Source organism: Salinispora fenicalii, assembly GCF_000514815.1.
In the GTDB taxonomy this organism is placed as follows: Bacteria; Actinomycetota; Actinomycetes; order Mycobacteriales; family Micromonosporaceae; genus Micromonospora; species Micromonospora fenicalii.
On record NZ_KI911471.1, the window covers coordinates 1 to 57179 of the forward strand.

55 protein-coding genes, 1 rRNA gene and 1 riboswitch (1 of these 57 running past the window's edge) are annotated in these 57179 nt (G+C 70.6%); of the genes, 7 read left to right on the plus strand and 49 right to left on the minus strand.

Annotated elements, in window-relative coordinates; genetic code table 11:
• Together B116_RS0117790 and tyrS are read right to left on the minus strand one after the other, a co-directional pair.
• A 16S ribosomal RNA gene (locus tag B116_RS0117790) occupies nucleotides 1-104 on the minus strand; the annotation flags it as partial.
• A 626-nt stretch (nucleotides 105-730) separates the two neighbouring features.
• Nucleotides 731-2017 carry a tyrosine--tRNA ligase gene (gene tyrS, locus B116_RS0117795; RefSeq protein WP_018722852.1) on the minus strand — a complete coding sequence of 429 codons (1287 nt, stop codon included), beginning with the start codon at nucleotides 2015-2017 and terminating at the stop codon, nucleotides 731-733.
• Between the two features lie 74 nt (nucleotides 2018-2091).
• Here tyrS and B116_RS0117800 point away from each other — a divergent pair, with 74 nt between their 5' ends.
• Nucleotides 2092-2502, plus strand: coding sequence for a PaaI family thioesterase (locus tag B116_RS0117800; RefSeq protein ID WP_027660847.1), 411 nt, complete (start codon nucleotides 2092-2094; stop codon nucleotides 2500-2502).
• A gap of 40 nt (nucleotides 2503-2542) precedes the next feature.
• Here the strand turns inward: B116_RS0117800 and B116_RS0117805 are convergent, their stop codons facing one another.
• Entirely contained in the window at nucleotides 2543-3163 is a 621-nt protein-coding gene (locus B116_RS0117805; RefSeq protein ID WP_027660848.1) for a hypothetical protein, read from the minus strand.
• Nucleotides 3164-3181: 18 nt separating this feature from the next.
• Nucleotides 3182-3685 carry a GNAT family N-acetyltransferase gene (locus tag B116_RS0117810; RefSeq protein ID WP_027660849.1) on the minus strand — a complete coding sequence of 168 codons (504 nt, stop codon included), beginning with the start codon at nucleotides 3683-3685 and terminating at the stop codon, nucleotides 3182-3184.
• A gap of 132 nt (nucleotides 3686-3817) precedes the next feature.
• Between B116_RS0117810 and B116_RS0117815 the strand changes: the two genes are divergently transcribed.
• On the plus strand, nucleotides 3818-4702 hold the full coding sequence (locus B116_RS0117815) for a universal stress protein (protein ID WP_018722848.1): 885 nt from the start codon (nucleotides 3818-3820) through the stop codon (nucleotides 4700-4702).
• A gap of 142 nt (nucleotides 4703-4844) precedes the next feature.
• Entirely contained in the window at nucleotides 4845-5684 is an 840-nt protein-coding gene (locus B116_RS0117820) for a universal stress protein (protein WP_018722847.1), read from the plus strand.
• A 6-nt stretch (nucleotides 5685-5690) separates the two neighbouring features.
• Here the strand turns inward: B116_RS0117820 and B116_RS26885 are convergent, their stop codons facing one another.
• Both B116_RS26885 and B116_RS0117830 read right to left on the minus strand, forming a co-directional pair.
• Nucleotides 5691-5978, minus strand: coding sequence for a hypothetical protein (locus tag B116_RS26885; protein WP_027660850.1), 288 nt, complete (start codon nucleotides 5976-5978; stop codon nucleotides 5691-5693).
• On the minus strand, nucleotides 5975-6172 hold the full coding sequence (locus B116_RS0117830) for a hypothetical protein (RefSeq protein ID WP_018722845.1): 198 nt from the start codon (nucleotides 6170-6172) through the stop codon (nucleotides 5975-5977). The genes B116_RS26885 and B116_RS0117830 overlap by 4 nt, the downstream gene beginning before the upstream one ends.
• Nucleotides 6173-6624: 452 nt before the next feature.
• On the opposite strand from B116_RS0117830, the gene B116_RS0117835 reads away from it, so the two are divergent.
• Entirely contained in the window at nucleotides 6625-7434 is an 810-nt protein-coding gene (locus tag B116_RS0117835; protein ID WP_027660851.1) for a helix-turn-helix domain-containing protein, read from the plus strand.
• On the plus strand, nucleotides 7431-7616 hold the full coding sequence (locus tag B116_RS0117840) for a DUF397 domain-containing protein (RefSeq protein ID WP_025617771.1): 186 nt from the start codon (nucleotides 7431-7433) through the stop codon (nucleotides 7614-7616). Before B116_RS0117835 ends, B116_RS0117840 begins: the two co-directional genes overlap by 4 nt.
• Nucleotides 7617-7672: 56 nt before the next feature.
• On the opposite strand, the gene B116_RS0117845 is transcribed toward B116_RS0117840, so the two are convergent.
• A complete protein-coding gene (locus B116_RS0117845; RefSeq protein WP_027660852.1) occupies nucleotides 7673-8335 on the minus strand; it encodes a DNA-3-methyladenine glycosylase in 663 nt (220 codons plus the stop codon).
• A 71-nt stretch (nucleotides 8336-8406) separates the two neighbouring features.
• Between B116_RS0117845 and B116_RS0117850 the strand changes: the two genes are divergently transcribed.
• Nucleotides 8407-10941: an AMP-binding protein gene (locus B116_RS0117850; protein ID WP_027660853.1), complete on the plus strand. Its 2535-nt coding sequence runs from the start codon at nucleotides 8407-8409 to the stop codon at nucleotides 10939-10941.
• A 73-nt stretch (nucleotides 10942-11014) separates the two neighbouring features.
• On the opposite strand, the gene argH is transcribed toward B116_RS0117850, so the two are convergent.
• The 24 genes from argH to rpe form a co-directional block, all read right to left on the minus strand.
• Nucleotides 11015-12478: an argininosuccinate lyase gene (gene argH / locus B116_RS0117855; RefSeq protein WP_018722840.1), complete on the minus strand. Its 1464-nt coding sequence runs from the start codon at nucleotides 12476-12478 to the stop codon at nucleotides 11015-11017.
• A gap of 11 nt (nucleotides 12479-12489) precedes the next feature.
• Nucleotides 12490-13698 carry an argininosuccinate synthase gene (locus B116_RS0117860; protein ID WP_027660854.1) on the minus strand — a complete coding sequence of 403 codons (1209 nt, stop codon included), beginning with the start codon at nucleotides 13696-13698 and terminating at the stop codon, nucleotides 12490-12492.
• Nucleotides 13695-14210 (minus strand): arginine repressor, encoded by a 516-nt coding sequence (locus tag B116_RS0117865; RefSeq protein WP_018722838.1) that lies wholly within the window; start codon nucleotides 14208-14210, stop codon nucleotides 13695-13697. The genes B116_RS0117860 and B116_RS0117865 overlap by 4 nt, the downstream gene beginning before the upstream one ends.
• Nucleotides 14207-15172: an ornithine carbamoyltransferase gene (gene argF, locus B116_RS0117870; RefSeq protein WP_027660855.1), complete on the minus strand. Its 966-nt coding sequence runs from the start codon at nucleotides 15170-15172 to the stop codon at nucleotides 14207-14209. The genes B116_RS0117865 and argF overlap by 4 nt, the downstream gene beginning before the upstream one ends.
• Nucleotides 15169-16458 (minus strand): acetylornithine transaminase, encoded by a 1290-nt coding sequence (locus B116_RS0117875; protein ID WP_027660856.1) that lies wholly within the window; start codon nucleotides 16456-16458, stop codon nucleotides 15169-15171. The genes argF and B116_RS0117875 overlap by 4 nt, the downstream gene beginning before the upstream one ends.
• Entirely contained in the window at nucleotides 16455-17342 is an 888-nt protein-coding gene (gene argB / locus B116_RS0117880) for an acetylglutamate kinase (RefSeq protein ID WP_027660857.1), read from the minus strand. The genes B116_RS0117875 and argB overlap by 4 nt, the downstream gene beginning before the upstream one ends.
• Nucleotides 17343-17400: 58 nt before the next feature.
• Nucleotides 17401-18573, minus strand: coding sequence for a bifunctional glutamate N-acetyltransferase/amino-acid acetyltransferase ArgJ (gene argJ, locus B116_RS0117885; RefSeq protein WP_027660858.1), 1173 nt, complete (start codon nucleotides 18571-18573; stop codon nucleotides 17401-17403).
• Entirely contained in the window at nucleotides 18570-19571 is a 1002-nt protein-coding gene (argC, locus tag B116_RS0117890; RefSeq protein ID WP_018722833.1) for an N-acetyl-gamma-glutamyl-phosphate reductase, read from the minus strand. The genes argJ and argC overlap by 4 nt, the downstream gene beginning before the upstream one ends.
• Nucleotides 19572-19743: 172 nt before the next feature.
• Nucleotides 19744-22329 (minus strand): phenylalanine--tRNA ligase subunit beta, encoded by a 2586-nt coding sequence (gene pheT, locus B116_RS0117895; protein WP_027660859.1) that lies wholly within the window; start codon nucleotides 22327-22329, stop codon nucleotides 19744-19746.
• Nucleotides 22330-22365: 36 nt separating this feature from the next.
• Nucleotides 22366-23433: a phenylalanine--tRNA ligase subunit alpha gene (gene pheS / locus B116_RS0117900; protein ID WP_027660860.1), complete on the minus strand. Its 1068-nt coding sequence runs from the start codon at nucleotides 23431-23433 to the stop codon at nucleotides 22366-22368.
• A 166-nt stretch (nucleotides 23434-23599) separates the two neighbouring features.
• Nucleotides 23600-24511, minus strand: coding sequence for a TrmH family RNA methyltransferase (locus B116_RS0117905; RefSeq protein ID WP_018722830.1), 912 nt, complete (start codon nucleotides 24509-24511; stop codon nucleotides 23600-23602).
• Nucleotides 24512-24540: 29 nt separating this feature from the next.
• Nucleotides 24541-24933 (minus strand): 50S ribosomal protein L20, encoded by a 393-nt coding sequence (gene rplT, locus B116_RS0117910; protein ID WP_018215009.1) that lies wholly within the window; start codon nucleotides 24931-24933, stop codon nucleotides 24541-24543.
• A 33-nt stretch (nucleotides 24934-24966) separates the two neighbouring features.
• Nucleotides 24967-25161, minus strand: a complete 195-nt coding sequence (gene rpmI / locus B116_RS0117915; RefSeq protein WP_018722829.1) for a 50S ribosomal protein L35 — start codon at nucleotides 25159-25161, stop codon at nucleotides 24967-24969.
• A 20-nt stretch (nucleotides 25162-25181) separates the two neighbouring features.
• Entirely contained in the window at nucleotides 25182-25796 is a 615-nt protein-coding gene (gene infC / locus B116_RS0117920) for a translation initiation factor IF-3 (protein ID WP_018722828.1), read from the minus strand.
• Between the two features lie 337 nt (nucleotides 25797-26133).
• Nucleotides 26134-26598 carry a PH domain-containing protein gene (locus tag B116_RS0117925; RefSeq protein WP_018722827.1) on the minus strand — a complete coding sequence of 155 codons (465 nt, stop codon included), beginning with the start codon at nucleotides 26596-26598 and terminating at the stop codon, nucleotides 26134-26136.
• A 108-nt stretch (nucleotides 26599-26706) separates the two neighbouring features.
• Nucleotides 26707-27552, minus strand: coding sequence for an ATP phosphoribosyltransferase (gene hisG, locus B116_RS0117930; RefSeq protein ID WP_018722826.1), 846 nt, complete (start codon nucleotides 27550-27552; stop codon nucleotides 26707-26709).
• Nucleotides 27553-27599: 47 nt separating this feature from the next.
• A complete protein-coding gene (locus B116_RS0117935) occupies nucleotides 27600-27863 on the minus strand; it encodes a phosphoribosyl-ATP diphosphatase (protein ID WP_027660861.1) in 264 nt (87 codons plus the stop codon).
• Between the two features lie 73 nt (nucleotides 27864-27936).
• The gene (ribH, locus tag B116_RS0117940) at nucleotides 27937-28434 is read right to left on the minus strand and encodes a 6,7-dimethyl-8-ribityllumazine synthase (RefSeq protein WP_027660862.1); all 498 of its coding nucleotides are present in this window, start codon (nucleotides 28432-28434) and stop codon (nucleotides 27937-27939) included.
• 2 nt (nucleotides 28435-28436) lie between these two features.
• A complete protein-coding gene (locus B116_RS0117945) occupies nucleotides 28437-29699 on the minus strand; it encodes a bifunctional 3,4-dihydroxy-2-butanone-4-phosphate synthase/GTP cyclohydrolase II (RefSeq protein ID WP_027660863.1) in 1263 nt (420 codons plus the stop codon).
• Complete coding sequence (gene pnuC / locus B116_RS0117950; protein ID WP_033667721.1) at nucleotides 29696-30391, minus strand: nicotinamide riboside transporter PnuC; 696 nt, start codon at nucleotides 30389-30391, stop codon at nucleotides 29696-29698. The genes B116_RS0117945 and pnuC overlap by 4 nt, the downstream gene beginning before the upstream one ends.
• Nucleotides 30391-31056 carry a riboflavin synthase gene (locus B116_RS0117955; protein ID WP_027660865.1) on the minus strand — a complete coding sequence of 222 codons (666 nt, stop codon included), beginning with the start codon at nucleotides 31054-31056 and terminating at the stop codon, nucleotides 30391-30393. The genes pnuC and B116_RS0117955 overlap by 1 nt, the downstream gene beginning before the upstream one ends.
• Before the next feature lies 1 nt (nucleotide 31057).
• On the minus strand, nucleotides 31058-32119 hold the full coding sequence (gene ribD / locus B116_RS0117960) for a bifunctional diaminohydroxyphosphoribosylaminopyrimidine deaminase/5-amino-6-(5-phosphoribosylamino)uracil reductase RibD (RefSeq protein ID WP_027660866.1): 1062 nt from the start codon (nucleotides 32117-32119) through the stop codon (nucleotides 31058-31060).
• Between the two features lie 160 nt (nucleotides 32120-32279).
• Nucleotides 32280-32453: riboswitch (FMN riboswitch) on the minus strand.
• A 58-nt stretch (nucleotides 32454-32511) separates the two neighbouring features.
• Entirely contained in the window at nucleotides 32512-33492 is a 981-nt protein-coding gene (locus tag B116_RS0117965; protein ID WP_018722819.1) for a GGDEF domain-containing response regulator, read from the minus strand.
• A gap of 1 nt (nucleotide 33493) precedes the next feature.
• Complete coding sequence (gene rpe, locus B116_RS0117970) at nucleotides 33494-34174, minus strand: ribulose-phosphate 3-epimerase (RefSeq protein ID WP_018722818.1); 681 nt, start codon at nucleotides 34172-34174, stop codon at nucleotides 33494-33496.
• Between the two features lie 293 nt (nucleotides 34175-34467).
• On the opposite strand from rpe, the gene B116_RS0117980 reads away from it, so the two are divergent.
• Nucleotides 34468-35346, plus strand: a complete 879-nt coding sequence (locus tag B116_RS0117980) for a septum formation family protein (protein WP_027660867.1) — start codon at nucleotides 34468-34470, stop codon at nucleotides 35344-35346.
• Between the two features lie 185 nt (nucleotides 35347-35531).
• On the opposite strand, the gene B116_RS0117985 is transcribed toward B116_RS0117980, so the two are convergent.
• The 18 genes from B116_RS0117985 to B116_RS0118070 form a co-directional block, all read right to left on the minus strand.
• Complete coding sequence (locus tag B116_RS0117985; RefSeq protein WP_027660868.1) at nucleotides 35532-37061, minus strand: RsmB/NOP family class I SAM-dependent RNA methyltransferase; 1530 nt, start codon at nucleotides 37059-37061, stop codon at nucleotides 35532-35534.
• Nucleotides 37058-37984, minus strand: a complete 927-nt coding sequence (gene fmt / locus B116_RS0117990; RefSeq protein ID WP_027660869.1) for a methionyl-tRNA formyltransferase — start codon at nucleotides 37982-37984, stop codon at nucleotides 37058-37060. The genes B116_RS0117985 and fmt overlap by 4 nt, the downstream gene beginning before the upstream one ends.
• 7 nt (nucleotides 37985-37991) lie before the next feature.
• A complete protein-coding gene (def, locus tag B116_RS0117995; RefSeq protein ID WP_018722813.1) occupies nucleotides 37992-38552 on the minus strand; it encodes a peptide deformylase in 561 nt (186 codons plus the stop codon).
• A 47-nt stretch (nucleotides 38553-38599) separates the two neighbouring features.
• A complete protein-coding gene (locus B116_RS0118000; protein WP_027660870.1) occupies nucleotides 38600-39868 on the minus strand; it encodes a cytochrome P450 in 1269 nt (422 codons plus the stop codon).
• Nucleotides 39869-39968: 100 nt separating this feature from the next.
• Entirely contained in the window at nucleotides 39969-40949 is a 981-nt protein-coding gene (locus B116_RS0118005) for an AAA family ATPase (RefSeq protein ID WP_027660871.1), read from the minus strand.
• A 256-nt stretch (nucleotides 40950-41205) separates the two neighbouring features.
• Nucleotides 41206-43128 (minus strand): primosomal protein N', encoded by a 1923-nt coding sequence (locus tag B116_RS0118010; protein ID WP_050591886.1) that lies wholly within the window; start codon nucleotides 43126-43128, stop codon nucleotides 41206-41208.
• A gap of 59 nt (nucleotides 43129-43187) precedes the next feature.
• On the minus strand, nucleotides 43188-44387 hold the full coding sequence (gene metK, locus B116_RS0118015; RefSeq protein WP_018722809.1) for a methionine adenosyltransferase: 1200 nt from the start codon (nucleotides 44385-44387) through the stop codon (nucleotides 43188-43190).
• 86 nt (nucleotides 44388-44473) lie between these two features.
• Nucleotides 44474-45685: a bifunctional phosphopantothenoylcysteine decarboxylase/phosphopantothenate--cysteine ligase CoaBC gene (gene coaBC, locus B116_RS0118020; protein ID WP_018722808.1), complete on the minus strand. Its 1212-nt coding sequence runs from the start codon at nucleotides 45683-45685 to the stop codon at nucleotides 44474-44476.
• A gap of 13 nt (nucleotides 45686-45698) precedes the next feature.
• A complete protein-coding gene (gene rpoZ / locus B116_RS0118025) occupies nucleotides 45699-45965 on the minus strand; it encodes a DNA-directed RNA polymerase subunit omega (protein ID WP_013285517.1) in 267 nt (88 codons plus the stop codon).
• A gap of 43 nt (nucleotides 45966-46008) precedes the next feature.
• A complete protein-coding gene (locus B116_RS0118030; RefSeq protein ID WP_027660873.1) occupies nucleotides 46009-46542 on the minus strand; it encodes a nucleoside/nucleotide kinase family protein in 534 nt (177 codons plus the stop codon).
• Between the two features lie 26 nt (nucleotides 46543-46568).
• The gene (mihF, locus tag B116_RS0118035; RefSeq protein ID WP_018722806.1) at nucleotides 46569-46886 is read right to left on the minus strand and encodes an integration host factor, actinobacterial type; all 318 of its coding nucleotides are present in this window, start codon (nucleotides 46884-46886) and stop codon (nucleotides 46569-46571) included.
• 177 nt (nucleotides 46887-47063) lie between these two features.
• Nucleotides 47064-47900 carry an orotidine-5'-phosphate decarboxylase gene (gene pyrF / locus B116_RS0118040; RefSeq protein WP_027660874.1) on the minus strand — a complete coding sequence of 279 codons (837 nt, stop codon included), beginning with the start codon at nucleotides 47898-47900 and terminating at the stop codon, nucleotides 47064-47066.
• Nucleotides 47901-48018: 118 nt separating this feature from the next.
• Entirely contained in the window at nucleotides 48019-49293 is a 1275-nt protein-coding gene (locus tag B116_RS0118045; protein WP_027660875.1) for an adenosylmethionine--8-amino-7-oxononanoate transaminase, read from the minus strand.
• A 140-nt stretch (nucleotides 49294-49433) separates the two neighbouring features.
• Entirely contained in the window at nucleotides 49434-50450 is a 1017-nt protein-coding gene (locus B116_RS0118050; protein ID WP_018722803.1) for a quinone-dependent dihydroorotate dehydrogenase, read from the minus strand.
• 43 nt (nucleotides 50451-50493) lie between these two features.
• Nucleotides 50494-53841, minus strand: a complete 3348-nt coding sequence (gene carB, locus B116_RS0118055; protein WP_018722802.1) for a carbamoyl-phosphate synthase large subunit — start codon at nucleotides 53839-53841, stop codon at nucleotides 50494-50496.
• Nucleotides 53834-54994 carry a glutamine-hydrolyzing carbamoyl-phosphate synthase small subunit gene (gene carA / locus B116_RS0118060; RefSeq protein WP_027660876.1) on the minus strand — a complete coding sequence of 387 codons (1161 nt, stop codon included), beginning with the start codon at nucleotides 54992-54994 and terminating at the stop codon, nucleotides 53834-53836. The genes carB and carA overlap by 8 nt, the downstream gene beginning before the upstream one ends.
• Nucleotides 54995-55052: 58 nt before the next feature.
• On the minus strand, nucleotides 55053-56330 hold the full coding sequence (locus B116_RS0118065; protein WP_018722800.1) for a dihydroorotase: 1278 nt from the start codon (nucleotides 56328-56330) through the stop codon (nucleotides 55053-55055).
• Nucleotides 56327-57179 carry the 3' portion of an aspartate carbamoyltransferase catalytic subunit gene (locus B116_RS0118070; RefSeq protein ID WP_018722799.1) on the minus strand. The gene runs 74 nt beyond the window's last position, so the window shows 853 of its 927 coding nt (coding positions 75-927); its start codon lies beyond the right edge, outside the window; the stop codon is at nucleotides 56327-56329. The genes B116_RS0118065 and B116_RS0118070 overlap by 4 nt, the downstream gene beginning before the upstream one ends.

The following is a 57179-nucleotide window of genomic DNA, read 5'->3' on the forward strand; positions in this document are numbered from 1 at the left end:
ACCCGTTCGCCGCTCGAGTACCCCGAAGGGCCTTTCCGCTCGACTTGCATGTGTTAAGCACGCCGCCAGCGTTCGTCCTGAGCCAGGATCAAACTCTCCAACAAAAACTTGAAGAAACATCCCAGCAACAAAATATTTGCTGCCAAATCCAGCCCAAGCCAACCCACCAAACAGCAGGCCAACCCAGACCAAAACGGCACTGGCTTTCCAAACACCCTGTTGAGTTCTCAAAGAACAACCACACACCATCAGAACCCCAAACCAGGGCCCCTCCAGAGGCAACCGCTCCAGCCCGCCACTCTCGCGCCAGGCACTTTTACTACTTTACCCGGTGGTTTCCGCCGTGTCAAACCGCTTTGCTGCGATCTGTCGACTTCGTCCACTTTTGGGCACCACAACGTCACCGACTGGTCGTCGCCTTCGTCGTGGTTTCGGCAGACCGGCCGCTTGCGGTTTCCCGCTAGCGCGCCCGGCTCCTGCCGGCGGCTAACCTTACCCGGTCGGTTTCGCCTCGCCAAATCCGCCTAGCGGCGAACTTGGGGCACCGCCCAAGAGGACCACCCAAGCCGTGTGGCCGGGTCAGTCCGAGAGGTCACTTCCAGTGCTCCGGCCGCTCGGGGCATCCGCCCCGTTTTCGTCCGTTCCGCGCTGGCAGAGAGAAAGTTACGCGTCCGAGGGAGTTGCCGTCAAATCCGCCGGACGCGTCCCCGGTCACATCATCAGGATCTAGCTATTTTCGCAGCTCAACACCGGCGAAAGAACGCTTCCCCCGACGCAGGACCAGGTAGCGGCCGTGCAACAGGTCCGCCGGAGTGACGACCGCATCCGCCGAGGACACCCGGTTGTTGTTCAGGTAGGCGCCCCCCTCGGCGATCACTCGACGGGCCTCCTTGTTGCTCGGCACCAGACCAGACTCCTTGAGTAGCCCGACCACGTCGGGCAGCTCGTCGAGGTGGACCAGGCCCGCCTCGGTCAGGGCGGCGCGCAGGGTCGCGGGCGAGAGTTCCGCCAGCGACCCCCGCCCGAACAACGCCTGACTCGCGGCGACCACCTGGGCCATTTCCCGCTCGCCGTGCACCAGGGTGGTCAGCTCCTCAGCGAGCGCCCGCTGGGCGACGCGTGCGGCAGGCCGCTCCGCCGCCTCCTTCTCCAACGCCTCCAGCTCGGCCCGGGAACGGAAGCTGAAGTAGCGCAGGTAGTGGGCGACGTCGCGGTCGTCCGCGTTGAACCAGAACTGGTAGAACGCGTAGGGACTGGTCAGCTCCGAGTCGAGCCAGATCGCCCCACCCTCGGTCTTGCCGAACTTCGTACCGTCCGACTTGGTGGCCAACGGCGTGGTGAACGCCTCCACCGGCCCCGCGCCCCGGCGACGGACGAAGTCGACGCCGGCGGTGATGTTGCCCCACTGGTCGGAGCCGCCGAACTGAAGCTGACACCCGTAGCGTCGGTGCAGTTCGAAAAAGTCGTTGGCCTGGAGCAGCTGGTAGCTGAACTCGGTGAAGCTGACCCCGCTCTCCAATCGGGCCCGCACCACTTCACGCGCCAGCATCCGGTTGATCGGGAAGTGCTTGCCGACATCCCGCAGGAACTGCACCACCGACATCTCGCCGGTCCAGTCCAGGTTGTTGACCAGTTGTGCCGCGTTCGCACCCTGGTACGACACGAAGGGGGCCAGCTGCTCCCGAATCCGGGCCACCCATCCAGCCACCACCTCAGGTGGGTTGAGAACCCGCTCGCCGCTCTCCTTCGGGTCACCGATCTGCCCGGTCGCCCCACCTACCAGCAGCAGCGGCCGGTGGCCGGCGAGCTGGAGCCGCCGGGCGGTGACGACCTGCATGAGGTTGCCGATGTGCAGGCTCGGCGCGGTCGGGTCGAAGCCCACATAGAACGCCGCTCCCGGGCCGTCGAGCAGCGCGCGCAGCTCGTCGAGGCCGGTGGAGTCCTGGATCAGGCCACGCCACCGCAGATCGTCGAAGAGTGTTTCCCGCTCTGACGGCGGGGGGCTGGTGTCGGTCACAGTCCCCGATTCTCCCGCATGACCAGCCGGCACCACTACCGGGATTGCCAGCCCGCTATGCTGGCCGCCCTGCAATGACGAAGGGCTATGCCGTGGACGAGCCAGATCTGACCGGCGGCTTCGTGGCGCTGCTGGGACTGCGCTACGACGAGGTCAGCGCCGACCGGGTGGTCCTCCACTGGCAGGTCCGCCCCGAGCTTCACCAGCCGTACGGCATCCAGCACGGCGGTGTCTACTGCTCGGTGGTAGAGACGGCGGCGAGTATCGGCGCGGCCACCTGGCTGGGCGACCGGGGGCAGGTCGTCGGCGTGTCGAACCAGACCGACTTTCTACGGGCGGTCCGGTCGGGTGAACTGACCGCAGTGGGCACCCCGATCCACCGCGGCCGCAGTCAACAGCTGTGGCAGGTGGAGATCACCGACAACGCTGACCGGCTGGTGGCACGCGGCCAGGTCCGGCTGCAGAACCTGGCGACGACCGGATAGTCGCAGCCGGTGTCTCCCCGCTAGCAGCCGGTGGGCCCCGCTAGGTGGCGGGGAGGTCCAGCACGTACGCGTCGCCCTGCCGGCGGAAGCCGAGCCGGTGATAGTAGGGGGCGACCATTCCCGGCGGGCTGACGACCTGCCGGAACCCCTTGTCGGTGAAGAGCCGGCTACTCCGGTACACGAACTCGCCCGGGGTGAAGTCCCGAAACCGTTTGGTGACGTAGTCGAGGTCGACCTGGGCCACCCCGCCCGGCTCCGCGTGCGCCAGCACCACCCCGACCACCTCGTCGGCCTTGACGACCAGGAACGCGAACCGCTTCCCGCCGCGGTGCCAGGTGAAGCCGGGGTTGAACCGGGCAATGTCCGCCCCATGTACCCGCAGCATGTGTGCCAGGAACCTGTCGTCCATGCCCACCTCGACCACCCCGTAGGTCGCCGCGTCATGGCGGGTCGCCAGCATGCCGCGCAGGTACCACACATTGATGGCGGCCAGCACGACATTCAGACCGACCATCGGCCACACCGCGACCGCCGCGTTGTAGCCGATCAGCACGACACAGCCGACGAGGTTCAGGGCGCGCAGCCGGAGAATCGCGGTCTGCAGCAGCGACCAGACCAACACCGCGGAGCCGGTCCAGCCGATCAGTTCCAGCCAGTTCACCTCGGCGAGGGTAATACCTCAGCTCAGCGCGGGTGCTGGGGCCGGGCCGTCGAGCTCCAAGATCCATTCCTGGACCTCGACGCCGCGCCCGGGGGCGTACCCCTGGTCCTCGCCGGTGACGACGAAGCCGCACTTGCGTAGCACGGCGAGGGAGGCGCGGTTGTCCTTGGCCACCCGAGCGTGCACCGGCCGGCGGGTCAGCTCACCCAGCAAAACGGTGAGCGCACCGGTCGCGTATCCCCGGCCCCAGCGACCTGGATCGATCCAGTAGCTGACCTCGGTGCGTCCTTCGGCGGGGAAGGCGTTCACGTGGCCTACCACCTCAGCACCGACAACCACCGTCCGCGACACCACCGTCGGGTCGGCGCGGATCCGCTTCCAGTGCGCGTCGAACGCGGTGCGATCGGCGGGGTCGGCCGGGCCGAACGCCGCCATCCAGTTAGCCTCGACGTCCTGCTGGTGGCGGAAGAAGAACGGCAGATCACTATCGAGTACGGGGCGCAGGCGCAGATCGGTGGGCATCGCGCGATGGTAGCTCCGGCCGAGGCCGTCGAGCGAAGGACCATTGGCCCCGGGCTTGGGCCGACTGCCCCTGATTGGGTGGTCCCCGGCCCGGCAGGCTGAAGGTGAACGAGCCGAAGGAGGGCAGACATTATGACGAGCAACGCCGGAGCCCCGGTCGTGGTGGGTGTGGACGGTTCCGCCGCCGCGCTGGACGCGGTCCGGGTAGCGGTGCGCGAGGCGGAGTACCGGCAGCGCCCGCTCCGGGTCGTACACGCCTTCATCTGGCCGTTGACCGGCGCCCCGTTGACCCCGGTTCCCGGCGCCCCGGTCACCGCCGGGCTACGCAACCAGGCCGAAGAGTACGTGCGGGAAGCTGTCGAACAGGCCCGCAAGATCTCCCCCGACCTGCGGATCACTGGCGTCGTGGTGGACGGCGCGCCGACTCCGGTGTTGATCGAGGAGGCACAGGAGGCGGTGCTGACGGTGCTCGGCCACCGGGGTCTGGGCGGCTTCGCCGGGCTGCTACTCGGCTCGGTCACCGTGCAGGTCTCCGCCCGCGCGAAGAGCCCGGTGCTGGTCGTGCGAGGTGAACCGCGTGCGGACGGCCCGGTCGTGGTGGGTGTGGACGGTTCACAACTGTCCACCGAGGCAGTCGCCTTCGCATTCGAGGAAGCGGCTCGCCGGGACGCCCCGCTGGTAGCCCTGCACGCCTGGCTCTTCCCCACCCCCGTCGGCCCGGGGGACATCCTGCCCCTGGTCTACGACCTGGACGCCGTCGAGGGCGAGGAGGAGCGGACTCTCGCCGAGTCGCTCGCCGGCTTCGCCGAACGGTATCCGCAGGTGCAGGTACGGCACCGGGTCGTACGAGGCGCTCCGGCGCGGGTGCTGGTCGAGGCGTCGAAGAGCGCCCAGCTGGTGGTCGTCGGCGCACACGGGCGCGGCGCCCTCGGCGGGCTGCTGCTCGGCTCCGTCAGCCACGCCGTCCTGCATCACGGGCACAGCCCCCTGGCCATCGTCCGACACCCCGCTGGATAGCCGCGCCGGCACGGTGAGCAGCAGCGCACCGCTTTCGGCCGCGCCCTGGTAGCTGTGCCGGTTCCCGTTGCCGACGTTGTCCGTAACCCCCGGGTCAGCCACGCCGGCCCGGGGGACAATATGCCGACCGAGTCCGAAAGGGGTGCTGATGAACCGGCCCGTGGTGGTAGGGGTGGATGGCTCACCATCGAGCCTGGTGGCAGCGGAGCACGCCGCCCGCACCGCGGTGCAGCGGTCAACACCGCTGCACCTGGTGCACGGTTACCTGCACCCGTCGGGGTACGGGGTTCCGTTCAACCCGTACGAGTTGGGAATTCCGAAGCCGAACGACGAGGCGCAGTCGATGCTGGAGCGGGCCGCGGCCGACCTGGCCGACCGCTGGCCCGGGCTGACCGTCCAGGTGCGGCAGGTCGCCGGCGGGCCGGGCGCCACGCTCGTCGAGGAGTCCCGCCGGGCGGAGCTGGTCGTGGTGGGTAGCCGGGGTCACGGCGGCTTCGCCGGACTGCTGCTCGGCTCGGTCGGTTCGCAGGTCGCGGCGCACGCGCACTGCCCAGTGCTGGTGGTCCGACCCACCGAAGCACCGGTCGCGCCGGGCGGGCCGGCGCTGGTCGCGGTGGATGGGTCGGAGTCGGCGGAGGTGGCGGTCGGGCAGGCCGCCGACGAGGCCACCCGGCAGCAGACCGAGCTGGTGCTGGTGCACGTCCACACCCCCGGGGCGACCGACGCCGCGGAGGTGCTGGACACCGCGGTGGCGGCGGCCCGCGGCAGCCACCCGGGGTTGGCCGTGACCGCCCGACAGCTGCGGGCGGAGAAGCCGGACCAGGCATTGATCGAGGCAAGCCGAGACGCTGCCCTGATGGTTGTGGGGAGCCGAGGGCGAGGCGGATTCACCGGGATGCTGCTCGGCTCGGTCAGCCAGTCTCTGGTGCAGCACGCCCACTGCCCGGTGCTGGTAGCCCACCCGTACGGTCGAGCACGCTGACCCGTCTCACCGTTGGGCTGGCCCTCCGGCCCACGAGATGAAGCGGCGATAGAGGTCGGATGCTCTATTGACCTGCGAAAGATGGGCATCCGCCTCGGCCATCAGTGCGCTCAGATAGACGCGCAGCGCAACCAGGTTGTCGCGGTACTCGATCAGGAGGGCGCCCTGGGCCGACTGGCACGGCCACTCGGCCCGACAGGTGCCGCAACCCCACAGCGGGCGCATGGGTAGGTGCGGCCGGTCGGCGGCCGGGTCGCCCGGATTCGGGCGTGGGGGCCTTGGGCTGGTCGTCATCGCAGCACCCGGAGCACGACAGCGGCCACGACGATCACCAGGATGAGTGCCGCGATCACCCGGTGCCGGGTGGTGGCGGGCGGTGGAGGCGTGCTCGGCGTACGCGGCCGCACCCGGTCGCCGTCGGGCAACGGCGGCGTGCCGTACGGGTCGGGATGTGCGCGCCGGTCGACGGGCGGGTCGTCGTCGGCCATCACAGCCTCCTCAGTCCGCTGAGCACAGCCTCAAGCACATCGACGCCCGGGTACGAGGTGTGGTACACCCGCGCACGACCCACCACACGACCGCGATTTGCCGTACTCGACAGCTGCTCTGGATCCTTTTCCAGCGCAGCATTCATTGGCCCGTTGTGGACGATCGAATAGGTGTGCGCAGTCCCGGAATTCCAACTGGCACCTGTTCGGCTGTGGCTGGCAAAGCAGACTCCCGGACGTGAACGGATGTTGATAGGCCGCTCCCACACCCCTTGAATATGAGAGCGGCCTGGCAGTACCTCCGGCGGGCTCGGATACCTCCACCGGCTCGCGCCACCTGTTTCCACCATGGGCGTTGACCGCTTACTCTCGGAATACCTCACGCCCGATTGTGGAGAGCGGCAGTCGTTCGAAGCACGGCAGAGAATTGATCTTTCGGACTGTGGAAAGGCGTGGAATCCGTGGCTGTTTCACCCTCCGAGTACCTGTTGCGCGAGCTACGACGGCGGCGCACCGCAGCAGGGCTAACTCAGGCGCAGCTAGGTGAGAGGCTGTTTCTATCGGACTCTCAGGTGAGTGCGATAGAAACTGGCTCTAAAGCCCCAACGCGTGAATACCTAGCCGATATGGATAAAGCACTAGACTTGGGTGACCACTTTGTGACCATATGGGACGAGCTCGTGCGGGGTGACGCTACGCCTGTCTGGCTACGTGAGTGGCTGGTGGTTGAGCGCGAGGCGATATTGCTGCGGTGGTACGAGCCTGCCTACGTGCCGGGCATCTTCCAGACGGAGGCGTACGCGCGAGCAACGTTGAGTAGCGGCCTTCTGAAGCCGGACGAGGTTGAGGAGCGAGTCGCATCCCGACTAGAGCGACAATCGGCCTTGACCAGCAGTACGCCAACACACCTCGTGGCGGTCCTGGACGTGATGGTCTTACGCCGACAGATTGCCGGGCAGCCGGAGGTAATGAAAGATCAAATCGAACATATGATCAAACTAGCCACGCTACCGCACGTGCAGGTCCTCGTAGTTCCCGAGGAGGCCGGCATCTACCCTGGACTTCAGGGCGGATTCATCCTGGCGACAATTGAGGACGGCAGCGTCGCGGCACATCTAGACCACCAGGTTGAGGCGCGGGTGGTGAACCAGCCGGATCGACTTGCTACTCTCCACCGCGTCTGGGAGGTAGTTCGAAGTGAAAGCCTCTCACATAGACAGTCACTCGAAGTTATCAAGAAAGCGGCGCAGACATGGACATGACAGGTGCCAAGTGGCACAAGTCGACTTACTCGGGTGCTAACGGCGGATCTTGCGTGGAGGTGGCGAACAACCTTCCCGGCGTCGTGTTCGTACGCGACACCAAGGACCGAGATGGCGGTAGCCTCCGCTTCAACCCCCAGGCGTGGCAGGCATTCGTCGCGCAGCTCCCCGAACAGCACTGACCACCGTCAACGCCAAGGCCCGACTCGCGGGGAGTCGGGCCTTCGCGCTAGAAGCTTCAGCTATCGCGGGCGACCTCGGACGAGGGCCCAGTTCCAGCACCGGGGCGAGCGGAACGTCGCCGGGGTGTGTGGCGACGGTAGGTGCTGACGGTCGGGTCGCCGGCGATCCAGAACCGCCACGGCACGTCGTGCGCCCCGGTGACGCCGACCCGTGGCCCGGCCGATACGGCCGCTTCCGGCACTGGTTCGAGGGGTGGGCGCAGCCGGATCGGGCCGTCGCCGAGCAGGTACTGCCCGTACGCCGAGCGGTCAACGCCCAGTGCGGAGCAGAGCCGGGCCGGCCCTCGGGCGAGGTCGCGGTCGGATCGCGCCGTCTGACGGCGGGACCGGGCGTGAGCGTGGCCGGCGACCACTTCTCCCGCCCGCACCAGCACCGCTGCCGCCTCGCCGTCCGGCCCGGTCACCACGTTCAGCGCCCAGTGCATGCCGTACGTGAAGTAGACGTAGACGTGCCCGGCCGGGCCGAACATCGCCGCGTTGCGGGGAGTGCGCCCCCGGTGGGCGTGTGAGGCCGGGTCCTGGGCGGTGCCCGCGTACGCCTCGACCTCGGTGATGCGGAGGGTGACCTCGCCGGCGGAAAGACGGGCGCCGAGCAGGCCGCGCGCCGCCGGCACCACCGGCCCGCCGAGCAGGACGGCTAGTCGCGCGAGATCATCCACGGCTGCGACCCTATCCTGGGGTGATGCGGGTCGCCAGAGCTATGGATTAGGTCAGCCTTACCTTAGAGTCGATGCTCGTGACCTCCGCATCCGCCCTGTTCCCGGCCGTGCAGGTGCCGTTCGTCCGCGACCTGGCAACGCATGGCGAACGCACCGCGATCGTCACCCGGGACGGGGAGATCTCGTACACCGACCTCGCCGCCCGGGTCGCGCGAACCGCCGAGCAGCTCGGCGTGGGGCGACGGCTCGTGCTGGTCGTCGGCGCGAACACGGTCGACTCGCTGGTGGCGTACCTGGCCGCGATGCACGCGGGTCACCCGGTCCTGTTGGTGCCCGACGACCGGGCCTCGGCGCTCGCCGGCCTGATCGAGGCGTACGACCCGGACGTGCTGGTCAGCGGCGCCGACGAGGGCTGGCGGGTCGAGCACCGCCGCGCCACCTCCGCGCACGACCTGCACCCCGACCTGGCCCTGCTGCTCTCCACCTCCGGGTCGACCGGCTCCCCGAAGCTGGTCCGGCTCTCCCACACCAACCTGCAGGCCAATGCGGAGGCGATCGGCGAGTACCTGGGTATCCGCGACACCGACCGGGCGGCCACCAGCCTGCCACTGCACTACTGCTACGGCCTGTCAGTGGTCAACAGCCACCTGGCCCGAGGCGCCGCGCTGGTGTTGACCGACCTGTCGGTCGCCGACACCTGCTTCTGGGAGCTGTTCCGGGATGCCCGCGCCACCACCCTCGCCGGAGTGCCGTACACCTTCGACCTGTTGGACCGGGTCGGCTTCGCCGCCATGGACCTGCCGCACCTGCGTTACGTCACCCAGGCCGGTGGTCGACTCGCACCGGAGCGGGTACGTCAGTACGCCGAGCTGGGTCGGGGTGCGGGCTGGGACTTCTTCGTCATGTACGGGCAGACCGAGGCGACCGCGCGGATGGCGTACCTCCCGCCGGACCTCGCCTTGGACCACCCGTCGGCGATCGGGGTGCCGGTGCCCGGTGGCGACTTCCGGCTCGCCCCGGTCGCCGACCATCCGGACCCGGAGGTCGGCGAGCTGGTCTACGCCGGCCCGAACGTCATGCTCGGCTACGCCCACTCTCCCGCCGATCTGACACTGGGTCGCACCGTTGACGAGCTGCACACCGGCGACCTGGCTCGGCGTACCAGTGCCGGAGTGTGGGAGATCGTCGGCCGCCGGAGCCAATTCGCCAAGATCCTCGGGCTGCGGGTCGACCCGCAGCAGATCGAGGCGCTGCTGTCCGCGCACGATGTCACCGCCAGCTGCGTCGGCGGTGACGACGAACTGATCGTGGCGACCGTCGGCGCCGAAGACCCACGCCGGGTGCGCCTCCTGGTCGCTGGGGAGGTGGGGCTGCCACCTCGGGCCGTGCGGGTACTCCCCCTGGCCGAGTTGCCCCGGCTCGCCTCCGGCAAGCCCGACCTGGTGACGCTGCGTGGGCTCGCCGTCGAGAGCTCGCCACCGCCGGCGGCGCCGGCCGGCGACCTCTGCACGCTGTATGCGGAGGTGCTTGACCGCACCGACGTCACGCCGGATCGCAGCTTCGTCGACCTCGGCGGGGACTCCCTGTCGTACGTCGAGATGTCGGTGCGGTTGGAGCGGGAGCTGGGTGACCTGCCGGCGGACTGGCACACCCTGCCGATCGCAGACCTGCGCCGATCCACCGCAGCTCCCGGAAGCGCTCCCCGGCCACGCCGGCGGCGTTCGCTGGAGACCAGTGTGGCGCTGCGGGCGGCGGCGATCGTGTTGATCGTCGGCTCACACATCCCGCTGTTCACCATCACCGGTGGGGCGCACCTACTGCTCGCGGTGGCCGGGTTCAACTTCGCCCGGTTCCAGCTCACCACCGCCGGGCGGGGAGAGCGGCTGCGGCAGATCGGCATCAGCCTGCTGCGCATCGTGCTGCCCACGGTGGCGTGGATCGGTGCGGTGATGCTGGTCAACGACCAGTACCGACTGAGCACCCTACTGCTGGCCAACAGCATCCTGCGGCCCGACGACGCCCCACACGGCTGGCACTTCTGGTTTATCGAGACGGTGGTCTACCTCCTGGTGGCGCTGGCCGCGCTACTCGGCCTACGCCGGGCCGACCGCTGGGAGCGGCGGTACCCGTTCGCGTTTCCGCTGGGGCTGACCGCGGTCGCGCTGCTCGGCCGGTACGACGTCTTCGGCCTCGACGCGGGCCACGACCTGCCGGCGGCGCTCGTGGCCGGCTGGCTGTTCACACTCGGCTGGACGGCCGCCCGGGCCGACGGGGTATGGCAGCGGCTGTTGGTCACGCTCGCCGCGGTGGCCACCGTGCCGGGCTTCTTCGGGCAGCCGGCCCGCGAAGCCCTGATCGTGGCCGGCTTCGCGCTACTGACCTGGCTGCCGACCGTGCCCAGTCTGGGCGTGCTGAACAAGGTGGCCGGGGTGCTCGCCGGTAGCTCGCTCTACATCTACCTGACCCACTGGCAGGTCTACCCACACCTGCGGGAGCTGCCGCTGGTCGCCCTCGCCGCGTCGCTCGCGCTCGGCATCGCGTACGCCGCGCTGGTCAGCCGCGTCTGGCGGTGGGCCGCCACCCGCCGCCCGGCCCGGCTGCGCTGACCCTGCTGACGGGCGGGGGCGGTCCGCTGCGCGAACCGCCCCCGCCCGTCGATGAACTGGTCAGGTGAACTGGTCAGCGGGGAACGACCTGCTCGGCCGCCCACTCCCGCCAGCCGGTGAGCTGGTCGGCGGCGGCGGCGAGCTGCTCGGCGACCGGTCCCGGGCCGGTGGAGCCGGGAGTGGTGCGGGCGGCGAGTGCGCTCTGGACCGACAGCACGTCGCGCACCGACGGGTCGAGGTGCTCGCTGACCGCGGCGAGGTCGGCGTCGGAGACCTCGTCGAGCGCGCAGTCCCGGGCCACACAGAGCGCCACCAGCCGGCCGGTGATCTCGTGCGCCTCACGGAACGGTACCCCGCGGCGGACCAGCCAGTCGGCCACCTCGGTGGCGAGCGAGAAGCCCTCCGGTGCGGCGGCGACCAGCCGGTCGGCCCGTACCGTCATCGTGGAGATCATCCCCGCGAGGGCCGGCAGGAGCAGCTCCAGCGTGTCCACCGCGTCGAAGGCGGGCTCCTTGTCCTCCTGCATGTCCCGGTCGTAGGTCATCGGCAGACCCTTGAGCATGGTGAGTACGCCCACCAGCCCCCCGACGAGCCGGCCGGACTTGCCTCGGGCCAACTCGGCGATGTCCGCGTTCTTCTTCTGCGGCATGATCGACGAGCCGGTGGCGAAGGCGTCATCCAGCTCCACCCAACCGAACTCCGGCGACGTCCACAGCACCACTTCCTCGCCGAGGCGGGACAGGTGCACGCCGATCAACGCGGTGGTGAAGAGGAACTCGGCGACGAAGTCCCGGTCGGCGACGGCGTCCATCGAGTTGGCGAAGGACGTACGGAAGCCCAGTTCCCGGGCGACCGCCACCGGGTCCAGCGGCAGACCGGAGCCGGCGAGCGCACCGGCTCCGAGCGGGCTGATCGCGGTGCGGTGGTCCCAGTCGCGCAGCCGCTGTAGGTCGCGCAGCAGCGGCTGCACATGGGCGAGCAGCCAGTGCCCGAAGGTGACCGGCTGCGCGGGCTGCAGGTGGGTCATGCCCGGCGTCGCGGTGTCCACGTGCCGTCCGGCCTGCTCGACCAACGCCTCGGCCAGCTCGACCAGCGCAGCGGCCACGCCCCGGGCGTGGTCGCGCAGGTAGAGCCGCAGGTCCGTGGCGACCTGGTCGTTGCGGGAGCGGCCGGCGCGCAGCTTGCCGCCGAGCCGGCCGAGCCGTTCCAGCAGCCCCCGCTCCAGGGCGGTGTGCACGTCCTCGTCGTCAACGGTGGGCCGGAACGTGCCGGCGGCGCAGGCGGCCTCCAGGTCGTCCAGGGCCGCCAGGATCTGCCCCAGCTCCTCGGCGTCCAGCAGGCCGGCACCGGCCAGGACCCGGGCGTGCGCCCGGGACCCCGCGAGGTCGTAGGGGGCGAGCCGCCAGTCGAACTGCACGCTCACCGACAGCCGTGCGAGCGCCTCGGCCGGGCCGCCGGCGAAGCGGGCCCCCCACAGGCTGGTCCGGTTGGTGGCTGCGCTCTTCTCGGTCAGGCTCGTGTCGTCCACCCCGCCCATTGTGGCAGCGCTCACCGCGCCCCACCCAGCCGGGCGTCCCGCTCCGCCGACATCTTGCTGGGCAGGCCCCACAGCTGCACGAACCCCTTGGCCAGGGACTGGTCGAAGGTGTCACCGGTGTCGTAGGTGGCCATGCCGAAGTCGTACAGGCTGGCCTCGGACCGTCGACCGGTGGCGGTGACCCGGCCGCCGTGCAGGGTGAGCCGTACCTCGCCGGAGACGTGCTGCTGCGAGTCGTCGACGAAGGCGTCCAGCGCGTCCTTCAGCGGGGAGAACCACAGGCCGTCGTAGACCAGCTCGCCCCAGCGCTGGTCCACGCTCCGCTTGAACCGGGCGAGGTCGCGCTCGACGGTGACGGCCTCCAGCTCCTGGTGGGCGGTGATCAGCGCGATCGCGCCCGGCGCCTCGTACACCTCGCGGCTCTTGATCCCGACGAGCCGGTCCTCGACCATGTCCAGCCGGCCGATGCCCTGCGCGCCGGCACGCCGGTTCAGCTCCACGATCGCCTGGTACGGGGTGACCGTCTCCCCATCGATCGCGACCGGGTTACCGGCGTCGAAGGTGATGACGACCTCGTCCGCGTCCCGCGGCTGGGCCGGGTCGGCGGTGTACGAGTACAGGTCCTCGATCGGCGGGTTCCAGATGTCCTCCAGGAAGCCGGTCTCGACGGCCCGGCCCCACAGGTTCTGGTCGATCGAGTAGGGCGACTTCGCCGACACGTCGATCGGCAGCCCCTTCTCCTCGGCGAACGCGATCGCCTTGTCCCGGGTCCAGGCGTAGTCCCGGGCCGGCGCGACGATCCGCAGATCCGGGGCGAGCGCCCCCAGGCCGACCTCGAAGCGAACCTGGTCGTTGCCCTTGCCGGTGCACCCGTGCGACACGATGGTGCCGCCGTGCTTGCGGGCCGCGGCCACCAGATGCTTGACGATCAGCGGCCGGGAGAGGGCGGAGACCAGCGGGTACCGGTCCATGTAGAGGGAGTTGGCCCGGATCGCGGGCAGGCAGTACTCGGCGGCGAACTCGTCGCGCGCGTCAACCACCTCGGACTCCACGGCCCCGCAGTCGAGCGCCCGCTGCCGGATTACCTCCAGGTCCTCGCCGCCCTGCCCGACGTCGACCGCCACGGCGATCACTTCGGCGCCGGTCTGCTCGGCCAGGTACGGGATGGCGACGGAGGTGTCCAGTCCTCCGGAGTACGCCAGAACGACCCGCTCAGTCATGATGTGATGCTCCTTTCAACGTTGTCTTCGCGGCGGGCCCAGCCGGCGAGTTGGTCACCGAGCGCGGCTCCGCCGTCGGCCTCGCGGGCCACGACGAGGATGGTGTCGTCGCCGGCGATCGTGCCGACGACCTCGGGCAGGCCGGCGCGGTCCAACGCGCTGGCCAGGAACTGGGCCGCACCCGGTGGGGTACGGAGCACGGCGATGTTGCCGCTGGCGTCAACCCCGTTGAGCAGCTCGCGCAGCAGGCGCACGAGGCGCGCCGGCGCGGTCTCGGCCTCCCGCAACGGACGCTGGCCGTCCTCCGGGATCAGGTAGACCCCGCGTCCGTCGCCACCGCGCACGGTCACCGCGCCGAGTTCCTTGAGATCCCGGGAGAGGGTCGCCTGGGTGGTCTGGATGCCGTCCCCGGCCAGCAGGTCGCCCAGCTCGGTCTGCGAGTGGATCGCCTTGTCCCGGATCAGCTCGACGATCCGGGCGTGCCGGGCGGCGCGGGTCAGCGGGGCGCTCATGCGCTCTGCCCGGTGGTGCTGCCCGACGCCGGCGCGTCCGGGGAGGTTCCGAGGAGGAACGTCAGCAGCGCCTTCTGGGCGTGCAGCCGGTTCTCCGCCTGGTCGAAGACGGCGCTCTGCGCGCCGTCGAGCACCTCATCGGTGATCTCGTCGCCGCGGTGCGCGGGCAGGCAGTGCAGCACGATCGCGTGCGGCGCGGCGTGTGCGAGCAGCGCGGTGTTGACCTGGTACGGGCGGAAGGGGATGATCCGGTCCAGCCCGTCGGACTCCTGCCCCATCGAGGTCCAGGTGTCGGTGGCGACAACGTCGGCGTCGCGGACCGCCGCCACCGGGTCGGTGCCGGTCCGCACCGACCCGCCGGTGCCGGCGGCGATCTTCTCCGCCCGGGCCAGCACCGCCGGGTCCGGGCTGAACCCGGCGGGGCCGGCGATCCGGACGTGCATGCCGGCGGCGGCGCCGGACAGCAGGTACGAGTGGCACATGTTGTTCGCCGTGTCACCCAGGTACGCCAGCGTCCGTCCGGCGGTGCCGCCGAGGTGCTCGCGGATGGTGAGCAGGTCGGCCAGGAGCTGGCACGGGTGGTACATGTCGGTGAGCGCGTTGATCACGGGCACGGTCGCGTGCGCGGCGATCTCGGCGATCCGCTCGTCCCCGTGGGTGCGCAGCACGATCGCCGCCACGTAACGGGAGAGCACCCGCCCGACGTCGGCGAGGGTTTCGCCGCGGCCGAGGTGGGTCACCTGGCTGTCCACCACCAGCGGATGCCCGCCCAGCTCGGCGATGCCGACGTCGAAGGACATCCGGGTACGCAGGCTCGGCTTGTCGAAGAGCACCGCCACCGATCGCGGGCCGGCCAGGGGGCGGTATCCGAAGCGGTCCGCCTTCATGCCGGCGGCCAGGTCGAGCACGGTCGCCTGTTCGGCGGGGGTGAGGTCGTCGTCCCGCAGGAAGTGCCGGATCATGCCCTGGCCTCCGTCGTGGTTGGGGTGGTCGGGGTCGGAATTCTGGCCGGTTGGGCCGGCGGGCTGGGGTTGCCCGGACCCGTTGACCGGGGCCCGGCGGCCGGGGTCGAGTCGGCGGCGACACGGGTCGCGTCGAGGGCGGCCGGCAGGGCGGCCAGGAAGGCGTCGGCCTGGTCGGCGGTGAGAATCAGCGGTGGGGCGAGCCGGATGACGCCCGGCTGCACCGCGTTGGCCAGGAAGCCCGCCTCCCGCAGCGCCTCAACGGTGACCGCCGCCACCGGCGCGGTCAGCACGATCCCGAGCAGCAGGCCGGCGCCCCGTACCTCGGCGACCAGTGGATGTTTGAGCGCCTGGATACCCCGCCGTAGCCGGTCCCCGACCCGCGCGACGTGGTCGAGCAGCCCGGTGCCGGCGATCGTGGACAGCACCGCCAGCCCGGCGGCGCAGCTGATCGGGTTCCCCCCGAAGGTGGTGCCGTGTGAGCCGGGGCGCAGCAGGTCGGCGGCGGGGCCGAAGGCGATGCAGGCGCCGAGCGGCAGGCCACCGCCGAGGCCCTTGGCGAGCGTCACCACGTCCGGTTCGATGCCCTCGGCCTGGTGGGCGAACCAGTGCCCGGTGCGGCCGATACCGGTCTGCACCTCGTCGAGCACCAGCAGGGCGCCGTGCTCGGCGGTGATCCGGCGGGCCTCGGCGAGATAGCCGGCGGGCGGTACGACGATGCCGTTCTCCCCCTGGATCGGCTCCAGGATCACCATCGCGGTCGCGTCGGTGACGGCCGCGGCCAGCGCGGCGCTGTCGCCGTAGTCGACATGGGTGACGGTGGCGGGCAGCGGACGGAACGGGTCGGCCTTGGCCGGCTGGCCGGTGAGCGCCAGCGCCCCCATGGTGCGGCCGTGGAAGCCGCCCCGGGTCGCGACGACCTCGGTCCGTCCGGTGAGCCGGGAGACCTTGAACGCCGTCTCGTTCGCTTCGGCGCCCGAGTTGGCGAAGAAGACCCGTCCCGGGCGGCCGGCGAGGGCGAGCAGCAGCTCGGCCAGGGCCACCGGCGGCTCGGCGGCGTACAGGTTCGACACATGGCCCAGCGTGGCGACCTGCTTGGAAACCGCGGAGACCACCGCCGGGTGGGCGTGGCCCAGGGTGTTGACGGCGATGCCGCCGAGCAGGTCCACGTACTCCCGGCCGGCCTCGTCGACCACCACGGCGCCGGCCCCGCCGACCAGCGCGAGCGGCGGCGTGCCATAGCTGTCCATCATCGATTCTTGCCAGCGGTCACGGAGCGGGCTCATCCGGGAATCACCATGGTTCCGAAGCCTTCCGAGGTAAAAATCTCCAGCAGGGTCGAGTGCGCGACCCGCCCGTCCACGACGTGCGCGGCGGGCACGCCCCCGCGCACCGCCCGCAGGCACGCCTCCATCTTTGGGACCATCCCCGACTCCAGGGACGGCAGCAGCTTCGCCAGCTCGTTCGCGGTGACCTCACCGACGAGGCTGGACCGGTCCGGCCAGTTGGCGTACAGGCCCGGCACGTCGGTCAGGACAACCAGCTTGCGCGCCCCCAGCTCGATCGCCATCGCCGCCGCGGCGGTGTCCGCGTTGAGGTTGTGCGGCACGCCATCCGCATCCGGGGCCACGGTCGAGAGCACCGGGATCCGGCCGGCCTCGAGCAGATCGGTTACCACCGAGATGTCCGCCGACTCCACATCGCCGACCTGGCCGACGTCGACCGGCCGCCCATCGACGTACGCCGAGCGTCGGACCGCGGTGAACAGACCCGCGTCCTCGCCGGAGAGCCCCATCGCGAACGGACCGTGCGCGTTGATCAGCCCGACCAGTTCCCGGCCGACCTGACCCAGCAGCACCATCCGGACCACGTCCATCACCTCCGGCGTGGTGACCCGCAGCCCGCCCCGGAACTCGCTGTCGATGCCGAGCCGGTCCAGCATCACCGAGATCTGCGGGCCGCCGCCGTGCACCACGACCGGCTTCAGGCCGGCGTAGCGGAGAAAGACCATGTCCGCGGCGAACGCCCGCCGCAGCTCCGGGTCGGTCATGGCGTTGCCGCCGTACTTGACCACGACGGTCGAGCCCGCGAACCGGGCCAGCCACGGCAGCGCCTCGATCAGGGTGGCGGCCTTGGCCTGAGCGCCGGTGAGATCCGCGGTGGAGCTCATGCCTGAACCTGCCTTCCATGCCGGGTTGCGGTGCCGCGCCACGCGGCGATCCTCGTGTTCACGACGAGTACGCCGAGTTCTCGTGCACGTACCCGTGTGTCAGGTCGTTGGTCCAGATCGTTGCCGCGGCCGTGCCCGCCCGCAGGTCGATACGGACCGTCACGTCCACGCCCCCGAGGTCGACCTTGGACCGGTCCTCGGCGGCGGCGCCGCCCCGGCACACCCACACCCCGTTCACGGCCACGTCGATCCGCTCCGGCTCGAACGCCGCAGCGGTGGTGCCGACGGCGGCGAGGATGCGCCCCCAGTTCGGGTCGTTGCCGAACAGCGCGGCCTTGACCAGGTTGTTCCGGGCCACGCTCCGGCCCACCTCGACCGCGTCGTCCTCGCTCGCCGCGCCGACCACGTCGATCGTGATCTGCTTGGTGGCGCCCTCAGCGTCGGCGACGAGCTGCTGCGCGAGGTCGTGGGCGACGGCGGTGACCACGGCGGTCAACTCGGCCTCGGTGGGCTCGACGCCGCTCGCACCGCTGGCCAGCAGCAGCACCGTGTCGTTGGTGGACATGCACCCGTCCGAGTCAACCCGGTCGAAGGTGACCCGGCAGGCGGCCCGCAGCGCCGCGTCCAGGGTCTCCGGTGCGGCGACCGCGTCGGTGGTGAGCACGCTGAGCATCGTGGCCATCGCCGGCGCGAGCATGCCCGCGCCCTTGGCCATCCCACCCACGGTGAAACCGGCACCGTGCCCGACCGCGTTCTTCGGCCGGGAGTCGGTGGTCATGATGGCCTCGGCGGCGGCCGGTCCGCCGTCCTGGCGTAACGCCTCGACCGCCGTGCCCACGCCGGGCAGGAGCCGGTCCATGGGCAGCCGCTCGCCGATCAGACCGGTGGAGCAGACGGCCACCTCACCCGCGCCGAGGCTCAACCCGGGGGCGACGGCGGTCAGTACCGCCGCGGTGTGCTCCGCGGTGGCGTGGGTGTCCTGGAAGCCACCGGGGCCGGTACAGGCGTTGGCGCCGCCCGAGTTGAGGATCGCGGCGCGAACCAGACCGCCCCGAACGACCTGCTGGGTCCAGAGCACCGGCGCGGCCTTCACCCGGTTGGCGGTGAAGACACCGGCCGCCGTGGCGTGCGGGCCGTCGTTGACGACCAGGGCGACGTCGGCCGCCCCGCTCTCCTTGAGCCCGGCGGACACCCCGGCCGCCCGGAATCCACGGGGAGCCGTGACGCTCACGGGGCGACTCCCCAGATGGAGAGGCCGGTGGCCGCCGGCAGGCCGAACATGATGTTGGCGTTCTGCACCGCCTGGCCGGCCGCGCCCCGACCGAGGTTGTCCAGGCCGCTGACCACGATCAACCGCCCGGCGTCAACGTCAACGGTCGCCTGCAGCTGGCAAGAGTTGGAGCCGAGGGTCGCGGCGGTGTGTGGCCACCGCCCCTCGGGCAGCACATGCACGAAGGGCGCGTCCGCGTACGCCTCGGCGAGCACCGCCTGCGGGTCGACCTCGCGTACGGGCACGGCGGTGACGGTCGCGAGGATCCCCCGCGGCATCGGCGCCAGCACCGGGGTGAGCGACAGGCTGGTCGCCCCGGTCGCCTGCTTGATCTCCGGAACGTGCTGGTGCGCGCCGACCCGGTACGGCGACAGGTCACCCATGACCTCGCTGGCGAGCAGGTGTGCCTTGGCGCCGCGACCGGCGCCCGAGGTCCCGGAGGCGGCCACCACCACCACGTCGGCGGGCTGGGCCGCACCGGCGGCGATCAGCGGGGCGAGCGCCAGGATGATGGCGCTGGCGTAGCAGCCGGGGTTGGCCACCCGGGTCGCGGCGGCGATCCGCTCACGCTGACCCGGCAGCTCGGGCAGACCGTAGGTCCACTGCCCGGCGTGGGTGCCCCCGTAGTAGTTGGCCCAGGCGTACGGGTCGGCCAGCCGGTGATCGGCGCCGAGGTCAACCACGCGCACCTCTGGCGGCAACTGCGCGGCCAGCGCTGCCGACTCACCGTGCGGCAGCGCCAGGAAGACCAGGTCGGCATCGGCCAGGGCCGCCGGGTCGGTCTTGGCCAGCACCAGATCCAGCCCGGTCAGCTGCGGGTGCACGGTGTCCAGCCGGTGCCCGGCCTGGCTGTGCGCGGTGGCAGCGACCAGGTCAAACTCCGGGTGCCCGGTGATCAGGCGCAGCAGTTCACCCCCGGCGTATCCGCTCGCCCCAGCGACCGCAACTCGGATCCCCATACCTACCTCCGTATAACAATGCAGGAAGGCTAGCAGCGTCTGCATGATCATACAAAGCATTGCATGGCGATGAGGTCGTGTTCTGGGTCACCGGCCGCCACCCACGGAAAGGGCCCGTGTCGCGAATCGCGACACGGGCCCTACCACAAGGCGGAAACGGAGAGGTCTGCCCTCACACGCCGCGCAGAGTGGCGCCGAAGCGCTCCGCGACACAGGCAACCGCCGCGTCCCGCGCCGCGACCGCCTCCTCCACCGTCAACGTCCGGTCCGGCGCCCGGAAAGTCAGCTTGTACGCCAACGACCGACGACCCGCGCCAAGCTGCTCACCGGCGTACACGTCGAAGAGCCGAACCGACTCCAACAACGCACCGGCCCCCGCCACCAGCGCCCCCTGCACCTCGGCCACCGGCACGTCGACATCGACCACCAGCGCCACGTCGATCAGGGCGGGCGGGAAGGACGAGAGCACCGGAGCCTGCCGCACCGGGGCCGCCGGGACCGCGTCCAGATCCAGCTCCATCGCGGCGGTACGGCGGGGCAGTTCCAGCTCGGCGATCACCGCCGGATGCAGCTCCCCCGCGTACCCGACAGCCACGTCATCCACCACCACCTGCGCACAGCGCCCGGGGTGCCAGGGGGCGTGCTCCACGGCCCGTACAGCCACCCGGTCCGCGGGAATACCGGCGGCGGCGAGCACCGTCCGAGCCGCCTCGACCGCATCCGCCCAGCCAGCCGGACGCCCCTCACCCCACCAGCCACCCGGCTCGACCTCACCGGCGAGCACCACGGCGACGTGTCGCGGCTGCTCCGGCAACACCGCATCGGCGGCGGCGAACTCCGCGTCCGACGGCCGGTGCTCCACCCCCATCGCCGGCGGAGTGCCGACCTCCGCCCGCGGGTGGAAGACCGTACCGATCTCGTACAGCGCGAGGTCCCGCTGGCCTCGGCCCAGGTTCCGGCGGAGCACCCCGAGCAGCGGGCCGAGCAGCGTCGTCCGCAGCGCCGGCTCCTCCTCCGAGAGCGGGTTGGCCAGCCGCACCGCCCGCCGCCGAACATCATCGGCCGGCAGGCCCAGCTGGTCGGCCAACTCGACTGCCACAAACGGCGCGGAGAGCACCTCCACGTACCCCCGGTCGGCGAGCATCCTGGCCACCGCCCGCTGACGCCGCTGCTGCCAGGTCAGGCCGCGGCCGGCGGGAGCCACCGGCAGCACCGCCGGCACCCGGTCGTAGCCGTCGAGGCGGACCACCTCCTCGACCAGGTCGGCCGGGTCGGTCAGGTCAGGTCGCCAGGTCGGCGGGGTAACCAGGAACGACACCGCGCCACCAGCGGCGACACCCACCTCACCCGGATCCGCGGCGAGGCGATCCGGCCCGGTCACGACCGTGCAGCCGACCTCGGTGAGCAGGGCAGCCACCCGGTCCGGCGAATAGGCCACCCCGACCCGTCGAGCTGGCAGGTCCGCCGGCAGGACCACCGGAGTCGGCGACGACACATGATCGATATCAAGGATCTCCGCACCGGCCGCGCCGCCGCCATGCTCCACCAGCAGCCGAACCGCCCGGTCGATGGCGACCAACGGCAGGGCCGGGTCAACGCCCCGCTCCCACCGCTTGGCCGCCGCGCTGAACAGCCGGTGCCGGCGGGCCGTGCGCCCCACCATCACCGGATCCCAGTGGGCAGCCTCGAACAACACATCGCTGGTCTCCGCGACCACCTCGCTGCTCTCCCCACCCATCACAGCGGCGAGCGAGATCGGGACACCGGCGTCCGCGCCGGCAGCCGGGTTCGGATTCGGCAGCCCGGCATCACAGATCACCATGTCCTCGGCGACCAGCGTGCGCGCCACCCCGTCCAGGGTGGTCAACTGCTCCCCCGCCACCGCCCGGCGGACCACCAGCGAGCCGGTGATCCGGTCGGCGTCGAAGGCGTGCATCGGCTGACCCAGCTCGAGCATCACATAGTTGGTGATGTCGACCGGCAGCGAAAGGCTGCGGATACCGGCGGTGGTGAGCCGTTGGACCATCCAGGCCGGCGACGGCGCGGCCGGGTTAACACCGCGGACCATCCGCGCCGCGAACCGGTCACAGCCGACCGGATCCCGCACCTCCACCGGGTACGCCGGAGCCTCGGTGCCGGCCGGGGCGGACGCGAGGCCCGGGTCCCGAAACGGCACCCCGAACGCGTGCGACAGCTCCCGGGCGATCCCCCGCACCGACATCTGGTAACCCCGGTCCGGGGTCAGCTCCACCTCGACCACCACATCATCGAGGCCAACCACAGGGCGGGCGTCATCGCCCGGCTTGGCGGGGCTGGAACCGGGCAGCACAATGATGCCGGCGTGGTCCTCGCCCAGGCCCAACTCCTTCGCCGAACAGATCATGCCCTTGGAGTTACGCCCGTACGTCCGGCGTGCCCCGATAGCGAAGTCACCGGGCAACACCCCGCCGGGAAGGATCACCACCACCCGGTCGCCGACCGCGAAGTTACGCGCGCCGCAAACGATCTCCTGCAACTCACCGGTGCCGTTGGCGTCACCCACGTCCACTCGACAAAAGCGAATCGGCTTCTTGAAGCCGGTCAGCTCCTCAATCTCCCGCACCTCGCCAACGACCAGCGGCCCGGTGACCGTACCGGCCAGGTCCACGACGGACTCCACCTCAAGACCGAGGCCGACCAAGGACTGCTCAAGGTCGGCCGGGGTCAGGTGCGCCGGCAGGTCAACGTACTCACGCAGCCAACTGACAGAAACTCGCATGACTCAGATCACCGTCTCCGTAACTCGTGCCCGCGCCTACGCGCCGTACCCGAACGCCCGAGCGAACCGGACGTCCCCCTCCACCAGGTCCCGCATGTCGCCGACGCCGTGCCGGAACATGACCGTACGGTCGATGCCCATGCCGAAGGCGAATCCGGAGTAGACCTCCGGGTCGATGCCGCAGGCCCGCAGCACCCGCGGGTTCACCATGCCGCAGCCACCCCACTCGACCCACTGCGCACCCTTGCGGTGCTCCGGGAACCAGACGTCGAACTCCGCCGACGGCTCGGTGAACGGGAAGTAGTGCGGCCGGAAGCGGGTTCGCGCCTCGGGCCCGAACATCGCCCGAGCAAAGTGATCCAGCGTGCCGCGCAGGTGCGCCATCGTGATGCCACGGTCCACCACCAGGCCCTCGACCTGGTGGAAGACCGGCGCGTGAGTGGCGTCCAACTCGTCGGTCCGGTAGACCCGGCCCGGGCAGATCACGTAAATCGGCGGCGTGCGGGTCAGCATCGTCCGCGCCTGCACCGGCGAGGTGTGGGTCCGCAGCACCATGCCGGAGTGCTCCGGCGCGACGTGGAAGGTGTCCATCAACCCCCGCGCCGGGTGGTCCGGCAGGATGTTGAGCGCGTCGAAGTTGGTCCACTCCAACTCGACCTCGGGCCCCTCGGCCACCTCATAGCCCATTCCGACGAAGAAGTCGGTGATCTGCTCCATCAACGTGCTGACCGGATGGCGGGCCCCGGCCGGACGCCGGTCGGATGGCAGGGTGACATCCACCCGCTCCTCGACCAGCATCCGCTCGGCCTGCTCCCGCTCCAGTACCTGCGCGCGCGCGGCGTAGGCGCTCTCGATCGACCGGCGGGCCCCGTTGACCCGCTTGCCGGCGTCGGCCTTGGCGGCCGGCGGCAACGCGCCGATCTCACGTCGGGCCAGCGACGCCGGGGCCCGATCCCCGAGGTGGGCCGGGCGCAGCGCGGTCAGCTCATCCGGATTGGCGGCGGCGGCGAACGCCGCCTCGGCGGTGGCGACAGCCTCGGCCAGTGCGGCCGGGTCGAGCAGGGCGACCTGCTTCGGGTCGTACGGGTCGTTGCGATAGGACATGGCGTACAGGCACTCCCTCACGGCGGCGCCGGCCTTGTCAGGCGGCGAAGCGAGTCTACGGACGCGCGGCTGTGCCGCAGCCCGCCGGTGGGAGTCGTACGGAGAGCGGGTCAGGCCCGCCGCCCGCCGGCACCGGCGGGCTGGCTAAACGAACGCCGTTGCGCGTTCACGGGCGGCCGCTCTCCTTTGCTGCTGTCTTGATCGCGGTTGTGGCCTCGAGCGGGCGCGGGGACGACGGCCGGCGCTGCGCTCTCGCTGAAGCGTACAGGCAGACCGCCGCCGCGGCAGCCAGGTTAAGGCTCTCCGCCCGCCCATGCAGCGGTACCCGGACCCGGGCCGCGGCGGCCTCGGTCAGCTCGGCGGGCAAGCCGTGCGCCTCGGAGCCGAAGACCCAAGCGGTGGGGGCGGCCAACCGGCCGGCATCAATCAGGTCGTCCAGATCATCCGCGCCGTATCCGGTGGTGGCCAACACGGCGAGCCCGGCGGCCCGCAGGTCGGCGAGCACCTGCAGCGGATCTGGCGCCCGCACCACGTCCACGTGGAACAGACTGCCCGCCGACGCCCGCACCACTTTGCCGTTGTAGGGGTCGACGGCCGTACCGGCGAAGACCACCGTCTGGGCTCCCGCCGCGTCGGCGGTACGCAGGACCGTGCCGGCGTTGCCCGGATCACGGATGTCGGCGAGGACGGTGACCAGCCGCGGCGCGCGCGAGAGTGCGGTGGCCAGCGGCAGGTCGAGGTGTTGACAGACGGCGATCAGGCCCTGGGGAGCGACGGTCTCGGCGAGCCCGGCGAGTGCCGCGTCGGTTACCTCGGAGACGGGTAGGTCAGCGACGGCCGCCTGGGCGGCCAGATCCCGGTACCGGTCCAGAGCGGCCGACGTACCGAAGAGTTCCAGGACCGTGCCCGGGCGAGCCAGGGCCTCGCGGACCGCCTGCGGGCCCTCGGCCAGGAACCTACCGGTGGTCTCGCGGTCGCGACGGCGGTGCAGTCGACGGGCCGCCACGATCCGTGGGGTACGGGGGGTGAGTGGGCCGGAGACGGCGTCGAGGCGCCCCCCGTGCGGTCGTGACTGCATGGGAGACGCCTCGCGCTGCCGTGGGTGGATCAGGCGGCCTGGGCCCCGGCGCCGCCGGTGCCCTGCTCCGCGACGGCCGCACGGGCCTTCTCGACGATCGCCGCGAAGGCGGCGGCGTCGTTGACGGCCAGGTCGGCCAGGATCTTCCGGTCGACCTCGATGCCGGCCAACTTGAGGCCCTGGATCAGGCGGTTGTAGGTGAGCCCGTTGGCGCGGGCACCCGCGTTGATCCGCTGGATCCACAGCTGCCGGAAGTCGCCCTTGCGGTCGCGACGGTCCCGGTAGGAGTACTGCATCGAGTGCAGCACCTGCTCCTTGGCCTTGCGGTACAGCCGGGAGCGCTGACCGCGGTAGCCACTCGCGGTCGCCAGCAGGGTACGGCGCTTCTTCTGGGCGTTCACAGCCCGCTTGACGCGTGCCATCTCAGCTCCTTCGTTGGTTCAGGGTGGCGCGCGTCAGCGGCCGAGCAGCTTCTTGATGCGCTTGACATCCGACTTGGCCACCTCGACCCGCCCGGTCAGCCGGCGGGTACGGGTGGAGGACTTCCCCTCCAAGAGGTGGCGCAGGCCGGCCTGCTGCTTCACGATCTTGCCTTTGCCGGTCACCCGGACGCGCTTGCCCATCCCGGTGTGGCTCTTCATCTTCGGCATGTGGAACGTCTTCTCCCCTGCTACTCGCCGGCATTTCCGGCGGGTCCGGCCGCCTCGGCCGGCGGTGCTGCCGCGGCGGCACCGGCCTCCCGCTCGCCCCGCGGCAGCGCGCCGCCGCGGGCCGCTGTAGCGGCAGCCTTGGTGGCGCGGTGCGGTGCGAGCACCATGATCATGTTTCGACCGTCCTGCTTCGGCGCGGCCTCGACGTACCCCAGCTCCGAGATCTCGGACTCAAGCCGACGCAGGAGCCGGTAGCCCAGCTCCGGGCGGCTCTGCTCGCGACCCCGGAACATGATCGTCACCTTGACCTTGTCGCCGGCCTTGAGGAACCGCACCACGTGACCCTTTTTGGTCTCGTAGTCATGCGGATCAATCTTCGGCCGAAGCTTCATTTCCTTGATGACGGTCTGCTGCTGATTACGCCGCGCTTCGCGCGCCTTCAGTGCGCTCTCATACTTGAACTTGCCGAAGTCCATGAGCTTGCACACCGGCGGGCGCGCCATAGGCGCAACCTCGACCAGGTCCAGGTCGACGTCCGCGGCCAGCTGAAGGGCGCGCTCCAGCGGGACGATGCCCACCTGCTCACCCTCGGGACCGACCAGTCGGACCTCACGTGCCCGGATCTGCTCGTTCACGCGTGGTTCGACGCTGATGGGGCCTCCTCGAGTCGAGTCTTCTGCATTTGCCGACCCGGCGGCTCCCGGGTGGGAACCGATCCGGAAAGCAGAAGGCCCCGGCAACTGCCAGGGCCCGCTCGACCGGTCGGCACGACCATATAGTCGCGCATCCGAGACCGAGGCGTGCTCGGAATCGGGGACCGGACCTGGCCGCCCCGCGGCGACTCAGGTGGGAGCAGGCGCTCCGCTTTCATGGCCACCTGCAAAGCCGCAGCTGGCCTGGTCGTCACGGACACCCTACACCCCGCGCCGGTCCATCCCAAATCGGGCGTCCGGCCCGCCGTGGTCTGCCGGTTCAGTGGCCGGCGGCACCCTCAGCCAGCCGGGACTGATGCAGCTGGCGCAGCCTGCGGACCGCGTCCACGGCCAGCTCCTTGTCGGCAGCCTGGAGGGCAAGCATCGGCACCAGGTCGTCATCGTGCAGCTCGAGACTGGCCCAGGGCGCCCCGCGGTCGAACCGGACGCCACGGACGAGCTCCCAGGGCAGCTCGTACGAGCCGATCACATTCTGCACCCGGATCCGCTGCGCGTCGGCCTCCACTCGCGGTCGGGTGAAGAGCAGGAAGGCAAGTGCACCGAGCACGCCGAGGCCGACCATGCCGAGCTGGTCGCCTCGCTGAAACGAGCCATAGCCGCTGCCGGTCGCCCCGTGCAGCGACGTCGCCAGCACCGTGAACAGCAGCACCAGGGCAATCGCCGAGGCCCAGCAGACAAGCCGGATGCGCCGGGGCCGGATACGGAACGCTTCGGTTTCGCTCACCGCACCAGTCTGCCACCCACGCCCGGGCGACCCACGCCCGGCACACACAGCCGGGCGTGGCGACGGTCCGGCCGGGAAGGAAGTCCCGACTCCGCACCCCGGCCCGGATCAGAGGCGACAGGCCTGAATGCTGGTAACCAGGATCGCGCGGGCACCGACCTGGTACAACTCATCCATAATCCGGTGCACATCGTCGCGGAGCACCATCGCCTGCACCGCTACCCAGCCCTCCCGGTGCAGCCGGGAGACGGTTGGCGACTCAATGCCCGGAGTCAACGAACTCGCGCGAGCCAACAGGTCGGCCGGGACGTCGTACGTCAGCATCACGTAACGCCGGGCGACGAGCACGCTGTGCAGCCGACGAAGCAGCAGATCACACTGCGGGTGGGGCGGAGCGGCGGAGCGACAGACCAGGATGGCGGACGAGCGCAGCAACGGCTCACCGAAGACCACCAGGCCGGCCTGACGCAGCGTGGCACCGGTCTCCACCACATCGGCGACCACGTCAGCGAGGCCCAGCCGGATGGCATTCTCCACCGCGCCGTCCAGGCGAATGACGTCGGCCTTGACGCCCAGCTCGGCGAGGTGCCGATCCACCAGGCCGGGGTAGGCGGTAGCGACCCGACGCCCATCCAAGTCCTGCACCGAACCGATGTCTTCGGGTCGAGCGGCGAACCGGAAGGTGGCCTGACCGAAGGCCAGGTCGACCACCTCGGTGGCGGGCGCACCGGAGTCGACTAGGAGGTCCCGGCCGGTTATTCCGACGTCCAGGTCTCCGGAGCCGACGTAGGTAGCGATGTCCTTCGGGCGCAGATAGAAAAACTCAATATCGTTCGGATCGTCCCGGCAGACCAAGTCCTTCGGGTCGGTTCGCTGGCGGTAGCCCGCCTCGCGCAACATCTGAGCGGCCTTCTCGGCCAAGGTTCCCTTGTTGGGTACCGCGACTCGCAGCATGACGGACTGCTCCTTGTCGGAAGAACGGAAGGGTCGGCGCGGAAGACTCACAGATGTCGGTAGACGTCCTCAAGGTCGAGACCAGTGGCGAGCATCAGCACCTGCACCTGGTAAAGCAGCTGGGAGATCTCCTCGGCGGTCCGCTCGGGCCCCTCATGCTCGGCCGCCATCCAGGACTCGGCCGCCTCCTCGACGACCTTCTTGCCGACGAAGTGCACCCCCTTGTTCAGGGCCTCGACGGTGCCCGAGCCGGGGGTGCCGGCAGCGGCCTTGGCCTGCAGCTCGGCAAACAACTCCTCGAACGTCTTCACAGGTCGATTCTCGCAACCGGCCGGCCACCGCGGCTCCACCGGGTGCGGAGTGTCCCACAATGCTGGGAAAACCTCAGGCGCCGAAGCCCACCCGCGAGGTGGCCCGCGCCAGGTCCCGAAGCGCGAGCGCCGCGTCGAGGACCGCGACGGTCGCCGCCCATCCCTTGTCCTCCGCCGAGCCGGGCAGCCCCGCCCGGTCCCGGGCCTGCTCGATCGTCTCCACGGTCAGCACGCCGTGCCCGACCGGTTTCCCCTCGTCCAGGGCGATCCGGGTAAGCCCATCGGTGACCGACCGGCAGACGTAGTCGAAGTGAGCGGTGGCTCCGCGGACCACCACCCCGAGCGCCACCACCGTGTCGCAGCGCCGGGCGAGCGCCTGCGCCACCACGGGTAGCTCCACCGAGCCGGCCACCCGGGCCACCGTGGCGACGGCCCCGCACGCCTCAGCGGCGGCGACTGCCCGGTCGAGCATGTGGTCGGTGAGCTCGCCATGCCAGCGGGCAGCGACCACCCCGACGGTCAGACCCGCAGCCTCAACCATATCGATGCCCGGTTCCCCGAAACCCGCCATCCCTATGCTCCAATCCCATCACCGACGACGGTACGGCCCGTCGGCGTCTCGACAACCTCGTCAAACTCCAGCAGATGCCCCATCCGGTCCCGCTTGGTTCGCAGGTAGTCCATGTTCTCCGGATGCGGTCGAACCGGCAGGTCCAGGCGGCCGATGACGGTCAGGCCGTACCCCTCCAGCCCGGCCCGCTTAGCGGGATTGTTGGTCAATAGCCGCATCGACCGCACCCCCAGGTCGTAGAGGATCTGCGCGCCGGTGCCGTAGTCCCGCGCGTCCGCCGGCAGGCCAAGCTCCAGGTTCGCGTCGACGGTGTCCCGGCCCAGGTCCTGCAATTGGTACGCCTGGAGCTTGTGCAGCAGCCCGATGCCGCGCCCCTCATGGCCGCGGAGGTAGAGCACGACTCCGCGTCCTTCCTGAGCGACCCGCTCCAGGGCGGCGTCCAGTTGCGGGCCACAGTCGCAACGCAACGAGCCGAAGACGTCACCGGTGAGGCATTCGGAGTGCACCCGTACCAGCACATCCCGACCATCGCCAAGATCACCCATCACCAACGCGACGTGCTCGGCCGAGTCATAGTCGCCGCAGTACCCCAGTGCCCGGAAGACCCCATGCTGGGTGGGGAGCCGCGCCTCGGCGACCAGCTCGACCTGCTTCTCCGTCCGCCGTCGATACGCGATCAGGTCTGCGATGGTGACCAGGAGCAGCGAATGCTCGGCGCAGAACCGCTCCAGGTCCGGGCCCCGCATCATGGTGCCGTCGTCGTTGACCAGCTCGCAGAGGACACCCACGGGGCGCAGCCCGGCCAGCCGGGTGAGGTCGATGGTGGCCTCGGTGTGACCGGGCCGGCGCAGCACCCCTCCCTCGCGGGCCCGCAGCGGGACCACGTGACCGGGCCGGGCCAGATCCTCCGGCCGGGTACTGGGGTCGGCGAGCAGCCGGATCGTATGCGCCCGGTCGGCGGCGGAGATGCCGGTGCTCACGCCCTCCCGGGCGTCCACCGTCACCGCGTAGGCGGTACCGCGCCGGTCCTGGTTGGTGTGGTGCATCGGCGGCAGGTCCAGCCGGTCACACTCGCCCTCGGTCAACGCCGTACAGATGTAGCCGGAGGTGTAGCGGACCATGAAGGCGACCAGCTCGGGCGTGGCCAGCTCGGCAGCGAAGATCAGGTCGCCCTCGTTCTCCCGGTTGGCGTCGTCGACCACGACGACGGGCCGGCCGGCGTTGATCTCCGCAATCGCTCGTTCGATCCTGGCAAAGGTGGTCACGCCGCAACCTCCGCATAACTCGATGGGATCGGTGCGAGGTCGGTACGAGCCGCACGCGACGTCCGCCACCAGGCGGCCAGCCCCCAGACACAGAAGGCGCCGTAGACGAGGTACATAGCCGCAGAAGGGTAGAAGCCGCCGCGCAGCAACAGTGGCAACCCGACCACGTCAACGGCGATCCAGATCAGCCAGAAGTCCACATACCCACGGGCCATGCCGTATGTGGCGAGCAGGCTGCCGGTCAGGATCCAGGCATCCGGCAGCGGCCCCCACGAACCCAGGGCGGCGAGGATCGGGTAGCTGACCGCGGTCCCGGCGACGGCGGCCGCCAGCAGTCCGAGCCGCTCCCGCCCGGTAGCCCAGCGGGGCTCCACCGCGGCAGCGCCGTCGCCGCCCCGGCGACGGTTGCGCGACCAGCGCCACCAGCCGTAGAGCCCGAGCCCGAAGAAGAAGACCTGCCGACCGGCCTGGCCGTAGAGGTCATGTGCCTGTGGGGTGGCGAACGCTCCGCCGAGGAAGACGGTGAACAGCAGCACGTTGCCGATCATGCCGACCGGCCAGGCCCAGACCACCCGGCGGAGGCCGAACATCGCGGCGGCCAGGCCGAAGCCGTTGCCGACGATCTCGCGGACCAGCACCGGTGAACCGGCGAGGCTCACCTGCGCGTCGAGCAGCCAGCCGAGCGGCCCCATCACGCCGGCCCACCCACCGGCGCGGCACCGGGCAGGCCAACAGCAGCGGGCAGGTCATCCGGCCCGGCCGAGCTGCCCCCGCCGAGCAGCCGCTCGACATATTTGGCCAGGACGTCAACCTCGAAGTTGACCACGTCACCGACGCTCCGGGAGCCCAGCGTCGTCAGCCGCAGGGTGGTGGGGATCAGGCCCACCTCGAACCAGTCGGGCCCGATGTTGGCCACGGTCAGGGACACCCCGTCGACGGTGATGGACCCCTTCGTCACCACATACCGATTCAGGTCGGTGGGCAGGCGGAAACGGACCGTCTCCCACCGCGCGGCCGGTTCCCGGGCCAGCAACTCGCCGACACCGTCGACGTGCCCCTGAACCAGGTGGCCGCCGAGGCGGCTGCCGAGGGTGGCGGCCCGCTCCAGGTTCACCGGATCACCGGGGCGCAGCACGCCAAGCGCGGAGCGGCGCAGTGTCTCGCCCATCACGTCGGCGGTGAAGGCCCCACCGGCGAGTTCCACCACGGTCAGGCAGACTCCGTTGACCGCGATGGAGTCACCGGGCCGGGCGTCGGCGACAACCAGCGGGCCGTTGATGGTGACCATCGCGGAATCCTCCGCGGTCTCGGCGATGTGGATGACCTCACCGAGTTCCTCGACGATGCCGGTGAACATGTCAGCCCTCCCTCTTCCGGGGCAGTGCGGTGATCCGCAGGTCGGGACCGACCTGGGTAACGTCCACGACCTCGCAGTCGATGGCATCGGTGATCGTGGTCACCCCCGCGTCCGCCAACGCGGTGGGGCCGGCGCCGAGCAGCCGGGGCGCGACGTAGCCGATGATCTTGTCGACCAACCCGGCGGCGAGGAACGAGCCGGCCAGCCGCGGCCCCCCCTCCAGCAGGGCGGCGCGCACCCCGCGCTGGTGCAGCGCGGCGAGCAGCGCCGGCAGATCAACCCGGCCCGCCGAATCGGTACCTACCTCCTCGGCGGTGGCGATCCAGGTGGGCGCGGCGTCGTCGCGGACCTGCGCTCCGGCCGGGGTCTGGCCTGCCGAGTCCACCACCACCCGCAGCGGCTGCCGGATGGCGAGACTGCCGTCGCGCAGGTTCCGAACGGTCAGGCGCGGGTCGTCGGCGAGCACGGTACCCACCCCGGCGAGGACGGCGTCCACCGTGCCGCGCAGCGCGTGCACGTCCATCCGAGCCGCCTCGGAAGTGATCCACATGCTGGTGCCGTCGGCCGCGGCGGAGCGCCCGTCCAGCGTCGCCGCGTACTTCCAGACGAGGTATGGCCAGCCCCGACGCGTTGAGGTCAGCCACGCGATGTTGCCCGCCTCCGCCTCAACGGCGCGTACACCCAGGTCGACCCGGACCCCGGCGGCGCGCAGCGTGGCGGCGCCACCGGACGCGGCCTGGTTCGGGTCGGGTACGGCGATCACCACCCGGGCGACGCCGGCCTGCACCAGCGCGGTGCTGCACGGGCCCGTACGGCCGGTGTGATCGCAGGGTTCCAGCGTGACCACCGCGGTGCCACCCCGCGCCCGCTCCCCCGCGTGGGCGAGCGCGACGATCTCGGCGTGTGGGCCGCCGGCGTACGCGTGGAAACCCTCACCGACGACCTGGCCGTCCGGGTCGAGCAGCACGCAGCCGACGACCGGGTTGGGGCTGGTGGTACCGAGGCCGCGCGCGGCAAGCTCAACTGCGCGACGCATCGCCTCATCTACGGAGACGCCGGCCATGCCCTTGTCCTCCCGCCCGCCGATCGGTGCGCGGGCGGCGATAGGAGCAGCGGCATCGGGCCGCGGGCGTGCGGTGGCGGAGATCCGGGAACGGCACAGCCGCCCCGGGAGGACCGCACGGCACGCCGACACCGGCGGCCGGGCAGGGCCCGTCCGTCCCGCGCGCTGTCTCCCATCCGGACTGTCTGGACGCGGGCATGCCCGCGTCCAACCGTCGGCCCCGGATTTACACCAGGTCCACCGGGCGGACGAACCGCTCCCGGGTCGCGGGCTTACCACGGCTAGGCCGTGGATCACCGCCGGTTCGGAATTACACCGAGTCCCGCCAGCGCGTGGTGGGTACTACCCGAAGTCTTACACGCTCTAGGGGGTCAACGGCTACCCACAGCGTGCTACTTCACAGAACGATGACTTGAATCCGACACTCCGCGACGCCGGTCCACCGCCACGTACGACCCCGGCTGACTCTTGGCCACCGACTTCATCTCGGAGGCGATCGTCATCGCCGCCAGCGGATTCGTGAGCCGCTTGTCGGCATCCGAGACCGAGACGCCGATCGAGAGGGTGACCAGCGCGGCGCGGCGTAGGTTGCCACGCCGGTCCTTGAGCTCCACGTAGCCGCGGGCGGCGTCGGGCGGGTCGTACAGCGCGTCGGCCGCCTGCTCGAAGTCCGCCGAGACCTGCGAGGTCAGCTGTCGGACCTGTTCCGGCGTGCTGACGAAGATGAAGTCGTCGCCGCCGACATGACCCAGGAAGGCCGGTGGGAGCCCCACCGAGACGACCGCCTGGTGCAGGCTGCGGGCCAACGCGTAGATGAAATCGTCGCCACGAACGAACCCGTAAACATCATTGACGCTCTTGAAACGGTCAATGTCGATATAGCCGACCGCATAGTCGGATCCGACCCGAATCCGATCGGCGATCTCGCGGCGGATCCGGCTGTTTCCGGGTAGCCCGGTCAACGGCGAGACCTCACGGAACTCCTTGTTCCGGCGCAGCGTTGAGCTGACCCGGGCCACCAACTCGGCAGTGTCAAAGGGCTTGACCAGGTAGTCGTCGGCACCGGCGCTGAGACCGTGCACCTTGTCCACGGTCATCCCCTTGGCCGTCAGCATGATCACCGGCAGGGCGGCCGTCATGGGGTCGGCACGGAGCCGTCGGGTCAGCTCCAACCCGTCCATCCGAGGCATCATCAGATCGACCACGGCCAGGTCGGGGCGGTGCTGCGCAATCACCTCCAGCGCCTCCTGCCCATCCCCGGCGTGGATCACCTCATAACCGTGCAACCGCAGGTTGAACTCGACGAACCGGGCGATGTCCTCGTCGTCGTCAACGACAAGAATGACGTCCTGGCGATCCCCGTCGGGCTCCACGTCAGGCCCGGGGCGCCGCGCATTGGGCCAGGGACCGCAGCCGACGTACGGCCTCGGCCGGGTCGTCGGCGCCGAAGACCGCGGTGCCCGCGACGAAGGCGTCCGCGCCCGCCTCGGCGGCCTCGGCGATGGTATCCACGGCGATCCCACCGTCGACCTCAATGCGCAGCTCCAAGTGGCCAGCGTCCACGTGTCGACGGGCCGTACGCACCTTGTCCAACAGGTTCGGGATGAACCGCTGCCCACCGAACCCCGCCTTGATCGTCATGATCAACAAAGTGTCGAAGCTGGGCAGCAGGTCCAGGTACGGCTCGATCGGAGTGTCCCGGTCAATCGCCAAGCCCGCCTTCGCACCGGCCGAACGGAGGTCTTTCGCCAACGCGACCGGGTCGTCGCAGGCCTCGGCATGAAAGGTCACGTTGTATGCCCCGGCGTCGGCATAGCCGGGCGCCCACCGCCGCGGATCCTCGATCATGAGGTGCACGTCAAAGGGGAGCCGGGTGGCGGCCCGCAGGCTCTGCACGACCGGCAGCCCGATCGTCAGATTCGGCACGAAGTGGTTGTCCATGACATCTACATGCACCCAGTCAGCGGTGTCTTCAATGGCACGGACCTCGTCGGCGAGGCGGGCGAAATCGGCGGCCAGAATACTCGGCGCGACGATTGGCAGCGGTACGGTCACGTACGCCAGTGTACGAACGCAGCCGCCCGTCGCTACGGCACGGCACCACCCCGGCACCCAGGCGCACTCCACGGCTATCGGGAAAACGATGGGCATTACCGACGAGGGACGCCGGGCACGCCGTCGCTCCACAGAGGTATTCGCTCCACAGAGGTCGTGGACGAGCTGGCCGGCGGCCGAGCGACGGCCCCGACGTCGATGGCCCACCGGAACCGGCTTGCCACGTGCCGTAAGCTGCCGCACCGTGGCATGTTCGACGCCATACCTACCAACCGCACCCGGGGGGTCGCCGGATGAAACGAGTCACGCTAGGCGTCACGCTGGTGGCGCTGACGCTCGCCGGATGCGCAACTACACCGCCGGGGACCGACGGCGACCTGGTTGACGACTGGGCCCCCATCGCCGCCGCGACGAGTTTTACCCCCGAATCGGGCACCTGCCATCCCACCGAAACCGAGGTCGGCTACCGCAGCTCGTACACGCCGGTTCCCTGCGACGAGCTGCACGTTCTGGAGACCCTGCACGTCGGCACGGTGACGGGGGACGACGCGACGGGCTCCCAGCCACCGGAGGCCGGCTCGGCCGGAATGCAAACCGCCTACGCCACCTGTGAGCAGGAGGTGAACCAGGCACTGGGCGCCGACTGGCGCAGCGGACGGATTCTCCTCTCCATCATCTGGCCGTCGCCGGCCGGATGGGAAGGGGGCTCCCGCTGGTTCCGCTGCGACGTACGCGAGCACAGGAGCCTGGACAATCCGAGCGCGGTGTCCCGCACCGCCAGCCTGGTTGGAGCACTCAAGGGCGACTCCCCGCTTCGGCACGCCTGCTTCGAGCCGATCTTGAGCGACGACAAGATCGAGGAGATGACAGCGGTGGCGTGCACCGAGAAACACCACGCCGAGTTCGTCGGCCTGTTGACCGCGCCGGACACCGACTACGCCAAGTTCCAACGCAACGAGGACGAGATCAGCGAGGGCTGTTACAAGCTGATAGCCGAGTACGCCGGGGTGCCCCGCAGCGACGTGGAGTACCGCACCGGCTACATCTACTACACCCCGCTGGAGGAGGAGTGGCTCACCGGCAACCGCGGGATACAGTGCTATCTCTGGGTCGACGACCGGAACCTGACCCGGTCGATGAAGGACGCGGGCAAGGCCGGCCTGCCGCTGTAGTACGGGCCGCTGTTTGCGGGGCCGCTGTCGTGCGGACCGCGTCCGGGACAGTTGACGACCCGGGCTGGCCGAGCCGGGGTGGCCATTCCGCGCGATGCGCGGCGTGACCACCCCGGCGGCTCAACGGAACGCACCCGACCGAACGGCAGGGAACCTGCTCAGCCCCGGCGCAGGCACCGCCAGGGTCAACCGCGACGCAGCACCGCCAGGAACATGGCGTCGGTGCCGTGCCGGTGCGGCCACAGCTGCACCGTCGGCCCGTCGCCGAGCCCCGGCATTCCCGTCGGCAACAGCGGACGGGCGTCAACGAAGTCGACCGGCACCCCCGCACGGCGAGCCGCCTCGGTAACCGTCACATGCGTCTCGACGACGTGCGGCGAACACGTCACGTATGCCACCAGGCCACCCGGGCGGACCGCCCGCAGCCCCGCGCTGAGCAGTTCCCGCTGCAACCGGGTCAACGCCGGCAGATCCGACGGCTGCCGACGCCAGCGCGACTCGGGTCGCCGACGCAGCGAACCCAGACCGGTGCAGGGCGCATCAACCAGTGCCCGATCGAAGTGCCCCTCCGCGAGCTTCGGCGTCGCCCCGACAGTGCGACCATCCGTGTTGAGCACGGTCACCGGCAGGTCGTGCGTGGCCTGCCGAACAAGACGAGCACGGTGCTCGGACACCTCCACAGCGGTCAGGCGCGCGCCACGCTGGGCAGCGATAGCACCCAGCAGGCCAGACTTGCCGCCCGGCCCGGCGCACAGGTCGAGCCAGCGACCGTCCGGGCCGTCCAGCGGCGCCACCGTAAGAGCGTCGGCCACGAGCTGAGAGCCCTCATCCTGGACGTGGGCCCGCCCCTCGGTGAGCGCCGGCAGATCGCCGGGAGCGCCCCCACCCGAGTAGACCGCGTACGGGGAGAAGGCACCCGGGGCACCGCCGACCTCGTCGGCCAAGGCCACCGGATCGGCCAACCCCGGACGAGCGCAGAGGTGCACCGGCGGACGCTCGTTGTCCTCGATCAGCAACCGGGTGGTCTCACCGAGGTCGCCGCCGAGCGCCTCGGCGAACGCCCGCACAATCCACTGCGGATGGCTGTACGCGACGGCCAGGTGCCCGATCGGGTCGGTCTCCAGCGGTGGGGCGAGCCGGGCCACCCAGGCGTCGACATCCCGGCTGGCGACCTCACGGAGTACCGCGTTGGCGAAGCCGGTCGCCCCCGGCCCGACCGATCGGACCAGGTCAACCGTTGCCGAGACGGCAGCGTGGACCGGCACCCGGGTGTGGAGCAGTTGGTACGCGCCGAGCCGCAACGCGTCCCGAACCGGCGGGTCGATCCGGGCCACGTCCCGCCCAGCGGCCTCGGTGAGGATCGCGTCGAGGGTGCCGAGCCGACGCAGCGTCCCATACGTCAGCTCGGTGGCGAAGGCGGCGTCCCGGCCGACCAGACCCGCGTCGCGCAGGATCGCCGGGAGCACAAGATTGGCGTACGCGTCGTCCCGGTTGACCGCGGCGACCGCTTGATACGCGGCGTACCGGGGTAGGTCAACGGCGCTCCGGCCGGTGGGGCGACCGCGCCCGCCACCCGTCGGCCACTGGCCGCCACGGCCCCGCCGCTCCGGGCGGCGCTCGGTGCCGGCGCCGGAGCGACCGCGGCCGGCAGCGGAAGGACCGGCTCGAAAGCCACCGGACCGGTCGACGTCCCGGCCGTCTACTGGGCCCGTCATGCGAGAACCTCCCCAGCGGTCACCCGGACGCCGCGCGCCCAGTCACTCGCCGGCATGGCCTTCTTGCCCGCCGCCCGGATTTCACCGAGCGCAACGGGGGTGGTGGCGGTGCCGGCAAGCACCCGGGTCTTCTCCACCAACAGCTCGCCGGGCTTCAGCTCGGGGCCGTCCACGACGAGGGTGACCGGGCCGAGCTTGACCCGCTCACCGCGGAAGGTCGTCCACGGGCCGGGGGCCGGGGAGCAGGCACGGACGCGCCGGTCCACCGCGAAGGCGGGGTCCTCCCAGCGCACCCGGGCGTCGGCCACGGTGAGCTTCGGCGCCAGACTCACCCCGTCATTCGGTTGCGGCCGCGCCCGTGCGCTCCCCTCCTCGATCGCGTCCAGCACGGCGATCAGCAGCTCGGCGCCGGAGTGCGCCAGCCGCTCCAGCAAATCCCCCGAGGTGTCGATGGGCCGGACCTCGTCGGTGACGGTGCCGTACACCGGGCCTGTATCCAGACCTTCCTCGAGCTGGAAGACACTGGCACCGGTCAGCTCGTCGCCGTGCAGCAGAGCGTGCTGCACGGGAGCCGCACCGCGCCAGGCGGGCAGCAGAGAGAAGTGCAGGTTGACCCAGCCATGCCGCGGAATCTCCAGGGCAGCCGGCGGAACCAGCGCGCCGTAGGCGACGACCGGCACGCAGTCCGGCGCCAGGGTGCGCAGCCGGTCGAGAAACTCCGGCTCCCGCGGCCGGGCCGGGGTGAGGACTTCGACGCCGTGCTCGTCGGCCCAGGCGCCCACCGGGGAGCGGGACAGGCCACGGCCCCGGCCCGCCGGAGCATCCGGGCGGGTGAGAACCGCTACCAGTTCATGCCGGGAGGCGGCCACCGCGGCGAGGGTGGGGACGGCGACGGCCGGCGTACCGGCAAAGATCACGCGCATCGACCGGTCACCGCCCGAGACCGAATGGGTTGTCAGCGGCGTGCGGGCTGAGCTTCACCGTCGGCGGAGCCGCCGGGTCGTACCACTCAGCCCGGCGGATCTCCTTCATCGCCTCCTTACGGCCGGCTGGGTCGAGCCGGTCGATGAACAGCACTCCGTCCAGGTGGTCGGTCTCGTGCTGCACGCAGCGGGCCATCAACCCGGTCCCGACGATCTGCACCGGATCGCCGTACCCGTTGAAGCCCTTGGCGACCACGTTCTGCCGGCGCTTCGTGTCGAAGTAGAGACCCGGCAGGGACAGACAGCCTTCCGGGCCGTCCTGCTCCTCGGCGTCGGGGAACTCCAACACCGGGTTGACCAAGTGACCGACCACGTCGTCCACGTCGAAGGTGAACACCCGCAGGCCCACACCGAGCTGCGGCGCAGCCAGACCGGCGCCGCTCTGCTCACGCATCGTGTCGATCAGGTCAGCGACGAGCTTGCGCAGTTCGACATCGAAGTCGACCACCGGGTCGGCCGGCGTGCGCAGCACCGGGTCGCCGAAGAGGCGGATGGGCTGGACGGTCACGCGGATTGGCTCCTTCGTGGGCTTGGCGGCGGGCGTGCCGTACCAGTCTACGGAGTGCCCAGCGCGGCTCCGGCCGGCATACCGTGGTGCTTAGCGGCTACGGCACCGACGGTCACCGGAAGCGTCTCGTAGCCGCGTAGCGTCAGCCGATTCCGACGGGTGGGCTCGCCGGCCAGCGCGAGCTCGGGCAGCCGTCGCAGCAACAGCGGAAAGGCGACCTGGGCCTCCAGCCGGGCCAGCCCGGCGCCGAGGCAGTAGTGCGCGCCGGCACCGAAAGACAGCGGAGGCGACTGGGCGCGCCCCGGGTCGAATCGGGCCGGATCAGTAAAGCGCGCCGGGTCGCGGTTCGCCGCGCCGAGCAGAACCAGCAGCCAACTCCCCGCGGGCAGCTCAACCCCGGCGAGGGGCACCGACTCGCGGACCGTACGGGTGGTCAGCTGCACCGGCGAGTCATACCGCAGCAGCTCGTCCACGTAGCCGGGAGCGAGCTCGGGCTGATCCCGCAGGGTGGTCGCCGAATCAGGGTGCGTCAGAAGCACGGCCAGACCGTTGCCGAGCAGGTTCGTGGTGGTCTCGAAGCCCGCGACCAACAGCAACACGAGGTTGGCCAGCAGCTCCTCGCCGGAGAGCCGATCACCGTCGGTGTCGTGCGCCTGCACCAGGGCGGTGGTCAGGTCGTCGGCCGGGGCCCGGCGGCGCTGGGCGATCAACTCGGTGAAGTAGGCGCGCAGCTCGCTGGCGCCGGCGTCGGCGATGGCCAGCTCCTGCGGGGTGATCTCCGGCTCCAGGACACCGGTCAGATCACTGGCCCAGCGCCGGAACTGAGCCCAGTCGGCCGCCGGCACCCCTAGCAGGGCGCAGATCACCGTGACCGGCAGCGGGTAGGCGAAGCTGCTCATGAAGTCCACCGGAGCGCCGCCCCTACCGGCCCGGATCATCTCGTCGACCAGTTCGTCGGCCTGGGCGGCTACCACCTCGCGTAGGGCGGCGACGCGTCGCGGGGTGAACGCCCCTGCCGCCAGGCGGCGCATTCGGCTGTGGTCCGGCGGATTGGCGCGAATCATCGACTGGGCGATCGACATCATCGCCGGGCTGTCCTGCCAATGCGGGAAGACGCCGTCGCGCACTTCGCCGTCCATCACCCCAAACCGGGGATTTCGCAACACCGTGTCGACCTCGGCGTACCCAGTGATCACGAAGAAGCCGGCCGCCGTCGGAACCACCGGGCCGTGCGCACGCAGCTGCTCGTACGTGGGATAGGGGTCCAGCCGGCCCGGCGGTGACATCAGCAGTGCGGCTGCCTCGGATGCGTCCATTGGCCACCTCCAATATCAGGGTCAGGTGGCCCATCATGCACGCTCAGTCGGCGAGCCGTAACCCCCAGCGCTGGGGTTGCCGGGGACGGCGGCATAGCCGTCAGGCGCTGGCGCCTGCTTCCCCAGCCAACACTGCACCGCCATCCAACAGAACCGGCTTGGGCAACGGAAGATCGATCCCATGGGCGGCCGACCAGTCGTGGACCATGCTGGGCCGGACCTGCGCGACGAAGTAGTCGATCGCGCTCATCCCACCGACGACGGGCTCGTCAACCTCGGCGACGAGCCGGGCGGGCACCAGCCGGCACCCGTCCTGCAGCGCGGCGCTGAGTCGCCGATGTCCGTCCACCACAAAGAAGTGCTCACCCGTGTAGCCGATCCGCAGCGGCTCCAGCGCCTCGTCGCCCGCCGCGGCGACACCGCCGACGGATCCGTCCCACCGGTCGCGGAGGGCGGCGATGTCCTCGGTCGGGTACACCCGGGCCGGGTCGAGCAGCAACAGCGGCGGAGCTTCCCGCAGCACCTCGGGGCAGAGCCGCCCTTCGTACGCGGCGATGATCTGCTCAATCACCTCCGCGGCGCCAGCCCGGGTGGTATCGCAGATCAGGTCGTAGTTGCGCAGCTGGGCCTTGTCCACGCCATAGCGGATGATGAACCGGTTCCGCTCACTCTCGCTGCGCTCCATGAGTCGAGCCTTCGCCTCCTCCAGGGAGGTGTACTGCTCAGCCGGGCCGGACGGACGCAGCAGCACTCGCCGGGCAGCCTCCCCGGGTTCGGTGATCATGTGCACCTTGAGCGCATCGGTGAAGAAGTGCCAGGCGAGCCGCGAGTCCATCACCAGGCGCTCGCCGGAGGCCGCGATATCCCGTTGGAGTTGGTCAACATAGCCGTCAACAGCCTGGTCCAGCTCGGCGTGCAGGTTGAGCTGGAGGGCAGTCATCTGCCGCTCCTGGGCCATCTGCCGGTAGAGATCACCCACGCTGACCCGACGCATGCCGAGACGCTCGGCAATCTCCACGGAGACGGTGCTCTTGCCACTGCCGAGGTCGCCGTTGAAGACAATCGACTGAGGAACGGTCACGACTAGTCCACCTATGATTGCGGGCTGTTAACACTCGTCGGCACCGCGCCACCCGGCGCGCTCCGTCGCCATCGCCGTCGAACCGACACCGGCTCCAGCTGGGCGCATCGAACGACACGCCGTGACCTGAGCCTTTGTCCGCCCCGACATGAGGGGCGATGCTATCACCCGAATCCGCCCCCACCCCCACACAGCGTGTACGTCATGCCAACCTCGGTAACTCAGGGTAGTCATCAACCTCTGCTGAGTTGTCGGGTCAGAAGAGGGTCAGCGGATCGACCTGGAGTCGGAGTGGATCGGCAGCCTTACGGGCGGCGCGTACCCCCGCCGCCGCGTGCAGGGCCGCGGCCAGGGCGGCCGCTCGGGCACGGGGAACCCGGACCAGCATCCGCTCCCGGTCGCCGTCGGCGGGCACCGGCCCCAGCAGCTCGGCCTCCGCAGGTAGCCGGGACTCGGCGAGTAGCTCGGCGACGGCGGCCGGCGGCCCGGTGACGCTCGCCATCCGCACCGCCGGCGGAAAGCCGAGCTCCCGACGTTCGGCGAGTTCGCGGGCCGCAAACCAGCCAGCGTCCCAGCGCAGAAGCGCCTGCACCGGGACGAGCGCACCGTCGGCAACCACCACCACCCGGCCGCCCGCCGACCCGGGACGGGCCAGGGCGGCGGCAGCGAGCCAACGCCGCAGCGCCTCCTCCCCCGCCCGCAGATCGGCCCGGGTCAGCAGAGCCCACGAGTCCAGCAGCAGCACCGCCCCATAACCGCCATCGGCTACCGGCTCGGCACCCGGGGTGGTGATGACCAACCCGGCGCCACCAGGGACGGTCGCGAGGACCTCCTCCCGCCCGGAGGTGCGCACCGGCACGCCGGGGAAGGCCCGACCCAGCTCCTCCGCCGTCCGTCGGGCGCCGGTGACCGAGGCGCGTAGCCGCCGTCCCCGGCACTCCGGGCAGGCGTACGCGGCGGCGACGCGCGCACACCAGCGACAGACCGGCGCACCCCGCGCCGAGGGCAGCGCAAGTGGCCCGGCACAGTGCGGGCAGCGCGCCGGAGCCCGACAGGTGGCGCACGCCACCGCGGGTAGGTAGCCGCGCCGGGGCACCTGGACGAGGACCGGCGCACCGGCGGCGAGGGCATCCCGCGCCACGGTCCAGGCGAGGCTGGGCAGCCGGGCGGTAGCCGCACCTGGGTCCCGGGCCAGCTGAGGGTCGTCGCCGGTGGGGGCGATCGCCGGCATCCGTGCCCGGACGGTGGCGCGGGCGGCGGTGACCTCCCGGGCCCACCCGGTCTCCACCAACAGCTGCGCCTCGGCGGTACGGGCATAACCGCCGATCAGGGCAGCGGCGCCCGCCAGCTGGGCGCGGGTCAGCAACACCTCGCGGGCGTGCGGGTAGGGGGCGCGGGGCTCGGCGTGCAGGTCGTCACCGTCGTCCCAGATGGCGACGAGGCCGAGTCGAGGCACCGGCGCGAACATGGCGGCCCGGGTGCCGATCACCACCGGCACCTGGCCCCGCCGGGCGGCGAGGAACGCCCGGTAGCGGCGGGCCGGACCGAGCGCGGCGGTCAGCTGGACGTGCCGGCCGGGGCCGAGCACGGCGGTCAGCGCCGAGTCGAGCCGGTCGAGGTCCCGGGCGTCGGCGACGACCACGACCGCGCTCCGGCCACCGGCGACGGTCGCCGCGACCGCCTCGGCGTAGCGGGCGGGCCACTCCTCCCCCGGCAGGGCAGACCAGACCGCGCGGGGGGCACGACCATCGGCGAGGGCCCGCAGGAGGGCTGGGCCGGTCGGGTAGCCCGACCAACCAACCGGGTCGATCGGCCCGGTTCCCGCATCCGGCGCGGCCGGACCGGCCGCGGGGGGCGGTTGCGGCTCCTTCTCGACCCGGGCGTGCCGGGGCGGAACAGCGAGGCGAAGCACGTCGGCGAGGCTGCCGGCGTACCGGTCGGCGACGGCGCGGGCCAGGCGGGCGACCTCCGGCGCGAGGGCCGGCTCCGGGGAGACGACCTTCTCCAGGTACGCCAACCGGGGGTGGGCGGATTCGCTCACCCGCTCCAACAGCCAGCCATTGACAAGCTGACCGGCGAACCGGACCTTCACCCGAGTGCCGGGGATGGCATCGGCGTCCAGGGCCTCGGGCACCAGGTAGTCGAAGGGCCGATCGAGATGGGCCAGGGGAACATCCACGCAGACACGAGCGACCGGCGACCCGTTGGCAGGCCGCCGGTCGCTACGCGGGGTATTACTCAGGCGCCCGCTACCGACTTGAGGTCAGCGGCGCGGTCGGTGCTCTCCCAGGTGAAGTCGGGAAGCTCTCGACCGAAGTGTCCATACGCCGCGGTCTGCGAGTAGATCGGCCGCATCAACTTCAGGTCCCGGATGATCGCCGCCGGCCGAAGGTCGAACACCTCCGTCACCGCCTTCTCGATCCGCTCCACCGGCACCGTCTCCGTGCCGAACGTCTCCAGGAACAGGCTCACCGGCTGCGCCTTGCCGATGGCGTACGCCACCTGCGCCTCGCACCGCTCCGCCAGCCCGGCCGCCACCACGTTCTTGGCCACCCACCGCATCGCGTACGCCGCCGAGCGGTCCACCTTGGATGGGTCCTTGCCGGAGAACGCCCCGCCGCCGTGCCGCGCGTACCCGCCGTAGGTGTCCACGATGATCTTCCGGCCGGTCAGACCCGCGTCTCCCATCGGGCCACCCACCTCGAACCGGCCCGTCGGATTCACCAGCAGCCGGTAGCCCTCGGTGTCCAGCCCCAGCCCGAGACTTTCCACCTCCGGTGCGATCACGTGCTCCCGGATGTCCGGCGTCAGCAGCGACTCCAGGGACACGTCGGCCGCGTGCTGCGACGACACCAGCACGGTGTTCAGCCGCACCGGCCGCAATCCCTCGTACTCCACCGTCACCTGCGTCTTACCATCCGGACGCAGGTACGGCACCACGCCTTCCCGCCGCACCTGTGCCAGGCGGCGCGACAGCCGATGCGCCAACGCGATCGGCATTGGCATCAACTCCGGGGTCTCCGAGCAGGCGAACCCGAACATCATCCCCTGGTCGCCAGCGCCCTGCGCATCCAGCACGTGCTCGGATGCGCCGGTGCGCAGTTCAAATGCGTTGTCGACCCCCTGGGCGATATCTGCCGACTGCGACCCAATCGACACACTTACCCCACAGGACGCCCCGTCGAAGCCCTTTCGCGACGAGTCGTAACCAATGTCCAAAATAGTCTTACGCACGATCGACGGGATGTCGGCGTAGGCCTGGGTGGTTACCTCGCCCGCAACATGTACCTGACCGGTTGTGATCAGCGTCTCCACTGCAACCCGGCTACGCGGGTCCTCTGCCAGCAACGCATCGAGGATCCCATCACTGATCTGGTCAGCAATCTTGTCAGGATGGCCTTCGGTGACTGATTCGGAAGTGAAGAGGCGGCGTGTCACGGCACTCCTAAGTCAGGGAAACTCGTTCGGCGGAAGTTTAGTCACTCGCGTCCGGTACCGGATCCCCCTATCGCGCACTGATCCAGCTATCCGGGACGGCTGGCCAGCCGAGAGACGATGAGGTCCCAGACACCGTCGGCGAGGTCCTCCTTGGACTGCTCGGGCATCCGGCTGGCCGACCCGTCCGCACCGATGACGGTCGCCGCGTTGGTGTCGGCGCCAAAAACCCGGTTCGAGCCGACCTCGTTGATGACAATGAGGTCCGCCCGCTTACGGCTGAGCTTGGCTCGGCCGTTGGCCTCGGCGTCACTGGTCTCCGCGGCGAACACCACCAGCACCTGCTCCGGGCGACGACGCTTCCCGAGCTCAGCGGCGATGTCCGGGTTCGCGACAAGCTCGATGGTGGGCGCGCTACCGTCGTCCGACTTCTTGATTTTGCCAGTCGCGTACGTCGCGGGGCGGAAATCGGCAGGAGCCGCCGCCATCACCACCACCTCCGCGCTCTCGGCAGCCGTCAGCGTCGCTTCGCGAAGCTCGGCCGTGGTGCTGACCCGTACCAGGTCCACGCCGGCCGGATCGGGGAGCGCGACGTTGGCGGAGACCACGGTGACCCGGGCTCCCCGCGCCACGGCGGCGCGGGCGAACGCGTATCCCTGCTTGCCGGAGGAGCGATTACCGAGGAACCGGACCGGGTCGAGCGGCTCCCGGGTGCCCCCGGCGGTGACCAGCACGTGCTTCCCGGTGAGGTCCGCCGGGGCGGCGGCGCCGCGAGTGAGAAGGCGCCGGGCCACGGCGAAGAGCTCCGCCGGCTCCGGTAGCCGCCCCTTGCCGGTGTCCGTCCCGGTGAGCCGGCCAACCGCCGGCTCCACGACCCGCACCCCACGGGAGCGCAGCGTCGCCACGTTGGCCACCGTCGCCGGATGTTCCCACATCTCGGTATGCATCGCCGGCGCCAGGAGAACCGGGCAACGGGCCGTCAGCAGAGTGTTGGTGAGCAGGTCGTCAGCGAGCCCATGCGCGGCCCGCGCGAGCAGGTCGGTGGTGGCCGGCGCCACCACCACCAGGTCCGCCTGCTGTCCCAGCCGCACGTGCGGCACCTCGTGCACGTCGGACCATACGTCGTCGGCGACCGGTTGACCGGAGAGCGCCGACCAGGTTGCGGCCCCGACGAAGTGGAGCGCCGATGCGGTCGGCACCACCCGGACCTGGTGGCCGGACTCGGTGAACAGCCGCAACAGCTCGCAGGCCTTGTAGGCGGCGATCCCGCCACCGACCCCGAGGATTATCCGGGGGGACATCGTTGGGTACGCGCTACGGCTGGTCAGTGGGCTCAGCGGTGAGCAGGCCCGCGTTGATCTCCCGCATGGCGATCGAGAGCGGCTTCTCCTGCGGGGTCGTTTCGACCAGCGGGCCGACGTACTCCAGCAGGCCCTCGCCGAGCTGGCTGTAGTAGGCGTTCACCTGGCGGGCCCGCTTGGCGGCGAAGATGACCAGCGCGTACTTCGAGGTGGTCTTCTCGAGGAGCTCGTCGATCGGCGGGTTGGTGATGCCTTCGGGGTTGGTGGCGATGGATCCCACGTGTTGACCTCTGCGTCTGTGACACCGCTCGCGGTGCTGGCGGTCAACCGCGCACGCGCGGTCGCGCCGGAGCTTTGAATGACGAACCGAACAATCCTACCAGCTCGTCCACGACCTGCATGGCCCGGCTATGCACGATGGTGTGTGCAAAAAGTGACTCGGTGACCGGATCGGCCACGTAGCCGGGTGGGTGCAGCAGAACCAGCCGGGCCATCGGCAACACGGCCCGCAGCCGCAGCGCCCCGGCCAGGTCCATGGACAGCAGAGCCGGCGCCCCGGCGGCCAGTCGGGACCGCAGCGGCTGTCCCGGCGTGCCGCGCCGGTAGCGGCCGATCTGGCTCCATTCCAGCAAACCACCGGCGGCCAGCAGCCGGTCGAACTCGACCGAATCGAGGAAGACCCGGTCGACCCCGGCCACCTCGCCATCCCGCCGAGGCCGGGTGGTCACCGGCACCGGCGTCCACACGGTAGGCAAGCGCGCCCGGACCAACCCGACGACACCATCCCGACCGGAACCCGAAGGTCCGGTCAGGATGACGAGCCGGGTCACCGGGCGCGCCTCACCATCCGTGCTCACTGCTCGTTTCTACACGGCTGCCAACCTCAGCTGGCGGCGAACTCCCCAAGCAGGGCCTTGCGCTGCTGCTCGCCGAGGCCACGCAGGCGCCGGCTATCGGCGATCTTGAGCTTCTCCATGATCTGAGTCGCCCGGATCTTGCCGATTCCCGGCATCGCCTGCAGGACAGCGGATACCTTCAGCTTGCCGACGACATCGTCGGACTCGGCCCGCTCGAGAACGGCTCCGAGCGTTGTCTTGCCCTGCTTGAGCTGCTCCTTCAGCTCAGCACGGGCCTTGCGGATCTCCGCGGCCTTCTCCAGCGCTGCTGCGCGCTGCTCAGGGGTCAGTGACGGGAGCGGCACCAGTTCTCCTCAGGTCCCTATCGCGACGGGCGAATGCACCGCCGCACTGTGAAACGTGGTGTCGCTGCGAACCAGGGAGTCCCATGGTTCCCAGCGCCGGGAAAACTAGCGGTCAACGGCGCATTCGGCAACGTGGGCACGCGAAGATCGGCGGAAAGTGACCGAGCCGTCAGTCAGTCACGAACCGGTCAAAGCCGCCTGGCAGTCAGCCAACACCCGGTCCGCAGCGCCCCGCAAGGCAGTCAGATCGGGCCCCGCAGCCAGCACCTCACGGGAGTACGTGGGGAGCACGGCGGGCAGGCTGGAACCGAAGACCACCCGTAGATCAGCGGCGCTGGCCCCCTGCGCCCCCAGGCCCGGAGCGAGCAGCGGACCGTTGACCGCGGCAAGATCGTGACCCGTCTCACCGATGGTCGCCCCCACCACCAACCCCATGCTGCCCAGTGGTTGCGCACCGGTGTTGAGCTGGGAAATCTCGTCGATCACCTGCTGCGCGACGGTCCGCCCGTCGGCGGTGCGAGCCCGCTGCACCGCAGCGCCCTCGGGATTGGAAGTGAGCGCCAGCACGAAGACTCCGCCACCCTCCGCGGCCGCCAGCTCGAACATCGGGGCGAGCGCGCCAACCCCGAGATAGGGGCTCACTGTCACCGCGTCGACATGCAGTGGACTCGATGGGTCAAGGTACGCGGAAGCGTACGCGGCGACCGTCGAGCCAATGTCGCCACGCTTGGCGTCAAGGAGGACGAGCGAGCCAGCCGCCCGCAACTGTCGGATAGTTGACTCTAGGACCGCCACGCCCCGAGACCCGAACCGCTCGAAGAAGGCCGACTGTGGTTTGACCACCGCGACCCGGTCACCCAGCGCCTCCACGACCGTGCCCGCGAACCGCTCCACACCGCGAACATCGTCATCGAGACCCCACCGCGCGAGCAGACCCGGGTGCGGGTCAATGCCCACGCAGAGCGGACCCCGCTCGCCAACCGCCCGGTGCAACCGGACACCGAAGCTCTCCATCGCAGACCTCCCTCTTGCGCGCCACGCACGCATCGTCTCGGCGGGCGGCTGATGCCGCCCGCACCCGGCGGGCTCCACACCGCCACTGCCCCACCGACTCCGCCCTCCAGCGGGCGAATCAGCCCGCCTGAGCCGCGGCGGCGACCCCGGCGACGATCCGGGCCAGATCGGCGTCGCCGGTGACGTACGGAGGCATGGTGTACACCAGGTCCCGGAACGGTCGCAGCCAGACGCCGGCGGCGACCGCGGCGGCGGTCGCCGCCGGCAGGTCCACCTCATGGTCGAGCTGCACCACGCCGATCGCACCGAGCACCCGGACGTCCGCGACGCCCGGCACCGCCCGTAGCGGCTCCAGACCGGCCCGCAATCCACTCTCGATCCGCGCCACCTGCGCCGGCCAGTCTCCGGCCCGCAGCAGGCCGAGAGAGGCATTCGCCACCGCACAGGCGAGCGGATTGCCCATGAAGGTCGGGCCATGCGCGAGCACACCGGCTGCGGAGATCCCACGGGCAATCTCCGCGGTGCAGAGCGCGGCAGCCAGGGTGAGGTACCCCCCGGTGAGTGCCTTGCCCACACAGAGCACATCCGGCGTCACGTCGGCGTGCTCGGCGGCGAACATCGTCCCGGTACGACCGAAACCGGTCGCGATCTCGTCGAAGATCAGCAAAACCCCATGGGCCCGGGTGACCTCCCGCAGCACCTGTAGGTAGCGCGGGTGGTGAAACCGCATCCCGCCGGCCCCCTGGACCACCGGCTCGACGATGACCGCGGCCAGTTCGTGGGCGTGCCGGGCGACCGCGTCCGCCAGGGCCGCCTCGTACGCCGGATCCGGCGGTGCGGTGAATCCCGCCGGCGGCACCGGCGCGAAAATTTGCCGGGGCAGCAGATCCCCCCAGAGGTGGTGCATGCCCCCCTCCGGGTCACAGACACTCATCGGGTGAAACGTGTCGCCGTGGTAGCCGCCCCGCCAGGTACCCAGCCGACGGCGTTCCGGTCGACCGCTGGCCCGCTGGAACTGCAGGCACATCTTGACGGCCACCTCGACACTCACCGAGCCGGAGTCGGCCAGGAAGACATGCTCCAGCCCCTCCGGTGCCAGCTCGACGAGGGTACGCGCCAGGGTGACAGCCGGCTCGTGGGTGAGCCCACCGAACATCACATGGCTCATCCGGCCGAGCTGATCGGTCACCGCCGCGTCCAGCACCGGGTGCCGGTAGCCATGGATCGCCGCCCACCACGACGACATGCCGTCAACCAGCTCCCGCCCATCGGCAAGGTGCAGCCGCACCCCGGCCGCGCTCCGCACGACGTACGGCGGGTTCACCGGGGGCAGCGCCGCGTACGGATGCCACACGTGGGCCGCGTCTGCGGCGCTGATCTCCTCCGGGGTCAACGACGTCGCCTCCTCACTAGCCGGTCACCGCGTGAACCGGTCACCGCGTCAACCGGCCCTCGGGTCCCGGTGACCCGGCCGAAACACGGCGAGCGGGTCCGCAGCCACCGGACGGGTACCACCCGCCCGGTGGCACGGTGTCACGACGTCCGGGCCGCCACCGCGGCAGCCCGGACCAAGGCCGGCCCCCGGTAGATGAAGCCGGTGTAGAGCTGCACCAACGACGCGCCCGCATCGAACATGCGCTCGGCGTCGTCCGGGGTGAGAATGCCGCCGACGCCGATGATCGGCAGCCGGCCGCCGGTCTCGGAGTGCACGAAGGAGACCACCTCCCGGGCCCGGTGCGCCAACGGACGGCCGGAGAGCCCACCCGTCTCGGCGCCACCGGCCTGATCGGCCGGGGCGAGGCCGGCTCGGGAGAGCGTGGTGTTCGTGGCGATCACCCCCGCCGCGCCCCGCGCCAGGCAGACCTCCAGCAGCTCCGCGATGGCCGAATCCGGAAGGTCTGGGGCGATCTTCACCAGTACCGGCTTCTCGCCCACCAGAGCGGCCAACAGCGCGTCCAGGTGCGCCCGGTCCTGCAACGCACGTAGCCCCGGCGTGTTCGGCGAGGAGACGTTGACCGCGAAGTAGTCGCCGTACTCGCGCAGGGCCTGGTACGACGCCTGGTAGTCCTCGACCGCCTCCTCGAGCGGAGTGACCTTGGACTTGCCGAGGGAGATGCCCAGCGGCACCCCGAGTGGGCGGGGCAGCGCCGCCAACCGCGCCGCGAGCGCGTCGGCACCGGCGTTGTTGAAGCCCATCCGGTTCACCACCGCGCGGCTGTCCGGCAGCCGAAACAGCCGCGGCCGTGGGTTACCCGGCTGCGGGTACGCGGTGACCGTACCCACCTCGACGAAGCCGAAGCCCAACGCCGGCCAGGCCGGCAACGCCACCCCGTTCTTGTCCATCCCGGCGGCCAGTCCGACCGGGTTCGGGAACCGGAGGCCGAACACCGTTCGGGGAGCCGAAACGCCGTACCGGGCCCGGAGCACGGCCAGCGCCGCGGGCACCCGAGCCAGGCCGGCCAGCCGCCGCACCGTGAACTCGTGCGCCGTCTCCGCGTCCCCGCCCCCGAGCCGGAACAGCCGCGGCCGTACCACCCGTTCGAAGATCACCCCATCCTCCCCGGCCGGGTGAGCGACATCGGCCCGGTCAAGCTCACCGGGCGCTCCGCAGCGAGGCGTGTAGCGCCTGCAGCGGACGGACCCGCATGTCGCCACGGATCCGGGCCTCGACCGCCATCACCACGGCGGCGGCGCCGGGAACAGTCGTGATGCAGGGGATGTCCGCCGTCACTGCGGCGCTGCGGATCTCGTAGCCATCCGAGCGGGCGCTCGCCCCGGAGCCCTGCGGGGTGTTCACCACGAGCGCTACCTCGCCAGAACGAATCAGCGAGACCGCGTCCTCGCTCTCCCCCGACTCGTAGTGCTTGCGAATCTGCGTGCAGGCGACGCCGTGCCGGCGCAGCACCTCAGCGGTGCCCGTGGTGGCGATCAGCTCGAAGCCCAGGTCGGCCAGGCGCTTGATCGGGAAGATCATGCCACGCTTGTCCCGATTGGCGACCGACACGAAGATCTTCCCGCCGGTCGGCAACGAGCCATACGTGGCCGACTGCGACTTGGCGAAGGCGTACCCGAAGGACGTGTCGATGCCCATCACCTCGCCGGTGGACTTCATCTCCGGTCCGAGCAGCGAATCAATACCCTTCCCCGTCGGGGTACGGAACCGCTTGAACGGGAGCACCGCCTCCTTGACCGCGATCGGCGCATCCGCGGGGAGGGTGCCGCCGTCGCCGTCTGCGGGGAGCAGGCCCTCGACGCGCAGCTCGGCGATGGTGGCACCGAGCGCGATCCGAGCCGCCGCCTTGGCCAACGGCACCGCGGTGGCCTTGGAGACGAACGGCACGGTCCGGGACGCACGCGGGTTGGCCTCGAGCACCCAGAGCTGATCGTCCTTGAGGGCGTACTGCACGTTGAGCAGGCCCTGCACGCCGACGCCCCGGGCGATCTCCTCGGTGTACCGGCGGACCTCGGCGATGTGGGAACTGGCCAGGGTGATCGGCGGCAACGCGCAGGAGGAGTCACCGGAGTGGATACCGGCCTCCTCGATGTGCTCCATCACGCCCCCGAGGTAGACCTCACCGGCGGCGTCGCAGAGCGCGTCCACGTCGATCTCGATGGCGTCATCGAGGAACCGGTCCACCAGCACCGGATGATCCGGGGAGATGTCGGTGGCCCGCCCGATGTAGTCACGCAGCGTGGCGTCGTCGTAGACGATCTCCATACCCCGACCACCGAGCACGTACGAGGGCCGGACCAGCACCGGGTAGCCGATCTCGGCGGCGATCGTCTTCGCCTCGTCGTACGAGATGGCGGTGCCGTGTGCCGGCGCCCGCAACCCGGCGCGGGCCAGCAGCGCGCCGAACGCGCCCCGCTCCTCGGCGAGGTGGATCGACTCCGGTGAGGTCCCGACGACCGGCACCCCGGCGTCCTTGAGCCGCTGCGCCAGCCCCAACGGTGTCTGGCCACCAAGCTGTACGACCACCCCGACCACGCCGGGGCCACCGGCTGCCCGACCGGAGGAGTCCTCGGCGTGCCACACCTCGAGGACGTCCTCGAAGGTCAACGGCTCGAAGTAGAGCCGGTTCGCGGTGTCGTAGTCGGTGGAGACGGTCTCCGGGTTGCAGTTGACCATGACCGTCTCGTATCCGACGTCCCGCAGCGCCATGACGGCGTGCACGCAGGAGTAGTCGAACTCGATTCCCTGCCCGATCCGGTTCGGCCCCGAGCCGAGGATCAGCACCTTCGGCCGGTCCGACCCGACCACCTCGGTCTCCGCGTCGTAGGTGGAGTAGTGGTAGGGCGTTGTCGCCTCGAACTCCGCCGCGCAGGTGTCCACGGTCTTGTAGACCGGCCGGACGCCCAACCGGTGCCGCAGCGTCCGAACACCATCCTCGGCGGCCAGCTCCGGACGCAACGAGGCGAGCTGCCGGTCGGAGAGTCCCGCCCGCTTGGCGCGGCGCAGCAGGTCGCCATCGAGCACCGGGGCGTCAACGATCTCGGCCCGCAGTTCAACGAGACCGGCGATCTGGTCGAGGAACCACGGGTCCATCCCGCCGGAGGCCGCCGCCACCTCGGCGATCGAGGCGCCGAGCCGCAGCGCCCGTTCCACCGTGTAGAGCCGCCCGTCGTGCGGCACCCGCAGCGCCGCGAGGGTGTCCTCCCGGGTGCAACCGGCCGGGTCGGGCGCGGTCCAGAAGCCGGCCGCCTTCGTCTCCATCGAGCGCATCGCCTTGTTCAGCGCCTCGGTGAAGTTGCGGCCCAGGCTCATCGCCTCACCGACCGACTTCATGGTGGTGGTCAGCTCCGGGTCGGCGCCGGGAAACTTCTCGAACGCGAAGCGCGGAATCTTGACCACCACGTAGTCCAACGTCGGCTCGAACGCGGCCGGCGTCTTCAGAGTGATGTCGTTGGGGATCTCGTCTAGGGTGTAGCCGATGGCCAGCCTCGCGGCGATCTTCGCGATCGGGAAGCCGGTCGCCTTGGAGGCGAGCGCCGACGAGCGGGAGACCCGGGGGTTCATCTCGATCACCACGATCCGGCCGTCGACCGGATTCACCGCGAACTGGATGTTGCAGCCCCCGGTATCCACCCCCACCTCGCGCAGCACCGCGATGCCGAGGTCCCGCAGGCGCTGATACTCCCGGTCGGTGAGGGTCATCGCCGGGGCCACGGTGACGCTGTCGCCGGTGTGCACGCCCATCGGGTCGACGTTCTCAATCGAGCAGACCACCACGACGTTGTCGTGCCGGTCGCGCATCAGCTCGAGCTCGTACTCCTTCCAGCCGAGCACGCTCTCCTCGATGAGTACCTCGTGCACCGGGCTGGCGGCCAGGCCGGCACCGGCGATACGTTCCAGATCCTCATCGGTGTGAGCCATGCCGGAGCCGAGGCCACCCATCGTGAACGACGGCCGGATCACCGCCGGCAGGCCCAGCTCGGCGACGGTCTCGCGAACCTCGTCCATCGAGTGGCAGACCCGGGAACGCGGCACCAGCGTCGCGGGGTCCTCGATCCCGATCCGGACACCCGCCTTGGCGACGACGTCCTTGAACAGCTGCCGGTCCTCGCCGCGACGAATCGCGTCGATGTTCGCACCGATCAACTCGACGCCGTACTTCTCCAGTACCCCGGTCTGGTGCAGCGCGACCGCCGTGTTCAGCGCAGTCTGGCCACCCAGGGTGGGCAGGACCGCGTCCGGCCGCTCCTTGGCGATGACCAGCTCGACGAACTCCGGGGTAATCGGCTCGACGTACGTGGCGTCGGCGAACTCCGGATCCGTCATGATCGTCGCTGGGTTCGAGTTGACCAGGCTGACCCGGATCCCCTCGCTGCGTAGTACCCGACAGGCCTGGGTGCCGGAGTAGTCGAACTCGCAGGCCTGCCCGATTACGATCGGCCCGGAGCCGATCACCAGGACGTGTTTGAGGTCGGTCCGCTTAGGCATTCGTTCGCCCCCCGCTGTGGTTGCGCCCCTCGATGAGCTCGGCGAAGCGGTCGAACAGGTAGTCCGCGTCGTGCGGACCGGCCGCCGCCTCCGGGTGGTACTGCACGGTGAAGGCGGGCACGTCACGCGCCCGCAGCCCCTCGACCACGTTGTCGTTGAGGCACACGTGCGAGACCTCGATCCCACCGAACTCGGTCTCGATGACCCGGTCCGGCACGACGGCCCCCGGCTCGGCGCCGGGGAACGCGACGGCGAAGCCGTGGTTGTGGCTGGTCACCTCGACCTTGCCGGTGGCCCGGTCGAGCACCGGCTGGTTGATCCCGCGGTGGCCGTAACCGAGCTTGTACGTGCCAAAACCCAGCGCCCGACCAAGGATCTGGCTGCCGAAGCAGATACCGAAGAGCGGCACCCCGCTGGCGAGCACCGCGCGCGCCAGGGCCACCGGCCCGTCGGCCGTCGCCGGGTCACCGGGACCGGGCGAGAGGAAGATCGCATCCGCGCCGGTGGCCCGCAGTTCGTCGATGCCCGAGTGAGCCGGCAGGACATGGGTGGTGACACCCCGCGCCGCGAGCCGCCGGGGCACGTTCCGCTTGATGCCGAGGTCCAGGGCGGCGACGGTGAACCGGTGCTCCCCCTCGGCCTCGACGACGTACGGCTGCGGAGTGGTCACCTCGGTGGAGAGGTCCGCGCCGACCATCTGCGGCGCCTGCCGGACCCGGGTCAGCAGCGCCTGCGGATCGGTCTCGACGCTGGACACCCCGACCCGCATCGCGCCCCGCTCCCGCAGGTGCCGGGTGAGCGCCCGGGTGTCCACCCCGCTGATGCCGACTACCCCCTCGGCCGTCAGCCGGTCCTCCAGGCCACCGGTGGACCGCCAGTTCGAGCCGATCCGGGCGGGGTCGCGGACCACGTACCCGGCGACCCAGATCCGGCCGGACTCGTCATCCTCGCCGTTGACCCCGGTGTTGCCGATGTGCGGCGCGGTCTGCACCACCACCTGCCGGTGGTAGGACGGGTCGGTGAGCGTCTCCTGGTAGCCGGTCATTCCGGTGTTGAAGACCGCTTCGCCGAAGGTCTCCCCGACGCTGCCGTACGCCTCGCCGTGGAACGTGCGCCCGTCCTCCAGGACGAGAATCGCCGGTCGCCGCCTCACGCCGCGCACCCCGCACTCCGGGCCACGCGGCACTGCCCCACCGCACTCCGTACTCGCATCACTTCACTGCCTTTCCGTCCAGAACCGTCGCCTCGCCGCGCAGGAAGGTCGCCACGATGCGACCCGGCAGCGTCATGCGGGCGTACGGGGTGTTGCTGCTGCGGCTGGCCAACTCGGTCGGCTCGATGACGCGACGCGCCGCCGGATCCACCAGGGTCAGGTTCGCCGGTGCGCCCGGCGCCGGGTCGTGGCCGTGTTCGGTGAGGCCAGCGATCCGGGCGGGGGTGCGGGACATCCGCTCGGCGATGAGGTCCCACCGCGGACCGAGCACGTCCAACGTGATGGAGAGCGCCGTCTCCAGGCCGAGCATGCCCGGCCGGGCGTAGGCCCACTCGCACTCCTTGTCCTCCACGGCGTGCGGGGCGTGGTCGGTGGCGACGATGTCCACCACCCCCTCGGCCAGCGCGGCGCGCAGCGCGGCGACATCGGCGGCGGTCCGCAGCGGCGGGTTGACCTTGTAGACCGGGTCGTAGGTGACCGCCTTCTCGTCGGTCAACAACAGGTGGTGCGGGGTGACCTCGGCGGTGACCTGAACGCCACGGGCCTTGGCCTGCCGCAGCACCGCGACGCTACCGGCCGTGGAGACGTGACAGATGTGCAGGCGGCTCCCCACGTGCTCGGCGAGCAGCACATCCCGGGCGATGATCGCCTCCTCGGCGACCGCCGGCCAACCCGTCAGGCCGAGGCGGGTGGAGATCTCCCCCTCGTGCATCTGGGCGCCCTCGGTGAGCCGCGGCTCCTCGGCGTGCTGGGCGACGATACCGTCGAACGCCTTCACGTACTCCAGGGCCCGGCGCATCAACCGCGGGTCGGCGACGCAGTGTCCGTCGTCGGAGAAGATCCGGACTCGGGCGGCGGAGTCGGCCATCGCACCCAACTCGGCCAGGCGCTCACCGGCCAGCCCGACCGTGACCGCCCCGATCGGCTGCACGTCCACCAGCCCGGCCTCCCGGCCCAGCCGCCAGACCTGCTCGACCACACCGGCGGTGTCGGCAACTGGGGAGGTGTTCGCCATCGCGCAGACCGCCGTGTAGCCGCCGAGCGCCGCGGCCCGCGAGCCGGTCTCGACGGTCTCGGCGTCTTCCCGGCCGGGCTCGCGTAGATGGGTGTGCAGGTCCACCAGGCCGGGCAGGGCGACCAGGCCGGTGCCGTCAACCGTGACCGCGCCGGAGGCCGTCAGCCCCACGCCGGTCTCCGCCACGACGCCGTCGCGGATCAGCAGGTCGGTCGGCGCGGCGCCGAGGACGCTCACGTTGGTGATCAGATACGCGGTCACCGGTTGTTCCCTCCGAGCAGCAGGTAGAGGACGGCCATCCGGACGGAGACGCCGTTGGCGACCTGTTCGACAATGGTGGAGCGGGGCGAGTCGGCCACCTCGGAAGTGATCTCCATGCCCCGGTTCATCGGGCCGGGGTGCATCACGATCGCGTGCTCCGGCAGCCGCCGCATCCGCGAGCCGTCCAGGCCGTAACGGCGGGCGTACTCACGGGCGGATGGAAAGTAGGAGTCGTTCATGCGCTCCCGCTGCACCCGAAGCATCATGACCACGTCCGACTGCGGCAGCACCGAGTCCAGGTCGTAGCAGACGGTGGCGCCGGGCGCGAGGGCCGCGGCGATGTCCACCGGGATCAGCGGAGGCGGGCCGACCAAGGTGACCTTGGCGCCGAGGGTGGAGAGCAGCAGGACGTTGGAGCGCGCCACCCGGCTGTGCAGCACGTCACCGACCACCGCCACCGACAGGCCGGCGAGCCGGCCCAGCCGGGAACGCATCGTGTACGCGTCGAGCAGCGCCTGGGTGGGGTGCTCGTGCGTACCGTCGCCGGCGTTGACGACCGAGCCGTCGACCCAGTCGGCCAACTGGTACGGGGCACCGGAGGCGGGGTGTCGGACGACGACGGCGTCGGCGCCCATCGCCTGAAGGGTGAGCGCGGTGTCCTTGAGGCTTTCGCCCTTGGCGACGCTGGACCCCTTGACCGAAAAGTTGATCACGTCGGCGCTGAGCCGCTTGGCGGCGGCCTCGAAGGAGATTCGGGTCCGGGTGGAGTCCTCGTAGAAGAGGTTCACCACGGTCCGACCGCGCAGCGCCGGCAGCTTCTTGACCTCCCGCCCCGCCACGGTGGCCATC

Coding starts and splice junctions, on each gene's coding strand:
- B116_RS0117850 (WP_027660853.1), top strand. CDS start 8,407: ATGCTCGTGACCTCCGCATCCGCCCTGTTCCCGGCCGTGCAGGTGCCG.
- B116_RS0117980 (WP_027660867.1), top strand. CDS start 34,468: ATGAAACGAGTCACGCTAGGCGTCACGCTGGTGGCGCTGACGCTCGCC.
- B116_RS0117860 (WP_027660854.1), bottom strand. CDS start 13,698: ATGACTGAGCGGGTCGTTCTGGCGTACTCCGGAGGACTGGACACCTCC.
- B116_RS0117905 (WP_018722830.1), bottom strand. CDS start 24,511: ATGCAGTCACGACCGCACGGGGGGCGCCTCGACGCCGTCTCCGGCCCA.
- ribD (WP_027660866.1), bottom strand. CDS start 32,119: ATGGCCGGCGTCTCCGTAGATGAGGCGATGCGTCGCGCAGTTGAGCTT.
- B116_RS0117840 (WP_025617771.1), top strand. CDS start 7,431: ATGACAGGTGCCAAGTGGCACAAGTCGACTTACTCGGGTGCTAACGGC.
- B116_RS0117955 (WP_027660865.1), bottom strand. CDS start 31,056: ATGTTCACCGGCATCGTCGAGGAACTCGGTGAGGTCATCCACATCGCC.
- B116_RS0117830 (WP_018722845.1), bottom strand. CDS start 6,172: ATGGCCGACGACGACCCGCCCGTCGACCGGCGCGCACATCCCGACCCG.
- rplT (WP_018215009.1), bottom strand. CDS start 24,933: ATGGCACGCGTCAAGCGGGCTGTGAACGCCCAGAAGAAGCGCCGTACC.
- argH (WP_018722840.1), bottom strand. CDS start 12,478: ATGGGCGGGGTGGACGACACGAGCCTGACCGAGAAGAGCGCAGCCACC.
- argB (WP_027660857.1), bottom strand. CDS start 17,342: ATGAGCTCCACCGCGGATCTCACCGGCGCTCAGGCCAAGGCCGCCACC.
- B116_RS0117800 (WP_027660847.1), top strand. CDS start 2,092: ATGACGAAGGGCTATGCCGTGGACGAGCCAGATCTGACCGGCGGCTTC.
- B116_RS0117865 (WP_018722838.1), bottom strand. CDS start 14,210: ATGAGCGCCCCGCTGACCCGCGCCGCCCGGCACGCCCGGATCGTCGAG.
- hisG (WP_018722826.1), bottom strand. CDS start 27,552: ATGCTGCGAGTCGCGGTACCCAACAAGGGAACCTTGGCCGAGAAGGCC.
- fmt (WP_027660869.1), bottom strand. CDS start 37,984: ATGCGCGTGATCTTTGCCGGTACGCCGGCCGTCGCCGTCCCCACCCTC.
- pnuC (WP_033667721.1), bottom strand. CDS start 30,391: ATGGGGCCGCTCGGCTGGCTGCTCGACGCGCAGGTGAGCCTCGCCGGT.
- B116_RS0117810 (WP_027660849.1), bottom strand. CDS start 3,685: ATGCCCACCGATCTGCGCCTGCGCCCCGTACTCGATAGTGATCTGCCG.
- B116_RS0117815 (WP_018722848.1), top strand. CDS start 3,818: ATGACGAGCAACGCCGGAGCCCCGGTCGTGGTGGGTGTGGACGGTTCC.
- ribH (WP_027660862.1), bottom strand. CDS start 28,434: ATGGCGGGTTTCGGGGAACCGGGCATCGATATGGTTGAGGCTGCGGGT.
- rpmI (WP_018722829.1), bottom strand. CDS start 25,161: ATGCCGAAGATGAAGAGCCACACCGGGATGGGCAAGCGCGTCCGGGTG.
- pyrF (WP_027660874.1), bottom strand. CDS start 47,900: ATGGAGAGCTTCGGTGTCCGGTTGCACCGGGCGGTTGGCGAGCGGGGT.
- coaBC (WP_018722808.1), bottom strand. CDS start 45,685: ATGTCCCCCCGGATAATCCTCGGGGTCGGTGGCGGGATCGCCGCCTAC.
- carB (WP_018722802.1), bottom strand. CDS start 53,841: ATGCCTAAGCGGACCGACCTCAAACACGTCCTGGTGATCGGCTCCGGG.
- B116_RS26885 (WP_027660850.1), bottom strand. CDS start 5,978: ATGACGACCAGCCCAAGGCCCCCACGCCCGAATCCGGGCGACCCGGCC.
- B116_RS0117875 (WP_027660856.1), bottom strand. CDS start 16,458: ATGAGCCCGCTCCGTGACCGCTGGCAAGAATCGATGATGGACAGCTAT.
- pheS (WP_027660860.1), bottom strand. CDS start 23,433: ATGTCCTATCGCAACGACCCGTACGACCCGAAGCAGGTCGCCCTGCTC.
- pheT (WP_027660859.1), bottom strand. CDS start 22,329: ATGCGAGTTTCTGTCAGTTGGCTGCGTGAGTACGTTGACCTGCCGGCG.
- B116_RS0118000 (WP_027660870.1), bottom strand. CDS start 39,868: ATGGACGCATCCGAGGCAGCCGCACTGCTGATGTCACCGCCGGGCCGG.
- B116_RS0117985 (WP_027660868.1), bottom strand. CDS start 37,061: ATGACGGGCCCAGTAGACGGCCGGGACGTCGACCGGTCCGGTGGCTTT.
- argF (WP_027660855.1), bottom strand. CDS start 15,172: ATGATCCGGCACTTCCTGCGGGACGACGACCTCACCCCCGCCGAACAG.
- argC (WP_018722833.1), bottom strand. CDS start 19,571: ATGGGGATCCGAGTTGCGGTCGCTGGGGCGAGCGGATACGCCGGGGGT.